The sequence below is a fragment of the Streptomyces coerulescens genome, from assembly GCF_042657965.1.
Classification (GTDB): Bacteria; Actinomycetota; Actinomycetes; order Streptomycetales; family Streptomycetaceae; genus Streptomyces; species Streptomyces coerulescens.
Window position 1 is genome coordinate 1 of sequence record NZ_JBHSKM010000035.1, and the last position, 53858, is coordinate 53858.

General features: G+C 69.7%; 50 protein-coding genes and 1 riboswitch. Of the genes, 23 read left to right on the forward strand and 27 right to left on the reverse strand.

Going from position 1 to position 53858, the window contains the following annotated elements; genetic code table 11:
* Positions 1-58: 58 nt before the first annotated feature.
* Both ACFPQ9_RS34835 and ACFPQ9_RS34840 read right to left on the reverse strand, forming a co-directional pair.
* Positions 59-730 (reverse strand): O-methyltransferase, encoded by a 672-nt coding sequence (locus ACFPQ9_RS34835; protein WP_380862400.1) that lies wholly within the window; start codon positions 728-730, stop codon positions 59-61.
* A gap of 80 nt (positions 731-810) precedes the next feature.
* Positions 811-1893 (reverse strand): DUF2330 domain-containing protein, encoded by a 1083-nt coding sequence (locus ACFPQ9_RS34840; protein ID WP_380862402.1) that lies wholly within the window; start codon positions 1891-1893, stop codon positions 811-813.
* 320 nt (positions 1894-2213) lie between these two features.
* On the opposite strand from ACFPQ9_RS34840, the gene ACFPQ9_RS34845 reads away from it, so the two are divergent.
* Positions 2214-4265 (forward strand): bifunctional glycosyltransferase 87/phosphatase PAP2 family protein, encoded by a 2052-nt coding sequence (locus ACFPQ9_RS34845; protein ID WP_380862404.1) that lies wholly within the window; start codon positions 2214-2216, stop codon positions 4263-4265.
* On the opposite strand, the gene ACFPQ9_RS34850 is transcribed toward ACFPQ9_RS34845, so the two are convergent.
* Positions 4219-5856: a hypothetical protein gene (locus tag ACFPQ9_RS34850; RefSeq protein ID WP_380862406.1), complete on the reverse strand. Its 1638-nt coding sequence runs from the start codon at positions 5854-5856 to the stop codon at positions 4219-4221. The genes ACFPQ9_RS34845 and ACFPQ9_RS34850 overlap by 47 nt on opposite strands.
* Positions 5857-6180: 324 nt before the next feature.
* Between ACFPQ9_RS34850 and ACFPQ9_RS34855 the strand changes: the two genes are divergently transcribed.
* From ACFPQ9_RS34855 to ACFPQ9_RS34890, 8 genes are all read left to right on the forward strand, one after another.
* The gene (locus tag ACFPQ9_RS34855; protein WP_380862408.1) at positions 6181-7338 is read left to right on the forward strand and encodes an ATP-binding protein; all 1158 of its coding nucleotides are present in this window, start codon (positions 6181-6183) and stop codon (positions 7336-7338) included.
* Entirely contained in the window at positions 7335-7736 is a 402-nt protein-coding gene (locus ACFPQ9_RS34860) for a roadblock/LC7 domain-containing protein (RefSeq protein ID WP_380862410.1), read from the forward strand. The genes ACFPQ9_RS34855 and ACFPQ9_RS34860 overlap by 4 nt, the downstream gene beginning before the upstream one ends.
* Entirely contained in the window at positions 7733-8110 is a 378-nt protein-coding gene (locus ACFPQ9_RS34865) for a DUF742 domain-containing protein (protein WP_030949424.1), read from the forward strand. The genes ACFPQ9_RS34860 and ACFPQ9_RS34865 overlap by 4 nt, the downstream gene beginning before the upstream one ends.
* Positions 8085-8690 (forward strand): GTP-binding protein, encoded by a 606-nt coding sequence (locus tag ACFPQ9_RS34870; RefSeq protein WP_380862412.1) that lies wholly within the window; start codon positions 8085-8087, stop codon positions 8688-8690. The genes ACFPQ9_RS34865 and ACFPQ9_RS34870 overlap by 26 nt, the downstream gene beginning before the upstream one ends.
* Entirely contained in the window at positions 8687-10021 is a 1335-nt protein-coding gene (locus ACFPQ9_RS34875) for a cytochrome P450 (protein ID WP_380862414.1), read from the forward strand. Before ACFPQ9_RS34870 ends, ACFPQ9_RS34875 begins: the two co-directional genes overlap by 4 nt.
* A 122-nt stretch (positions 10022-10143) precedes the next feature.
* Positions 10144-10332, forward strand: a complete 189-nt coding sequence (locus ACFPQ9_RS34880; RefSeq protein ID WP_380862416.1) for a hypothetical protein — start codon at positions 10144-10146, stop codon at positions 10330-10332.
* Positions 10329-11465 carry a tryptophan dimethylallyltransferase family protein gene (locus ACFPQ9_RS34885; RefSeq protein ID WP_380862418.1) on the forward strand — a complete coding sequence of 379 codons (1137 nt, stop codon included), beginning with the start codon at positions 10329-10331 and terminating at the stop codon, positions 11463-11465. Before ACFPQ9_RS34880 ends, ACFPQ9_RS34885 begins: the two co-directional genes overlap by 4 nt.
* 46 nt (positions 11466-11511) lie before the next feature.
* On the forward strand, positions 11512-12879 hold the full coding sequence (locus ACFPQ9_RS34890; RefSeq protein WP_380862420.1) for a tryptophanase: 1368 nt from the start codon (positions 11512-11514) through the stop codon (positions 12877-12879).
* Here the strand turns inward: ACFPQ9_RS34890 and ACFPQ9_RS34895 are convergent.
* A complete protein-coding gene (locus tag ACFPQ9_RS34895; RefSeq protein WP_380862422.1) occupies positions 12829-13293 on the reverse strand; it encodes an ATP-binding protein in 465 nt (154 codons plus the stop codon). The genes ACFPQ9_RS34890 and ACFPQ9_RS34895 overlap by 51 nt on opposite strands.
* Positions 13294-13384: 91 nt before the next feature.
* Between ACFPQ9_RS34895 and ACFPQ9_RS34900 the strand changes: the two genes are divergently transcribed.
* Both ACFPQ9_RS34900 and ACFPQ9_RS34905 read left to right on the forward strand, forming a co-directional pair.
* Positions 13385-14233, forward strand: a complete 849-nt coding sequence (locus tag ACFPQ9_RS34900; protein WP_380862424.1) for a helix-turn-helix domain-containing protein — start codon at positions 13385-13387, stop codon at positions 14231-14233.
* On the forward strand, positions 14193-14474 hold the full coding sequence (locus tag ACFPQ9_RS34905; protein ID WP_380862426.1) for a DUF397 domain-containing protein: 282 nt from the start codon (positions 14193-14195) through the stop codon (positions 14472-14474). Before ACFPQ9_RS34900 ends, ACFPQ9_RS34905 begins: the two co-directional genes overlap by 41 nt.
* Here ACFPQ9_RS34905 and ACFPQ9_RS34910 read toward each other — a convergent pair.
* The gene (locus ACFPQ9_RS34910; RefSeq protein ID WP_380862428.1) at positions 14458-15627 is read right to left on the reverse strand and encodes a steroid 3-ketoacyl-CoA thiolase; all 1170 of its coding nucleotides are present in this window, start codon (positions 15625-15627) and stop codon (positions 14458-14460) included. The two genes, ACFPQ9_RS34905 and ACFPQ9_RS34910, sit on opposite strands and share 17 nt — an antisense overlap.
* 190 nt (positions 15628-15817) lie before the next feature.
* On the opposite strand from ACFPQ9_RS34910, the gene ACFPQ9_RS34915 reads away from it, so the two are divergent.
* Positions 15818-17056: a cytochrome P450 gene (locus tag ACFPQ9_RS34915; RefSeq protein WP_380862430.1), complete on the forward strand. Its 1239-nt coding sequence runs from the start codon at positions 15818-15820 to the stop codon at positions 17054-17056.
* Between the two features lie 133 nt (positions 17057-17189).
* Complete coding sequence (locus ACFPQ9_RS34920; RefSeq protein WP_380862432.1) at positions 17190-17840, forward strand: 2OG-Fe(II) oxygenase family protein; 651 nt, start codon at positions 17190-17192, stop codon at positions 17838-17840.
* Here the strand turns inward: ACFPQ9_RS34920 and ACFPQ9_RS34925 are convergent.
* The 10 genes from ACFPQ9_RS34925 to ACFPQ9_RS34970 all read right to left on the reverse strand — a co-directional run bounded on the left by ACFPQ9_RS34925 (position 17816) and on the right by ACFPQ9_RS34970 (position 27800).
* Entirely contained in the window at positions 17816-18628 is an 813-nt protein-coding gene (locus ACFPQ9_RS34925; RefSeq protein WP_380862433.1) for a hypothetical protein, read from the reverse strand. The two genes, ACFPQ9_RS34920 and ACFPQ9_RS34925, sit on opposite strands and share 25 nt — an antisense overlap.
* Positions 18615-19109 carry a hypothetical protein gene (locus tag ACFPQ9_RS34930; RefSeq protein WP_380862435.1) on the reverse strand — a complete coding sequence of 165 codons (495 nt, stop codon included), beginning with the start codon at positions 19107-19109 and terminating at the stop codon, positions 18615-18617. Before ACFPQ9_RS34930 ends, ACFPQ9_RS34925 begins: the two co-directional genes overlap by 14 nt.
* On the reverse strand, positions 19110-20351 hold the full coding sequence (locus ACFPQ9_RS34935) for a PAS domain-containing sensor histidine kinase (RefSeq protein WP_380862437.1): 1242 nt from the start codon (positions 20349-20351) through the stop codon (positions 19110-19112).
* A gap of 27 nt (positions 20352-20378) precedes the next feature.
* Positions 20379-21161, reverse strand: a complete 783-nt coding sequence (locus ACFPQ9_RS34940) for an SDR family NAD(P)-dependent oxidoreductase (protein WP_380862439.1) — start codon at positions 21159-21161, stop codon at positions 20379-20381.
* 267 nt (positions 21162-21428) lie between these two features.
* The gene (locus ACFPQ9_RS34945) at positions 21429-21845 is read right to left on the reverse strand and encodes an aggregation-promoting factor C-terminal-like domain-containing protein (RefSeq protein WP_380862441.1); all 417 of its coding nucleotides are present in this window, start codon (positions 21843-21845) and stop codon (positions 21429-21431) included.
* 335 nt (positions 21846-22180) lie between these two features.
* Complete coding sequence (locus ACFPQ9_RS34950) at positions 22181-23017, reverse strand: ECF transporter S component (RefSeq protein WP_380862443.1); 837 nt, start codon at positions 23015-23017, stop codon at positions 22181-22183.
* Complete coding sequence (locus tag ACFPQ9_RS34955) at positions 23014-24735, reverse strand: ABC transporter ATP-binding protein (protein WP_380862445.1); 1722 nt, start codon at positions 24733-24735, stop codon at positions 23014-23016. Before ACFPQ9_RS34955 ends, ACFPQ9_RS34950 begins: the two co-directional genes overlap by 4 nt.
* Positions 24732-25931, reverse strand: coding sequence for an energy-coupling factor transporter transmembrane component T (locus ACFPQ9_RS34960; protein ID WP_380862447.1), 1200 nt, complete (start codon positions 25929-25931; stop codon positions 24732-24734). Before ACFPQ9_RS34960 ends, ACFPQ9_RS34955 begins: the two co-directional genes overlap by 4 nt.
* Entirely contained in the window at positions 25924-26589 is a 666-nt protein-coding gene (locus tag ACFPQ9_RS34965) for an SCO2322 family protein (RefSeq protein WP_380862449.1), read from the reverse strand. The genes ACFPQ9_RS34960 and ACFPQ9_RS34965 overlap by 8 nt, the downstream gene beginning before the upstream one ends.
* On the reverse strand, positions 26586-27800 hold the full coding sequence (locus tag ACFPQ9_RS34970; protein ID WP_380862451.1) for a prenyltransferase/squalene oxidase repeat-containing protein: 1215 nt from the start codon (positions 27798-27800) through the stop codon (positions 26586-26588). The genes ACFPQ9_RS34965 and ACFPQ9_RS34970 overlap by 4 nt, the downstream gene beginning before the upstream one ends.
* 124 nt (positions 27801-27924) lie before the next feature.
* Positions 27925-28019: riboswitch (adenosylcobalamin-variant (AdoCbl-variant) riboswitch) on the reverse strand.
* Between the two features lie 100 nt (positions 28020-28119).
* On the opposite strand from ACFPQ9_RS34970, the gene ACFPQ9_RS34975 reads away from it, so the two are divergent.
* A complete protein-coding gene (locus ACFPQ9_RS34975) occupies positions 28120-28785 on the forward strand; it encodes a phosphotransferase (RefSeq protein ID WP_380862491.1) in 666 nt (221 codons plus the stop codon).
* A 122-nt stretch (positions 28786-28907) separates the two neighbouring features.
* On the opposite strand, the gene fxsT is transcribed toward ACFPQ9_RS34975, so the two are convergent.
* From fxsT to ACFPQ9_RS34995, 4 genes are all read right to left on the reverse strand, one after another.
* Entirely contained in the window at positions 28908-32915 is a 4008-nt protein-coding gene (fxsT, locus tag ACFPQ9_RS34980; protein WP_380862453.1) for an FxSxx-COOH system tetratricopeptide repeat protein, read from the reverse strand.
* A complete protein-coding gene (locus ACFPQ9_RS34985; protein ID WP_380862455.1) occupies positions 32908-34116 on the reverse strand; it encodes a TIR-like protein FxsC in 1209 nt (402 codons plus the stop codon). Before ACFPQ9_RS34985 ends, fxsT begins: the two co-directional genes overlap by 8 nt.
* Positions 34113-34772, reverse strand: coding sequence for a TIR-like protein FxsC (locus ACFPQ9_RS34990; protein ID WP_380862457.1), 660 nt, complete (start codon positions 34770-34772; stop codon positions 34113-34115). Before ACFPQ9_RS34990 ends, ACFPQ9_RS34985 begins: the two co-directional genes overlap by 4 nt.
* Positions 34773-34860: 88 nt before the next feature.
* The gene (locus tag ACFPQ9_RS34995) at positions 34861-35889 is read right to left on the reverse strand and encodes an MBL fold metallo-hydrolase (RefSeq protein WP_380862459.1); all 1029 of its coding nucleotides are present in this window, start codon (positions 35887-35889) and stop codon (positions 34861-34863) included.
* Positions 35890-36136: 247 nt separating this feature from the next.
* On the opposite strand from ACFPQ9_RS34995, the gene ACFPQ9_RS35000 reads away from it, so the two are divergent.
* Positions 36137-37594, forward strand: a complete 1458-nt coding sequence (locus ACFPQ9_RS35000; protein WP_380862461.1) for an aldehyde dehydrogenase — start codon at positions 36137-36139, stop codon at positions 37592-37594.
* Between the two features lie 3 nt (positions 37595-37597).
* A complete protein-coding gene (locus ACFPQ9_RS35005; RefSeq protein ID WP_380862463.1) occupies positions 37598-37831 on the forward strand; it encodes a ferredoxin in 234 nt (77 codons plus the stop codon).
* Positions 37832-38116: 285 nt separating this feature from the next.
* On the opposite strand, the gene ACFPQ9_RS35010 is transcribed toward ACFPQ9_RS35005, so the two are convergent.
* The gene (locus tag ACFPQ9_RS35010) at positions 38117-38737 is read right to left on the reverse strand and encodes a TetR family transcriptional regulator (protein WP_380862465.1); all 621 of its coding nucleotides are present in this window, start codon (positions 38735-38737) and stop codon (positions 38117-38119) included.
* Positions 38738-38947: 210 nt separating this feature from the next.
* Between ACFPQ9_RS35010 and ACFPQ9_RS35015 the strand changes: the two genes are divergently transcribed.
* The 3 genes from ACFPQ9_RS35015 to ACFPQ9_RS35025 all read left to right on the forward strand — a co-directional run bounded on the left by ACFPQ9_RS35015 (position 38948) and on the right by ACFPQ9_RS35025 (position 42490).
* Positions 38948-40549: a glycosyltransferase family 4 protein gene (locus ACFPQ9_RS35015; RefSeq protein ID WP_380862467.1), complete on the forward strand. Its 1602-nt coding sequence runs from the start codon at positions 38948-38950 to the stop codon at positions 40547-40549.
* Positions 40550-40688: 139 nt separating this feature from the next.
* A complete protein-coding gene (locus tag ACFPQ9_RS35020) occupies positions 40689-41423 on the forward strand; it encodes a class I SAM-dependent methyltransferase (RefSeq protein ID WP_380862469.1) in 735 nt (244 codons plus the stop codon).
* A complete protein-coding gene (locus ACFPQ9_RS35025; RefSeq protein WP_380862471.1) occupies positions 41420-42490 on the forward strand; it encodes a prenyltransferase/squalene oxidase repeat-containing protein in 1071 nt (356 codons plus the stop codon). Before ACFPQ9_RS35020 ends, ACFPQ9_RS35025 begins: the two co-directional genes overlap by 4 nt.
* 46 nt (positions 42491-42536) lie before the next feature.
* Here the strand turns inward: ACFPQ9_RS35025 and ACFPQ9_RS35030 are convergent, their stop codons facing one another.
* The 6 genes from ACFPQ9_RS35030 to ACFPQ9_RS35055 all read right to left on the reverse strand — a co-directional run bounded on the left by ACFPQ9_RS35030 (position 42537) and on the right by ACFPQ9_RS35055 (position 48833).
* Positions 42537-42830 carry a hypothetical protein gene (locus ACFPQ9_RS35030; RefSeq protein ID WP_380862473.1) on the reverse strand — a complete coding sequence of 98 codons (294 nt, stop codon included), beginning with the start codon at positions 42828-42830 and terminating at the stop codon, positions 42537-42539.
* A gap of 270 nt (positions 42831-43100) precedes the next feature.
* Positions 43101-44111, reverse strand: a complete 1011-nt coding sequence (locus ACFPQ9_RS35035; RefSeq protein WP_380862475.1) for an LLM class F420-dependent oxidoreductase — start codon at positions 44109-44111, stop codon at positions 43101-43103.
* Positions 44112-44223: 112 nt separating this feature from the next.
* Complete coding sequence (locus ACFPQ9_RS35040; RefSeq protein WP_380862477.1) at positions 44224-45003, reverse strand: single stranded DNA-binding domain-containing protein; 780 nt, start codon at positions 45001-45003, stop codon at positions 44224-44226.
* Positions 45004-45167: 164 nt separating this feature from the next.
* The gene (locus tag ACFPQ9_RS35045) at positions 45168-46115 is read right to left on the reverse strand and encodes an N-acetylmuramoyl-L-alanine amidase (protein WP_380862479.1); all 948 of its coding nucleotides are present in this window, start codon (positions 46113-46115) and stop codon (positions 45168-45170) included.
* Between the two features lie 136 nt (positions 46116-46251).
* Positions 46252-46902 (reverse strand): class I SAM-dependent methyltransferase, encoded by a 651-nt coding sequence (locus ACFPQ9_RS35050; RefSeq protein ID WP_380862481.1) that lies wholly within the window; start codon positions 46900-46902, stop codon positions 46252-46254.
* A gap of 164 nt (positions 46903-47066) precedes the next feature.
* Positions 47067-48833: an MFS transporter gene (locus tag ACFPQ9_RS35055; protein WP_380862483.1), complete on the reverse strand. Its 1767-nt coding sequence runs from the start codon at positions 48831-48833 to the stop codon at positions 47067-47069.
* Between the two features lie 210 nt (positions 48834-49043).
* On the opposite strand from ACFPQ9_RS35055, the gene ACFPQ9_RS35060 reads away from it, so the two are divergent.
* From ACFPQ9_RS35060 to ACFPQ9_RS35070, 3 genes are read left to right on the forward strand one after another with little or no spacing between them, the layout of a single operon-like run.
* On the forward strand, positions 49044-50630 hold the full coding sequence (locus ACFPQ9_RS35060; protein WP_380862485.1) for an MFS transporter: 1587 nt from the start codon (positions 49044-49046) through the stop codon (positions 50628-50630).
* 52 nt (positions 50631-50682) lie between these two features.
* Positions 50683-51225 carry a SigE family RNA polymerase sigma factor gene (locus ACFPQ9_RS35065; protein WP_030960044.1) on the forward strand — a complete coding sequence of 181 codons (543 nt, stop codon included), beginning with the start codon at positions 50683-50685 and terminating at the stop codon, positions 51223-51225.
* Positions 51222-52061 carry a hypothetical protein gene (locus ACFPQ9_RS35070; RefSeq protein ID WP_380862487.1) on the forward strand — a complete coding sequence of 280 codons (840 nt, stop codon included), beginning with the start codon at positions 51222-51224 and terminating at the stop codon, positions 52059-52061. Before ACFPQ9_RS35065 ends, ACFPQ9_RS35070 begins: the two co-directional genes overlap by 4 nt.
* 109 nt (positions 52062-52170) lie before the next feature.
* On the opposite strand, the gene ACFPQ9_RS35075 is transcribed toward ACFPQ9_RS35070, so the two are convergent.
* The gene (locus ACFPQ9_RS35075) at positions 52171-52803 is read right to left on the reverse strand and encodes a response regulator (protein WP_380862493.1); all 633 of its coding nucleotides are present in this window, start codon (positions 52801-52803) and stop codon (positions 52171-52173) included.
* A 395-nt stretch (positions 52804-53198) separates the two neighbouring features.
* On the opposite strand from ACFPQ9_RS35075, the gene ACFPQ9_RS35080 reads away from it, so the two are divergent.
* Complete coding sequence (locus ACFPQ9_RS35080) at positions 53199-53705, forward strand: SRPBCC family protein (RefSeq protein ID WP_380862489.1); 507 nt, start codon at positions 53199-53201, stop codon at positions 53703-53705.
* Positions 53706-53858 lie beyond the last annotated feature (153 nt).

Consider the following 53858-nt stretch of genomic DNA (forward strand, 5'->3'; position numbering starts at 1 on the left):
TCCCCCCATGATCAACAACCGGCAGCAGGCGTGTCACCAACCTCCCGGCCGAGTACAGCTAGGCCAGCACCCGCGCCAGCGCGAAACCGTCGTGGCCCTTGCTGCTCACCGTCTGGATCGCTGTGCCGCTCAACCTCGGGTGGCTGCCGATCAGTTCGATGGCGGCCCGGTTGCCCCGCACGTCGGGTGCGTCGCTGTCCGTCTCGACGACCCGGCCGCCGCGCACCACGTTGTCGACGACGATCAGGCTGCCCGTGCTCGTCAGCCGCAGCGCCCACTCGATGTAGTGGGCGTTGTTGGCCTTGTCGGCGTCGATGAAGACCAGGTCGAAGGGGGCCGGGTTCTCGTCGGCCAGCTTCGGCAGTGACTCCAGGGCCGTGCCGACCCGGACCTCGACGATCTTGTCCAGGCCGGCGCGCGCGATGTTGCGGGAGGCGACCTCCGCGTTCCTGGCGCTGTACTCCAGTGAGATCAGGCGGCCGTCGGCGGGCAGCGCGCGGGCCAGCCAGATGGTGCTGTAGCCGCCGAGGGTGCCGATCTCCAGGATGTTCCGGGCGCCCTGGATCTCGGCGAGGAGCTGAAGCAGCTTGCCCTGCGTCGCGGTGACACTGATGCTCGGCAGACCGGCCGCGTCACTGTCGCGCAGGGCCGCCCGGAGGGTCTCGTCCTCGGGTGCGAGGTGGGCGGAGAAGTACTCGTCGACGTCGTGCCAGAGCTGCGACTCGCTCATCGCCTTGCCTTTCGTATGGCTGGTAGCACTGCCAACTATCCGTCCCCCGCCCTCGACCCCGGAGTTCCAGAATGCTGGATTCAGCCGGTCGGCGCAGGTGGCGGGGGCGTCTGAGCGAGACGGGACCGGGTGCGTCGTACGGCGAACATCGTCGTCGCCGCGATCGCCGCGGCCAGTGCTGTGGTCACCGTCAGCAGCCACAGGGGGATGCCGGCCACCGTGCGCAGCCGGTCCTCGTGGATCACCTGCCGGAAGGTGTCGTCGGCCGGTGCCCGGCGCAGCACATGGTCGCCGGAGATGCGGTCGGGGTACGGGAACTCCTGGCCGATCGCCGTCAGGAACGGCGCTCCCGCCGCCAGCTCGGCCAGTGGGCCGGTGCGTGCCGTCACCCGGCCGGCGTAGCCGACCCGGGGGCGTTCGCCGCCGATCCGGGACGCCGGTTCCATCCGGTGCGCGGCGAGCACGTACAGGCCCAGGGACTGCGGGGTGGCGGCCAGCCGTGACAGCCGCATCGGGTAGATCGGGCTGCCGGTGCGGAAGGTCAGGTGCAGCGGGTCCAGGGTTCCGGTGAGGGCCGTTCCGCCGGTCCGCGGGGTCAGTTTCACGGCCACGTACTCCCAGCGGCTCTCGACGTACGGCCGCAGGGCGTCCGCCAGGCGCGGCGGCAGCGCGAAGCCGTTGTCGTCCAGCCAGCCGTCCAGCGCGGCCGGGTCGGTGGCCGTCAGCCGGGCCACCTCGAATGGGCCGAGCCGCTGCCGGCCGACCACGCCCACGGGCGGTCCGGAGCCGGGTGGTGGCGGGGCGCCCGCGACGCCGTCGCCGGCCACCAGGGGCCAGTCGCCGTCCCGCGGCCAGAAGTGGTACCGCGTGCGGTGCACGGGGGCGGTGACGTCGTGCAGTGCGTCGAACAGTTCCGGGTCGCCGAGACGGACCGTCGCCCGCGCGGGCACCGGCATGATCCACGCGACGCGCTCGGCGTCCCCGCCGACGGTCAGGCGCATCACGATCTGCTCCCGCGCCCCGTCCCAGCGGACCACGGACTCCTCCCGGCCGACGGCCACCCGCCGCGCTTCACCGGGCACCATGGCCCCGCAGCCGCACGCCCACGCCGGTGCCACGAGCTGGCCGGGCTGGAGGACGAGCAGGGTCAGCAGGACGGCCACAGCCCGTCTCCGCGCGCCTCGCCGCAGTAGGTCCGCCATCGCGTCCAGCCCCTCCGCCCTCGCCGACGCCAGGGCTTCAGACGCTACGGCGGATGATCCGGTTCCGTGACCGGTGCCGACCGATGTGAGCCACGCCGCGCCCACCGGAGGCGTTCGAATCCCCCTCCGACTATCGTCATTCGGGCAAAAGGAGAGCGGACGTCAGGTGAAGCGGGGGTTGCCTGCGTCTCTTCCCCGGGGTGGTGCGCGCCCCACCGGGGTCGTAGGGATCAGGACGCATGGGACGCGTGGGACGAATCGGGGCGGGAGGCCGACGAGGCGTGGCGAATGCGGATCATGGTGGGCGACCGGAGGCCATCGGGGCGACGGCCGTCGGCGCGGTCCAGGCGCGCGTACGCGTGGCGCGGCTCGGCCTGTGGCTGATCGTCGCGATCCTCGCCGTACGGGAGGTGGCCGTCGTCCTCGGCACGCCGCGCGGGGAGCGGCTGACGGATCTGGAGACCTGGGTCGGGCCGGACGGCGTCCTGCATGTGAAGGGTTCGCTGTACGACTCGACGCAGTTCACCGGTACCCCGTTCGGCGGACTCGTCCTGAAACCGCTCACCCGCGCCGCCGAGCAGGCCCTCGGCTGGGGCTGGACGTTCGGCACCCTGCTGCTGGTCGTCGTCCTCGGTCTGGTCGCCGCCCGCGCCCTGCCGCAGCCGGTCAGCCGGCGCACCTCGCTGCTCGCCGCGCCCGTCGCGATCAGCCTGCTGATGCTGTCGCTGCCGGTGCGCAACACCCTCTACCTCGGCCAGACCAGCATCATGCCGGTCCTGCTCGTCCTGCTCGGCTGCTTCGCCGTGCGCGGCGAACGGGCCAGCGGCGTGCTCATCGGCGTCGCCGCCGCCCTCCAGCCCACTCTGCTGCTGTTCACCCCGCTGCTGTGGTTCACCGGCCGCCGCCGGGCCGCGCTCTCCACGGGCACCACGTTCGCCGCGTGCACGGCGCTCGCCTGGCTGGCGATGCCGCGCGACTCGTACACCTACTGGGTGCACCACATGGCCGGCGTCGGCCTCGGCGGACGCGCCGATGACCTCGGCAATCAGTCCCTGCACGGCGCCCTGCTGCGGCTCGGGCTGACCGGGCCCCTGGAGATCGCCCTCTTCCTGCTGCTCGGCGCGGGCGTCGCCGTCCTCGCGCTGCGCCGGGCCGTGCGCTACGCCCACGACGGGCAGCTTCTGCTCGCCGTCGCCATCACCGGCTGCGCGGCGATCGTCGTGTCACCCACCGCCTGGCAGCACCAGCTGCTGTGGGTGCTCCTTGCGGTCGTCGGCCAGGTCGGCCGGCGGGCCTCCGACCGGTATGTCTGGCCGGTCGCGATCGTGCTGGTGATGACCCTGCCGGCGAAGATGATGGTGCCGGACAAGGTGCTCCTGCACCCGCTGCGCGCCGACCTCGTGCTGCTCGCCGCCGTCGCCACGGCGGCCGTCGTGCCCTTCCTGTCGCGCACCTCGCCGTACTGGCAGACCCCGATCCCCACCCGGTACGCGGACAAGGTCCCCTCCCGCTTCCGGCACATCCCGCTGGTGCCGTTCCTGCGCCGGGTGATCAGCCGCCCCAACCTGCTCTTCGAGCTGCTGCTGATCCGGGTCACCTACTACGTCTACGCCCAGATCCGGCTGGCCGCGGCCGGCGGTTCCAACGCGGCCGGCCGGGTCACCGCCGAGGAGCACGGCGAGGAGATCCACTCCGTCGAACGGGCCCTGGGCATCGACATCGAGCACTGGGCCAACCACGCGGTCGTGCGGGTCGACTGGCTGCGCGGCTTCTTCGACTTCTACTACGAGTCGTTCCACTTCGGTGTGCCGCTGGCGATCCTCGCCGTCCTCTACTGGCGCCGTCCCGTCGACTACCGCTGGGCCCGTACCGCGATCGGCTTCGCCACCGTCTTCGCCCTGATCGGCTTCTGGCTCTACCCGCTCGCGCCGCCGCGCCTGATGCCCGGCCTCGGCTTCATCGACACGGTGCACGGCCCGCAGGACTTCACCCAGCCCGACTACGGCACCCTGACCGAGCTCACCAACCAGTACGCGGCGATGCCGTCGCTGCACTTCGGCTGGTCCCTGTGGTGCGGCCTGGTCGTCCTGATCCTCGCGCCGCGATGGTGGATGAAGGCGCTCGGCCTGCTGCATCCGCTGTTCACGGTCACCGCGATCGTCGTCACCGGCAACCACTGGGTGCTGGACGCGGTCGGCGGCGCGGTCGTGGTGGGTGCCGGCTTCGGGATGACGTACCTGTTCCAGGGCCCGCGCGCCAGGGCGGTGACGGCACGGGCGGAGATGGTCAGCAGCGACTCCCGGGCTCCGGCGAGGGACCGTACTCCGAGCTGATCCGGTACTCGCCGGGCGCGGACACCGTGAGCCGGGTGAACTCGCCCTGCGGCGCCAGGCATCCGCCGCCGTCGGCGCGCAGCCATTTCGAGTGGGCGATGCGCACGGTGGCGCTGCCCGGCCGTGCCATGCGGACGACGACGTCGACGCTGGACGTCGACACCACGGTCGCCGGCTCGCTCACCAGCGGCCGTGCGTCGCGCACCCGGAACACCCGCCAGTGCGCGTCCTGCCACACCGGCTCCAGCCAGTCGGGCCGCTGCTCGCGCACCAGCCGCGCCTCGGCCTCGGCGTACCCGTCGGGCTTGCCGAGCGGCAGCACCACGAACCCGACGGCCCAGCGGTCCAGCCAGGCCCGGTAGGTGGCGGGCGAGAAGGACCCGTCGTAGAACAGCCGGGCCCGTTCCATGTCGAGCTGCCGGTTCCAGCCGCGGGCCATGTTCACGTGCGGGGCGAGTCCGCTGGCCTCGCGGTGGTTGCGGGCCGGGACGACTTCGACGCGGGTGCGGTCGGCGCCGAGGTGGTCCAGGGCGCGGACCACGCCGTGGGTCTCGGCGGCCCAGGCCGGCACGGTGGTGGAGACGTACAGGTCGTCGGCGGTCTTCTTGCCCACCCAGGCGACGGAGAGGACGAGTGCGGTGATCAGCAGCCTTCGGCGCACCTTCGTGAGCTGCGGCTGGGCGAGCAGGACGGCGAGGAGCGCGGCGGGCGCGAACAGTTCGGCGAAGCGCTCGACGTTCGTGCCTATGGGGGAGGCGATGAGATACGTCAGGACGGTCCCGGCGGCGTAGACGGCACCGCTGAAGCGGGCGACGCGCCAGGAGCGCGGGGCGAGGAAGGTGACGGCCAGTCCGAAGAGGAACGGCGGCCATATTCGCCCGGCGAACATCAACTGCTCGCCCTTGAAGGGGAACAGCAGGGTGGTCACGCCGACGGTGAGGGCGGGCGGCAGGAGCAGGGCGAGGGCGCGGGGCCAGTCTCGGGTGAGGAGAAAGGCGGCGCCCACGACGACCAGGAACAGTCCGGCCACGGGGCTGGCCATGGTCGCCAGGGCGGCGTAGGCGGCGGCGAGGACGGTTCGCCGGTCACGGGTGAGCATCAGGCACGCGGCGAGTCCGAAGGCGACGCCGAGGGCGAAGGTGGTGCGGCCGGAGGCCACGTTGCACCACAGGGCGAACGACGCGAGCAGCGCCGGGCCGAGGGGTCTTCGCAGGCCCGCGCGCTCCATGAGCACGGCCGCCAGCCAGGTGGCGGCGAGTCCGGAGACGACGGTGAGCGCCCGCACACCGACGGCGGCCATCAGATACGGGGATATCAGGCTGTAGTTGGCGGTATGGGTGCCGCCGTACCAGAAAAGGTTGTAAGCGGAATCACCGTGCCGGGCCGCGAAGCCGGCCCAGGCGTACTGGGCCGCGAGGTCGCCGCCGCCGGTGGCCAGGAACGCCCACCAGATCGCGTACAGGGGCAGCGCGGGAAGCGTGGCCGACAGCGGCACCCTGTGGCGTTGCCACAGGGTGCGCGGGAGCGACTGCTCGGCGTCGTCGGACGCCGGGGGCGCGGGTCTGGCACGCGTGAGTTCGGCAGGGACCATGTGAGCGAAGACGCGGTTTCGGCTCGGTTCGTTCATTGGCGGGTTCGGCCGTGGGTTACCAGACGCGACAGGCGTGTACACGGATTCTTCATCTGGTGAGACCCGTATCTTCGCCAACTGACGGCATTGACCAGGTATTTGACGATCCGTCAGTCTACTCCGGTGATATGCTCCGAGCACTTGCCAGGCGGGCCACAAGCTCCGGGGCGAAACGTCTCGGCGGTAAGGACGGGCCCCTGCCGGCGAGTCCGTGTGTACTGCCGCCCCCCGGGCCGACCGGGCGGGTTTTCAGCAACGGGGCTTCTGTCGCTCGAAGAGAGTCTTATGACGCAATACGTGATGGATCCGGCGATCTGGGGGCTCGTAGTCGGTGCCCCTGCTGCGGCCACGATCATTGTTCGCCAGCAGAAGGCGATACGAAAGTTACGCAAGCGGAACGATGAGCTCAAGTCTTCGTACGTCGATCTGGAGGGCGGATACGACGAGATCGTCCGGCAGACCGAGGAACGGGCGGGCGAAGAAACCAAAACCGTGCTGAAGTCCGCGATGCGGACACTTCAGGGCCTTGCGGCCGAACAGCAGCTCGTCATCTCCAAGTTGCAGACCAAATACGGAGATTCACCGATTCTCCGGGATCTGCTGGAGATCGACCACATGAACTCGCAGTTCGGCCGGCGGGCGCAGTCCATCGCCGTGCTGTGCCAGGGCTGGCTCGGCCGGCAGCGTGACCCCGCCTCGGTCTACGACGTGATCCGCAGCGCGCAGGGGAGGATCCGCCACTACCAGCGGGTCGAGATCCTCTCGCAGGTGGACTTCGCCGTCACCAGCCGTGCGGTCGAACCGATCGCCCTCGCGGTCGCGGAGCTGCTCGACAACGCCACCAGCTACTCGGCGCCCGAGACCGTGGTCGAGATCAACGTCCGGTCCGTGCCCAAGGGCATCTGCGTCGTGGTCGACGACGCGGGTGTCGGCATGAACGAGGAGGAGAAGGCCAGGGCGGCGGAGCTGCTGTCCGGGGAACGCGCGGCGAGCGTCTCCGACCTGGGCAACCCTCCTCAGTTCGGTTTCGCGGTGATCGGCGCGCTCTGCGAGCGCTACGGCTTCACCGTGTCCGTCGACTCCACCTCCCCCTACGGAGGTGTCCGTGCGGTCGTACTCGTTCCGGAGGAGCTGTTGACCAGCATGCCGGAGCCCAAGATTCCGAACGCGGCTCTCCAAGCCGACGCCCAGGCCGACGAAGCAGGCGCCGAGGCCCCGGGGACGACCGCCGACGGGCTGCCCAAGCGCCGGCGCAAGCAGCGGCCCATGGCCGTCGTCCCGAGCAGTCCGGGCACCTCACGCTCACCAGGTCGCTCCACCGAGGAGACGGCCTCGATCATGAGCGCTTTCCAACGGGGGACCCAGACCGGCCGCGCCGCGCCCCTGGACGCGATGCGCGGGAGCCACGCCGACGGACGCAAGGGACCGGAGACCACCTCGTGAAGAACGACCTGTCTTGGATGCTGGACAGTGCCCTGGAGATCCCCGGGGCGCTGCACGCGGTCCTGGTCTCGGCCGACGGTCTGCTGATGGCCCGCACCAAGGACCTCGGGCGGGACTCGGCGGACACGGTGGCGGCCGCGATGAGCGGTGTGCAGTCGCTCAGCCGGTCCCTGGGCTTCTTCTGCGACGGCGAGCACATGCAGTGGCGCCAGACGCTGGTGGAGTTCGACGGCGGCTGGGTCTTCCTGATCTCCGCAGGCGAGGGTGCCTACCTCGCGGTCTCGGCGGCCCCCGACATCGACATGGCGGACATCACCTTCCGAATGCAGCAACTGGTCGGCCAGTTGGGCAAGGAACTGGCCACATCACCCCGTGAGGACATCGGCCACCGCTCATGACTGACAACACCCCCGAAGAGTCAGAAGCCGCAGAGTTAGTACGGCCCTACGTCATCACTCGCGGCCGCGAGCTGCCCGCCGAGGACAAGTTCTCACTGATCACCCTGGTGACGACGGTCAGCGACGAGCGGCAGCGCCCCACCCGGCTCTCCCCCGAGGAGCAGCACGTCCTGGACATGTGCTCCGGCGGCTACCTCTCGGTCGCCGAGCTCGCCGGGCACACCCAGCTCCCCCTGGGTGTGCTCAAGATCCTCCTCAGCTCGCTGGCAGAGGGGGGATACCTGATCACCCGAGCGCCCGTGCCCCGGGCACGTCTCGTCGACCAACAGCTTCTCCAGGAGGTGCTGGATGGACTCCAAGCGCGTTTTGGATGAGGACGCCTACGTCCGGGGCGGCGCCGCGCAGACGGCGGTGAAGATCCTGGTCGTCGGGCACTTCGCCGTCGGCAAGACCACGTTCATCGGCACCATCTCCGAGATCCCGCCGCTCTCCACCGAGGAGAGCATGACGCGGGTCGCGGAGGCGGTCGACGACCTCAAGGGCGTACGGAGCAAGTCCACCACCACGGTCGCCATGGACTTCGGGCGACTGACGATCAGCGACCACGTGGTCCTCTATCTGTTCGGCACGCCCGGCCAGCAGCGGTTCATCCAGATCTGGGAGGACATGGCGCGCGGCGCCCTGGGCGCCCTGGTCCTGGTGGACCCCGAACGGCTGGCGGACTCCTTCGCCGTGATCGACCTGATCGAGCAGTACGGCCTGTCCTACGCCATCGCCGTCAACCGTTTCGACCACACCCCCGAACGCACCGAAGCGGCCCTGCGGGAAGCGCTCGACCTGCTGCCGGACACCCCCGTCGTCGTCATGGACGCACGTGACGAGAACTCATCGGCGCAGGCGCTGATCACTCTCGTCCGCTACCTACAGGAACGCGCCGCTCTGGAGCACGCATGACCAGCGAAGACATCCCCGTCCCGCCGCCCGGCTGCCCGGCGCACGGCAGCGGCCAACGGATACCCATGTACACGGCGGAGTTCGCCGCCGACCCCCAGGCCTACTTCGACTACATGCGCCACCACGGCCCGACGGCCCCCGTCGAGCTGGCCCCGGGCGTGGAGGCCACCCTCGTCACGGACTACGCGGCGGCACTGGACCTGCTCCAGAACCCGGGCGACTTCCGCAAGGACCCCCGCCGCTGGCGTGACCTCAACGAGGGCCGGATCAGCCCGGACAGCCCCGTCCTGCCCCTGATGGGCCCCCGGCCCACCTGCATGTTCACCGACGGCGCCGAGCACCTGCGGCTGCGCCAGGCCGTCACCGAGAGCTTCGCCCGGGTCGACAGCCACCGGCTGAGCGTGAACGTCGACCGGATCGCGCACTACCTCCTCGCCCAGTTCAGCACCCGCGGCTCCGCCGACCTGATGAACGACTACGCCAAGCAGCTCCCGCTGTTCGTCTTCAACGAACTGTTCGGCTGCCCGGCGGAGATCGGCGACCGGGTCATGTTCGGCGTCTCCGGCATCTTCGACGGCATCAACGCCGAGCGGGCCAACGAGGTGCTCATCGGGGCCGTGGCCGAACTGGTCGCGCTGAAGCGGTCCCGGCCCGGCGACGACGTCACCTCATGGCTGATGCAGCACCCGGCCAAGCTGGACGACACGGAGATGATCCACCAGCTGGTGCTGCTCATCGGCGCCGGCGCGGAGCCGCTGCGCAACCTCATCGCCAACACCGTCCACCTGCTGCTGACCAACGACCGGTACGCACAGAACGGGCTGTTGGAAGAGGCGCTCGACGAAACGCTGTGGCACAACCCGCCCATCTCCAACTACGCGCCCCACTACCCGGCCAGGGACCTGGAGTTCGCCGGACAGAAGTTCAGCGCCGGCGATCTGCTGCTGGTCGGCTTCCAGGCCGCCAACGCCTCCTCGGCGCGCTCCGCGACGGGGCAGTCCAGCAACCGGGCCCACCTCGCCTGGAGCGCCGGACCGCACGCCTGCCCGTCCAAGGAGCCGGCCCGCCTCATCACCCTGGCGGCCATCGAGCACCTCTTCAACGAGCTGCCCGACGTCGAACTCGCGGTCCCGGAGGAGAGCCTGACCTGGCGGCCGGGCCCGTTCAACCGTGCTCTGGCGCAGCTGCCGGCCCGCTTCACGCCGACCACCCCGCGGCGTTCGGTGCAGGCCCAGCCGTCCCAGAGTGCTCAGGAGGCCGCCGCCGAAGCCGACTCCACCAAGGAACGCGGAGGGTTGTGGAGTTCCTTCCTGAAGTGGGTCAGGGCGTAAGCCCTGCTTCCGCTTTAGTGACACAGGTAACAGGCAACTGCCCCTGTCAACTGCATGAACGTTAAAGCGCCAGGGTATGACTGCGCAGGGTATCTGAGTCGTCACATGATGAAGGAGGGGCTGTGGAGTTCATCCCCGCTGCCACTCGTGCCCAGCGCCCCGTCACCCTGTCGTCGCCCACGTTCGTTCAGGAGAAGGACTTCCTCATAGGCCGCATCGGCCTCATAGGCGTCCAAGCGCAATGGCCCAACGGCCGGATACCCGCCTTCACCGGCGGGTATCTTTTTGCCGCCGTCCGGGAGGTCCGGTGAGTACGGCGAGCACGGCGTCGGTCACCGAAGCTCCGGTCACCTACACATACAGCCCCACACTCGCCGATCACGTCGTCGGCCAACTGCTGCGCCTGGGCTCGGTGGTGGGTTCCCCGGCCGCCGAGTCGGCGCTGTACGCGCACATCGTCCTGGAGTCCCTCGGGGACGCGTGCGGCCGCTCGCTGGCGCAGCCGCCCGCCACGCCGAGTTTCATCTCCGACGACCACACACCGGTCGAGTTCTCCCTGGCCTTCCGCCCGGACGCGGCCCCCGGCCTGCGTGTCCTGGTGGAACCCGGCTGCGACGCGGGCGACTTGGCGGCCAACGGCCGCCAAGGGCTCGCCGCCATCCGGGACATGGCCCGCCGCTGGGACTTCTCCACCGCCCAACTCGACCGTCTCGAAGACCTGTTCCTGCCCACGTCCCCCCAAGGCCACCTGGCCCTGTGGTACGCCCTGGAGTTACGCCCCGGTGGCGTCCCCGGCGTGAAGGTCTACCTCAACCCCGCCGCCTCCGGCCCCGAACGGGCCACGGCCACCGTGCGGGAAGCACTGCACCGACTCGGTCACCGGCAGGCCTTCGACACCCTGCCCGACACGACCGGGTATCCCTTCGTCGCCCTGGACCTCGGCACCTGGGACACCCCGCGGGTCAAGGTCTACACCGCGCATCCACGCCTCGCGGCTTCCGAGGCGTACGCGTTGAACCGCTCGCAGCCCGGCCCGGCACGCGAGGACGTGGAGGCCTTCTTCCACCTCGCCGCGGAGGGGCGCACGCCCACCGGGGCGGCGGGCAGGCCGGAGCCACGACTGGACCGGCGGCCCGCGCTGACCTGCCACTCCTTCACCGACACCGCGTCCGGCCGGCCGAGCGGGTTCACCCTGCACATCCCCGTCCGTGACTACGTCAGGGACGACGAGGAGGCGCTCGCCCGCGCCACCGCCGTGCTGACCCACTTCGGCATGGACCCCTCGATGCTGCGCCGTGCCCTCGCCGCCCTCAGCACCCGGCGACTCTCCGACGGCACCGGCCTGATCGCCTACCTGGCCCTGGCGCACGAGCGCGACCGCCGCCCCCGCATCACCGCCTACGTCTCCTCGGAGGCCTACGCGGTGCGTCCCCCCGCGCAGTGATCCGCGCGTCGTAAGAAAGCCCGCGCAACATCAGAAAGAAGGAGCCGTGGAGCCCTACCGGATCAAGGTCGTCGAGCCCATCCCCCTCACCACCCCCCAGCAGCGTGAGGAAGCCCTGCGACGGGTCTCCTACAACCTGTTCGACCTGCGCGCCGACGAAGTGACCATCGACCTGCTGAGCGACTCGGGCACCGGCGCGATCTCCGCCGCCCAGCTCTCCGCCGGTATGAACGGCGACGAGTCCTACGCCGGCTCCCGGTCGTTCTACCGCTGGCGCGAGACGGTCAGTGAACTCACCGGCTATCCGCACCTTCTGCCCGCCCACCAGGGACGCGCGGCCGAGCGCATCCTGTTCACCTCGCTCCTGACCCCCGGCAGCACCGTGGTGTCCAACACCCACTTCGACACCACCCGCGCCAATGTGGAACTCGTCGGCTGCCAGGCCCGGGACATACCCTGCCCCGAGGCCAAGGACCTGGACAGCCCGCACCGCTTCAAGGGCAACATCGACCTGAAGGCGCTGGAGCAGATCCTCCAGAACCAGCAGGAGTCCCCGGTGGCCGCAGTGGTGATGACCATCACCAACAACGGCGGCGGCGGACAGCCCGTCTCCATGGAGAACCTGCACCGCACCGCCGACCTCTGTCGCCGCCACAGCGTCCCCATGATCCTGGACGCCGCCCGGTTCGCCGAGAACGCCTGGCTCGTGACCCGCCACGAACCCGGCTACCAGGACCGCACCCCGCGCCAGGTCGCCGAGGAGGCGTTCCGCCTCGCGGACGGCTGCATCATGAGCGCCAAGAAGGACGGCATCGTCCACATCGGCGGCTTCATCGGTCTGAAGGACCCCGAACTGGCCCAGAAGTGCGAACGCCTCCTGATCGCCACGGAGGGCTTCGCCACCTACGGCGGCCTCGCCGGGCGTGACCTGGACATGATGGCCCAGGGCCTGCTGGAGGTCACCGAGCCCTCCTACCTGGCGGAGCGCGCCGACATCGCCGGCCACCTCGCCCAGCGCATCCGGGATGCGGGCGTCGACATCGTCGAACCGGCCGGTCTGCACGCCCTGTACCTCAACGCCGGACGGCTGCTGCCCCACATCCCGCCCCACCAGTACCCCGGCCACTCACTGGCCTGCCAGCTCTACCTCCGCGGCGGCATCCGCTCCGCGGAGCTGGGCTCCCTCTACCTCGGCGAGGAGGACGAGCACGGCAACCCGATCAAGTCGGCGCCCTACGAACTCGTACGGCTCGCCCTGCCCCGCCGGGTCTACACCCGCAGCCACTACGACCACGTGGCCGCGACGCTGGCCTCCATAGCCAAGGACCCCAGCTCGGTGCACGGCTACCGCATCACCGACCAGTCACCGATCCTCCGCCACTTCAGCATCAAGCTGGCGCCCGCCGGAGTGTGACGGTACGCCGGTGAGTCCCGACCGTGTGGTTCCGCACTCGAACCACACGGTCTTGCCGTTCCGCCGCCCGGCGGTGTCCACACCCCACTTGTCGGCCACGGCGTCCAGCAGCACGAGCCCGCGCCCGTTCTCGGCGTGCAGTCCCAACCCTTTGGCGGGGGCGGGAAGTTGAGGACATCCGTCCGTCACTTCGATCCGCACCCCGTCTCTCTGCCGCAGCACCAGCACCTCGCAGCGCCGGTCCGGAACATGCCGTACGACGTTGGCGACCAGCTCGGTCACGCCCAGCTCCACGGCGTCGGTCAGCTCGCGCATCTCCCACTCGCCGAGCAGCGAGCGCACGATGGCGCGGATGTGCCGCGCGGAGTGGTCACCGGCGGTGAGGCGCAGTCGGTACTGAATGTATCCGTTCACGGTACGAGCGTGACCTCGGGCGACTACTTTGGGCTACCGAACGGATACAACGGGTCCTGAAGTGGGCCGAGTTGCGTGAGAGGGGTTCTGCGTGACCCACATCAACACCCTTGACCCGGGCGCCTCGCCGCTCGACTACTACGGCTTCGAGCTGCGGCGTTACCGGGAGGAGGCGGGGCTGACGCAGAAGCAGCTCGGGGACATCGTCTACTGCACCGGGTCACTGGTCGGCCAGATCGAAACGGCCCGGAAGCTGCCGACGCTGCCCTTCAGCGAGCGGGTGGATGTCGCACTGGGGACGGGCGGGTTGCTGTCCCGCCTGCACGAGCTGGTGATGCGTAGTCAACTTCCGGCCTGGTTTCAGCAGGTGGCGGAGCTTGAGGCGCGGGCGATCGAGATCTGCACCTTTCACACGCACCTGGTGCATGGCCTGTTGCAGACCAAGGCATACGCATCTGCGGTGCTCGGCGCGGTGGATCAAACCGACCTGGAAGACCGTACCTCGGTGCGGCTGGCGCGGCAGCGCATCTTCGAGAAGGCCGAGCCGCCCGTGTTCTGGGCAGTCATCAGCGAGGCCGTGCTGCATCAGGAGATCGGTGGCCGAGGGGTCATGCGGGAGCAGCTCGCCAAGCTGTTGTCGGTCGAGAACGATCCCCGGATCAACATCCAGGTACTCCCTTTCTCTGTAGGGACCCATGCGGGCCTGCAAGGCTCGTTCGACCTCTTCCGCTTCCCGGCCGACCCGGCCATCGTCTACACCGAGGGCTACGGAAGCGGGCATCCAACCGCCAACCCAGACACCGTCAGAGACTGCTCGCTCCGTTACGATCATCTGCAGGCCGCCGCGCTCTCCCTCAAGGACTCGGCGGAGTTGATCCGGCGGGTAATGGAGGAGCGCTATGGCGAGCAAGGCGATTCCGGCGGGGATCCGGTGGCGTAAGTCCAGCTACAGCGGAGACCAAGGCGGATCCTGTGTTGAATGCGCGCCGCTCGGCCCCCTGACCTGGCGCAAGTCCACGCACAGCGGCGACCAGGGCGGTGATTGCGTCGAGATCGCCGAAACCCCCCACACCACCCTCGCCATCCGCGACTCCAAGAACCCGGCGGGACCGATCCTCACCCTCGGCCCCGCCGCGTTCACCACCTTCGTGAAGTGGACCTCGGCTATAGCCGCTGAATGATCGTGCCGGTGGCCAGGCCGCCGCCCGCGCACATCGTCACCAGGGCGAACTCCTTGTCCGCCCGCTCCAGTTCATGCAGTGCGGTGGTGATCAGCCGGGCCCCGGTGGCCCCCACCGGGTGCCCGAGGGCGATCGCACCGCCGTTGACGTTGACCTTCTCCAGGTCCTGCTCGAAGACCTGCGCCCAGCTCAACACCACGGACGCGAAAGCCTCGTTGATCTCGACCAGGTCGATGTCCTTCAGGGACATCCCGGCCTTGCCCAGCACGGCCTTGGTCGCGTCGATCGGTCCGTCGAGGTGGAAGTGCGGGTCGGCGCCCACGAGTGCCTGCGCCACGATGCGTGCGCGGGGCCGCAGTTTCAGGGCGCGAGCCATCCGTTTCGACGCCCACATGATCGCCGACGCGCCGTCGCTGATCTGGGACGAGTTGCCCGCCGTATGGATGGCCGTCGGCATGACGGACTTGAGGCCAGCCAGCGCCTCCATGGACGTGTCGCGCAGACCCTCGTCCTTGTCGACCAGGCGCCACATGCCCTGCCCGGCGCGCTGCTCGTCCTCGGTCGTCGGGACCTGGACGGCGAACGTCTCCCGCTTGAACCGCTCCTCGGCCCAGGCGGTGGCCGCCCGCTCCTGTGAGACGAGGCCGAGGGAGTCGACGTTCTCCCGGGTCAGCCCCCGGTGGCGGGCGATGCGCTCGGCCGCCTCGAACTGGTTGGGCAGGTCGACGTTCCACTCGTCCGGGAACGGCTTGCCGGGCCCGTGCTTGGAGCCGGAGCCCAGCGGCACCCGGGACATCGCCTCGACGCCGCAGCTGATGCCGACGTCGATGACGCCCGCGGCGATCATGTTGGCGGTCATGTGCGAGGCCTGCTGGGAGGAGCCGCACTGGCAGTCGACGGTCGTCGCGGCCGTCTCGTAGGGCAGGCCCATGGTCAGCCAGGCCGTGCGCGCGGGGTTCATGGACTGTTCGCCGGCGTGGGTCACGGTGCCGCCGACGATCTGCTCGACGCAGTCGGCGGGGATACCCGTGCGGCCCAGGAGTTCGCGGTAGGTCTCGCCCAGGAGGTAGGCGGGGTGGAGGTTGGCGAGCGCGCCGCCGCGCTTGCCGATGGGGGTGCGTACGGCTTCGACGATCACGGGTTCGGCAGCCATGGGTGCGGATCCTCTCCGGGGCGCTGCGGAACTGGTACGTGTTCTAGTTCTGTGTGCAGTGTGCTGATGGATGACGGCCTACCGCAAGGGTCGTGCGGCCAATTGGGGGCTCCATGGCTATTGCGAGTTGTAGAACCCGTTACTACCGTCACCGCGATCCCTCCTAGCTGATGAGCCGTCAGGAGCCGCCATGCCGCCCTGTCCCGCGCTTCCCGACGGGTTCGACTTCACCGACCCCGATGTGCTGCAACACCGCGTACCCCTCCCGGAGTTCGCCGAGCTGCGCCTGGCCGAACCGGTCCGCTGGATCCCGCAGCCGGCCAACGTGGCAGGATTCCAGGACGAGGGCTACTGGGCGGTGACCCGGCACGCGGACGTCAAGTACGTATCGACGCACCCGGAGTTGTTCTCGTCGACCCTCAACACCGCGATCATCCGCTTCAACGAACACATCGAGCGCGACGCCATCGACGCGCAACGGCTGATCCTGCTGAACATGGACCCGCCCGAGCACACCCGGGTCCGCCAGATCGTCCAGCGGGTCTTCACCCCGCGTGCCATCCGGGCCCTGGAGGAACGCCTGCGGACGCGGGCGCTCAACATCGCCGCGAACGCCCGTGAGCACGCCGGCCCCTTCGACTTCGTGACCGAGGTCGCCTGCGAACTGCCCCTGCAGGCCATCGCCGAGCTGATCGGCGTCCCGCAGGAGGACCGGTCCAAGATCTTCGACTGGTCCAACAGGATGATCGCGTACGACGACCCCGAGTACGCCATCACCGAAGAGGTCGGCGCCGAGTCGGCCACCGAGCTGATCGCCTACGCGATGAACATGGCCGCCGACCGCAAGGCGTGCCCGGCGAAGGACATCGTCACCACGCTGGTGGCCGCCGAGGACGAAGGCAACCTGGGCTCCGACGAGTTCGGCTTCTTCGTACTGATGCTGGCCGTGGCGGGCAACGAGACCACCCGCAACGCCATCACCCACGGCATGCACGCCTTCCTCACCCACCCCGAACAGTGGGAGCTGTACAAGAGGGAGCGCCCGGAGACGGCGGCGGAGGAGATCGTCCGCTGGGCGACGCCGGTGGTCTCCTTCCAGCGCACGGCGACCCAGGACACGGAGTTGGGCGGGAAGCGCATAAAGAAGGGTGAGCGGGTAGGAATCTTCTATGCCTCGGCGAACCACGACCCCGAGGTCTTCGAGAATCCGGACGCCTTCGACATCACCCGCGACCCCAATCCCCATCTCGGTTTCGGCGGCGGTGGCCCCCATTACTGCCTGGGCAAGTCCCTGGCGGTGCTGGAGATCGACCTGATCTTCAACGCGGTGGCCGACGCGATGCCGGACCTGCGCCTGGTCGGCGCACCCCGCCGCCTTCGCTCAGCCTGGATCAACGGAGTGAAGGAACTCCGGGTCAGCAGCGGCTGACCCATCCCGAGGGAGGCAGGAGCACCCCCTATCCCTACGCCCCGTTCCTGCCTCCCCCGCGATGGCCCTCGGCGCTACCCTGGAATGTGCGGCCGTAGGGGACGATACGGCGGTCAGGAAAGGGTGGGGGGAGATGTTCGGGTGGACCACTTTCGATGTGACTTCGCAGCTTCCCGACCGCTGGGACACCGACATCGCCGAGGTCGTTCGTAAGAATCAGTCCGACAGACTCCTCACGCCTCCGCATTCCACCTCCCGGGAAGGGAACGGAACTCCCGCGCTGTGCACGAGTACGGTCCGGGGCTCGGTGGTGTGGGAGGAGCTTCCCTGGATCGTCGACCTCTACCGTGGCCGGTTCAGGGAACTGGGGGAGCGCTTTGCCCGGCGTAAAGTGATCGCGGCGACGGACCGCCGCTATGCGGTCGTCCTCAACGTTCAGGATCCGGGGGGTGACCGGAGCGAATGCCATGTCGACACCAATCCGATCGCGTGCCTGCTCTATGCGACCGGCCATATGCCCGAAGCCGGCGGTGAGCTGGCCATCGCGAATGATGTCCGGTCGCGGAGCGTTGCCGAGGTGGACCACGACTGCTCGGTGATCTATCCGCAGAAAGGGCATCTCGTCTTCTTCGACGGCAGGTCGCATCCGCACTATGTGCGTGCTGTGACGGGCGGCGTCACACGAATCGTCGTAGCCATGAACTACTACACCGAGGAATGCCCGGAATCCATGCGTCCGGCGGATCTCGACGCATACCTCTACGGCAGTCCCGTCGTCGGCTGACCGGTTTCGTCGGGGCGGTTCAGCCGATCGGACAGTTCTCGGATGGTGGGAACATGCTCGGCGTCCGGCACCGCCGAGCACTGGATCAGAAGGTCGAGGTAGGAACAGATCCGGACCTTCACTTCGGGCGAGACCATGGTGGGACGGCGACGCAGTACGGAGGTCAGTTCGCGCAGGTCGAAGACGATCTCGGAGAAGGCGTGCCGGGCCAGGAGCCGTTGCACCAGCCGCAGGGTCATGGCCCGGTTGCGTGACGGGGTCGCGCCGTCCTCGTCGAGCGTCTCGATCTCGTCGCTCACGGCGAGAAAAAGCGCCATGCGCAGGTCCTGCAGGGCGAGTTGTCGGCGTGTGTTCTCCAGGTCCTGCTGCTGTTCGTTGTTCTGCGCGCTCAGCTCACCGATCATCCGGTTCACATCCCGGATGCTCTGCTCGACCTCGTCCCGCTTACGGTCCACCACGGTGACGACGTAGAGGGAGTATCCGGAGACAAGAGTGGCCACGATGCTGAACACGGCCATGGAAAGGTCGGATCCGCCGGCCTTCGCCTCGGTGAACCTGACGATCAAGCCGTACAGTGCCGGCGCGGCGAGCGTGACGCCGAAGACCCCGCAGATCGTCAGGGCGATCCGGCGCGCGAGGCGTTCCCGCGTGGATCTCCACAGCACGGCCGTGACGACCAGCGACGCCAGCCAGAGGAATGTGTACCAGGCTTCGCTTTCCCCGAGCCAGGTGAAGTCATAGGCCGGTTCGGCCGCTCGGGCAGTGGCCGATGCGTCAAGGATCGGCACGCAGCATCTCCTCGAGTACGACGATGAGTTGCTGAGGACTGGTCTCGTATTTGTCGAACGCGGGTCGGCCTTGCCATGGGTGAGCCTCATCCATCGCGACGAACGAGTCGGCCACCGCCGACAGATAGATGAAAGGTATCCGCCGTGAGCCGTTCTGGGCGCTGAGATACATGCCCAGCACCTGGCCCGCGTTGAGATCCTGTACGCCCAGCCGATAACCGGCGTGATGTCCGCGGAAGATCGCGGCATAGGTGTCCAGCGCCTCGGGCACCGGCTCGGGAAGGCTCATGTGCAGATCGAGTACCGCCGCATCGATCTGATCGCGCGACTCGAACAGGACACACGCCTGACGCAGCGAGTTGCAGTGCCGCAGATGCGCCCCCGCCCGCCTGATGGCAGCGAAGAAGTATCGGTTGATGTCGTATCGGTCGTCGATGAAGGCGATCGTCTTGCCGGCCAGGGGAGTCTGCGGTGTCGACATCTACGCGTCTCCATGGGAGTCGCATGGCCACATGATGCTGACCAGAACCTGGTCGGCCTCGTTGGCGATGGAGATCCTTCCGCCGACCTCCTTGGTCCACTGGTGCGCGATGGACAACCCGAGGTGCATGCCCTCCGACGGGTTCTGCGCGTCCTTGTAGAACGGCTCGAAGCCGTGGTCGAGCTGGGACTGCGGAATCTGGCCGGGGTTGCGCACAGCGATCTCCGTGAAGCTCTTGCCGCGGGTCAGGGAGACGGTGATGCGCTTGTCGTCGGTCGTGCCCGAACCGTCGTAGTGCTTGACGCTGTTGCTCAGGACATTGCGCATGGTGTTGGTGAAGGCTTCACGGGTGCCGAGCAGCCGGATGCGTGCCGGCCGGCTTGTGTCACCGGGCAGCAGTGTTATGTCCGTGTCGAGCTGTGTGGCGGAGTAGGCGAACTCGGAGACGACCTCACGCACGGTGTCGAGGAGATCGAAGCCGCCACGGCGGGCGAAGTCCTGTGTTCTGCCCGTCCGCAGGTCCGGCTGGAAGCTTGCCTGGAACGACAGGAAGTTGTCCGAGAGCAGGCGCAGACTGCCCACGGACCGCTCGATGTCCCGGAATTCGTCCGTCTCCGACAGAGCCGGATTGTCCGACGCCAGTTGCCACAACGCCTGGCGCAGGGGCACCAGTTCGCTGCGGATCTCATGCGCGAAGGTGCGCCCCCACAGAGCCAGCTGGCGGGAGTTCAGTTCGGTGATGTGGTCCAGAAAGGCTTCGAGGGTACGCAACGGAGCGTGGTCGGGGCCCTCACGCTTGGCCCGGTAGTAGGCATCGGTGTGCTGCAGGAACCGGCTCGGAGTGAGGTCCACGGCGAGTTCGGCCTGGAACAGCTCACCCAGGAACTCCACCCGGAAGGCATTGGTCAGCAACGCGACGGGATTGCCTTCCCGGTCCCGGTCGATCGCGATGCAGTTCACGGCCGGAACGACGAGGGGGACGCCGGCGATGATGCGATCCGCGTCCTCCCGGGCCTGATCCTTCTGAGGTTCGTCGACGAACAGGTCGAGAAAGCTGGTGCCGATGGCTTCTTCTTTGCTGTAGCCGTAGATACGGCCGGCTGCGGCATTCCAGAGGACGATCTCGTAATCGCCGTCTCGACCGCGGGACATCCAGAAGCTCACCGGGACCTGGTCCAGCAGGGCATGGATCAGCTCCGCACCCTCGTCCGAAAGACCCTGAGCACTGACGTTTTCCGCCACCCCACCCCCATGTGCCCCGATCGGTGTCTAGGACTGCCGCGTCAGCTCATATTCGAATTTCGAGACGGTGTCGGTGCTTGTGTACCCGCCGTCCACCGTCAGCACGGTGCCGTTCACAAAGCTTGCCTGTTCGGAAAGAAGGAAGGCGACCGCGGCGGCCACCTCATCCGGTTCGCCCGGACGTCCGAGGGGGGTGACTTCGCTCGACTTGTCGTTCACCCGTTTGTCCAGGGCGCCATCGATCCACCCGGCGGCCACCGCGTTGGCTCTGATGTCCCGGGGCATCGTATTGGCCCAGGATTTGGTCAGATTGTGAATGGCGGCCTTCGAGGCGGCGTAGGCCGAAGCGCCGTACGAACCGACGAAAGCCTCAGTACTCGTGACCGTCACGATCGCGCCTTGGTCCGCGAGCCGCAGACCCAGTTCCCGCACGAGATAGTTGGGTGCCGTCAGATTGACGGCCATGCTCCGGTCCCACTCCTCGTGATTGAACTTGTCGGGATCCTCGCGAGTGAAGTAATACTCGGTGTTGACGAGTGCGTGGATATTCCACTTCGCGCTGCAGGTCTCCTCATGGAGGTCGCTCACGAACTTGTCCAAAGCGCTGCGGTTACCCAGATCGACGGGGATCAGTCTGCAGTACCGCTTCAGCTCTCGCAGGTTCTCGTGCAGCCGTTCGGCGCTTTCGCTGTCCTGCTTCCCGTAAGTGCCGATCACTCGGTAGCCGTCCCTGAGCAGGCGACGGGTGACCGCCTCGCCGATTCCCGGGGTCGCCGCGCCGGTGACCACTACCGTGAGTCGACTCTTCATCACATCTCCGCTGGGAGGCCGGACTTCGGGCTGGACCGCCGGACGGAGAAGATCACCGATGCGCCCCCGTCTGGCCACTCATCTCAGGTTAGCGTCAATTACCGGACTCTCGAAGCTGCATGTACTCAAGAGCGAGAGTGAATTGATCAGTTGACCGATTGCGAATCGCCATGTGGATGTTGGAATTGCGGTGAACATGGACGAAGGCGGCGACCCCGGGGATCGGGGGTCGCCGCCTTCGGTTCTGAGGGCTGGGGCCGGGTCGGCTCAGTACCAGCCGTTGGACTGCCAGAAGCCCCAGGCGCCGCACGGGCTGCCGTAGCGGTCCTTCATGTAGTCCAGGCCCCACTCGATCTGGGTGGCCGCGTTGGTCTTCCAGTCGGAGCCGGCGGAGGCCATCTTGTTGCCCGGCAGAGCCTGGACCAGGCCGTAGGCGCCGGAGGAGGAGTTGGTGGCGTTGACGTTCCAGTCGCTCTCGTGGTCGACGATCTTGGAGAAGCACTGGTACTGGCTGGAGTCCGAGATCATCTTCTTCGCTATCGCCTGCGCCGAGGAGGACCCGGTCGTCGCGGCCTGCGAGGGCGCGGCGGCGAACAGCGTGCCGGCGGCGGCAGCGGCCAGGGTGACACCGGCGAGGGCCTTCTTCGGGGCGGAGGCGCGGCGGAGGAGAGAAACAGCGGACACGGGGAGCCTTTCTTCGGGGACAGGGTGTCGGGTGCGTGCCGGAGCCATGCGATGCGAGGCGGTGGCATGCGTCGGCGCCGCGGCCCAGTGGGCACGTCGGCGCCGTGCGACGTCATCCAGAGAAACAGGCCGGATGGGTGTCCGCAATGAGCCCTTTTGCTAGTTGTGGTCGTATGCGGGCGTCGAGCGGTCCGTGTGACGTGGCTCTCTATGTGCAGGTCAGAAGTGGTGCGGACGCGTGCATGACATCCGTTTTGTCCGACTATGGTGAATCGTAGGTGACGTGGGTCATGTGGGGTGCTTCACCGGGTCGGTGACGGTCCGCGCGTGGATCCTCACGGTGTGGGTGCGTCGAACGTGACCGGGGTCTCGAAGGCGGCCCGGCGAGTGGCCCGGCGCAGGGCCCTGAGGATCACCGAGCCGAGGACCAGGGTCAGTACGACGGTGGTGATCGCCCGGCCCAGGTCCCAGCCCAGCGAGGTGGCCAGGCAGTACGCGACGAAGTGGGCCAGATTGACGGACACGGAGGCGTGCTCGGAGAAGGCGATGGACGAGGCCTGGCCCTTCATGAAGGTCCAGCCCGCCAGATTCGTGACGATGCCGTAGGCGAAGGCCGCCAGGGAGCCGTACGCGCACAGGAGCAGAAGTTCCGCGCGGCCGCGCAGCCGGTGACGGTCCGGCAGCAGCCCGGCGCCCATGGTGAACCAGCCCATCGGGAGCATCTGGAACGGCATCCAGGGGCCCACCCCGCCGGTGAGCAGCGCCGACGCGAACATCGTGATCGAGCCGAGCACGAAGCCGAAGCCCGGGCCCAGGACCCGGCCGCTCAGCACCATGAGGAAGAACATCGGTTCCAGACCGGCGGTGCCCGCGCCGATCGGGCGCAGGGCGGCTCCCGTCGCGGTCAGCACCCCGAGCATCGCGACCGCCTTCGGACCGAGCCCCGACTCGGAGATCGTCGCCCCGACGACCGCGACCAGCAGCACCAGCAGACAGGCGAACAACCAGGGGGCGTCCTCGCTGTGCGCGACCACCGCCGACTCGGGCGGCGCGAGGAAGGGCCACATCAGGGCGGCGACGCCGACGGCGCTGACCAGGGCGAGGGCCGCTATGGAGCGGGGGCCGAGGTGAACGGGACGCGTCCGGGGCGGAGAGCTCTTCGTGGCGCTCATGATGCCAGGGCCTTTCGCACCTGTGTGACCGTGAGCCACTTCTGCGGGGCGAGGATCTTGGTGACCTGCGGTGCGAAGGAGGGGGAGGAGACGACGACGTCCGCGGTCGGACCGTCGGCGATCACCTCGCCCTCGGCCAGCAGGACGACCCGGTCCGCGAGCTCGGCGGCGAGCTCCACGTCATGGGTGGCCAGCACGATCGCGTGGCCCCGGCCGGCCAGGTCGCGCAGCAGCGTCACGAGGCGGGCCTTCGCCGCGTAGTCCAGACCACGGGTCGGCTCGTCGAGGAGGAGCAGCGGGGGGCGGGCGGTGAGGACGACGGCCAGGGCGAGCGTCAGGCGCTGGCCCTCGGACAGGTCGCGGGGGTGGGTGTCGTCGGCGATGCCCGGGAGCAGCTCGGAGACGAGGGTGCGGCAGGTGCCGGGTTCGGCGCCCGCGTCGGCGTCGGCGGCCGTGCACTCGGCGGCGACCGTGTCGGCGTAGAGGAGGTCGCGGGGTTCCTGCGGGACGAGTCCCACGCGGCGGACGAGGTCGCGGGGCGGGGTGCGGTGCGGTACGGATCCGCCTACGGCGACCGAGCCGGTGGTGGGTGCCACCAGGCCGACCAGGGTGTTGAGCAGGGTGGACTTGCCGGCGCCGTTGCGGCCCATGAGAGCGACGGTCTCTCCGAGGGGCAGGCGGAGGTTGATGTGACGGAGGGCTCGGATGTGGTCGCGGGTTACGGAGAGGGCTTGTACCTCGGCGGCGTGGGGAGATGTCGGGGTGGTGGGGGTCTCTTTGCGGCGGAACCAGCGGTGGGGGGTGGCGCCGGAGGGGGTGGGGGATTCGGGTTGTCGGCGGCTGCGGGTCTGTTGTGGCTGGTCGCGCAGTTCCCCGCGCCCCTCTGGGGCGATGGAGGTGCGGTTCTCAAGCTGTTGGCGTAGGTCGGTCGCTCTTCTGCGGGCGTCTCGGACCGTCAGGGGCAGTGGGGTCCAGCCCGCCAGGCGGCCCAGGGCCACCACCGGGGGGTACACCGGGGAGACGGCCATGATGTCCGCGGGGGTCCCGAGGATCGGGGCCGTGCCGGGGGAGGACAGGAGAGCGATCCGGTCGGCGTACTGGACCACGCGTTCCAGACGGTGTTCGGCCATCAGGACCGTCGTGCCGAGGTCGTGGACCAGGCGCTGGAGTACGGCGAGGACCTCTTCCGCGGCGGCCGGGTCCAGGGCCGACGTCGGCTCGTCCAGGACCAGGACGCTCGGGTGCGGGGTGAGGACCGAGCCGATCGCCACGCGCTGCTGCTGACCGCCGGAGAGGGTGGCGATGGAGCGGTCACGCAGGTCGGCGAGGCCGAGCAGGTCGAGGGTCTCCTCGACGCGGCGTCGCATCACGTCAGGGGGCAGGCCCAACGACTCCATGCCGTAGGCGAGCTCGTCCTCGACCGTGTCCGTGACGAAGTGGGACAGGGGATCCTGGCCCACCGTGCCCACCACATCGGCCAGTTCACGCGGCTTGTGCGTACGGGTGTCCCGGCCGGCCACCGTGACACGGCCGCGCAGGGTGCCACCGGTGAAGTGCGGCACGAGCCCGCTCACCGCGCCGAGCACGGTGGACTTGCCGACCCCGGACGGGCCGGCGATCAGCACCAGTTCGCCCTCCGGAACCTCGAAGTCCACGCCCTGGACGGTGGGTTCGGCGGCACCGTCGTACGTCACGGAGACGCTCTCGAAGCGGATCACGACGGCTCCTTCGGGGCGGTGGGGTGACGGGGCGCGGGGCTGATGAAGGAAGGGAGGAGGCCGAGGAGGACTGCTGCCGCGGGCCACAGGGGGAGGGTGGGGGCGGTCAGGGGGATCACGCCGGGGGACAGGGCTTCCGGGGTGCGGTCGGCGGCCAGGGTCAGCAGCGCGGCGACCGCCGCGCCGGAACCGGCGACCAGCCAGGCGCGGGCGTCCCAGCGGTCCGGGCGGTAACACGTGCGCGGGGAACGCCGGCCGCCCAGGCGTAGGCCCGCCAGAGCGGCGGCGAGTCCGGCGAGGAGGACCGGGAGACCGTAGGTGCCGCCCTCGGCGGTGAGGAGGCCGTACGTTCCGGCGCAGACACCGAGTAGTCCGCCGAGGGTGAGCGCGGTGGTCGTACGGCGGACGCGGCGCGGAACCTCGGCGGTACGGCCGTAGCCGCGCGCGTCCATCGCGGCGGCGAGGGCGACCGACCGCTCCAACGCGCCCTCCAGGACCGGGAGCGCCACCTGGACAAGGCCCCGCACACCGCTGTCGGGCCGGCCGCGCAGCCGGCGTGCGGCCCGCAGGCGCTGGACGTCGGCGATGAGGTTGGGCGCGTAGGTGAGGGCCACGACCACCGCCACGCCGATCTCGTAGAGGGCGCCGGGGAGGGACTTGAGCAGCCGGGTCGGGTTGGCGAGGGAGTTCGCCGCGCCCACGCAGATGAGGAGCGTCGCCAGGCGCAGCCCGTCGTAGAGGGCGACGAGGACCGTCTCGACCGTGACCTTGCCGCCCAGGCGGATCCCCTGCGCCCAGTCGGGGAGGGGGATCTCCGGGAGGGTGACGATCACATGGGTGCCGGGGATCGGGGAGCCGAGGGCCACGGCGAAGACGAGCCGGATGAGGAGGACGGCCAGGGCGAGCTTGAAGAAGACGGAGTAGGAGCGGGCCCAGGGGGCGTTCGGGCGGCAGGTCGCCACGACGTAGGCGGAGGTCGCGATGAGGAGGGCGAGGAGAAGGGGGTTGGTGGTGCGGGTGGCGGCGGTGCCGAGGGCGAGGGCCCAGAGCCACCAGGCGCCCGGGTGCAGGGGGGAGCGGTGGGTCGGGCGGAGGGGGGAGCGGTGGGTCGGGCGGAGGGTGGCGGCGGGCGGTGCCTGCCGGGCAGCCTCCCCCCGCGTCTCCGCGCCCACGGGAAGCTCGGCTCGGCTAGGCATTCCCGCGCCGCCGTGCCTGCCAGACCGCCGCCGCCCCCAGCATCACCACCACGGCGATGCCCGCGACCAGGCCCAGAGAGAGCCCGCCGTCCGGGTCGTCCTCGGCCGCGGTGGCCGTCCGCCCGGCCGCAGTCGGTTTCCCGGTCTCCCCGCCACCGCCCGACACCTGCTCGCCGCAGCCCTTCTGCGGATACCCGGTGATCGCACACAGCAGGGCGTTGGTGTCGTAACGCAGGGGCTTGGCGACGGCCGCCAGGGCCTCCGCCGTCGTCGCGTCCGGAGCGACCCGGGCGCACGCCGTCCGGCGGGCCGGGGGCGTCTCGCCGGACGGGGCGTCGGCCGCCGTACCGAAGTCGATGACCAGGGCCACCCGCTTGGTGCCGTCCTCGGCGGGCGTCCTGGCGCAGATCACCGCGAACTCGGCCGCGCCCCTGGGCTGTGTCGCGTCCTTGGAGTCCTCGCTCACCGCGAACCGGAAGCCCTGGACGTCGCCGTCGGACGGACGGGCGAGGGAGGGGCCCTGGGTGGCGTAGATCCAGTTGCCGTCCTGGCGTTCCCAGAAGGACCAGTAGCGATAGCCGGCCGCATGGGCGCCCTGGGCCGCGCCGGTCAGCAGGACCAGCGCGGCCAGGAGCGGCGCGAGCATGCGACGGATCACGCTTGCGGGCCCTTCTTGCGGCCGCTCAGCAGGAAGCCGATGCCGATGCCGACGACGAGGAAGATGCCGACGTACCACCAGACACCGAAGGGACTGTCGTCCTTGGTCTTCTCCTCGTTCGTGGCCTTGGTCGCGGCCTGAGGTGCGGGACCGGTGGCGTTGAGCTGCTCGACCAGGTCGGCGCCGCCGAAGTCGCGGGGGTCGGTGCCGGTGGCGTGGGCGGCGAGGATCAGCTGGGCGTAGGCCGCCGGGCCGCTCTGCTCGGCCCACTTCGCGGAGTTCCGCTCCAGCCAGCGCAGCGGCTTGGCGGCGGCGTCGGCGCCGGAGAACGCGGCCAGCGCGACGACCGCGTCGGCGGTGTTGCCGTAGTCGGGCTGGTCCTCGGCGCCGGGGAGGGCGGACGTGAGGTGGCCGTCCTTGGCGAGGGCCGCCGTGAGATGGGCGGCGCCGTTGGCGGCGGTCTGCTGCGGGGTGGGGTCGCCGGCGTCGGAGCAGGAGGCGGCCGACTGCTTGCCGGGGCCGACCACGAGGCCCTTGCCGAGGGAGCCGAGGACACCGGCCGCGGTGGCGTCGGCGTTGGCGAGCAGCTTGCCCTTCTTGTCGGGCTGGAAGGCGAAGGCGCCCGCACCGTCGCCCTTGCAGGGCAGGGCGAGCTTGCCGAGCGCGTCGTAGGCCGACCGACCGTCCTTGCGGATCCCCTCCGGCTTCTCACCGACGGCGGCGAGCGCACCGATCACCACGGACGTGGAGTTGGTGTCGCTGGCCCCGCCCGGCATGTATCCCCAGCCGCCGTCCTTGTTCTGGACGGACTTCAGCCAGGTCACGGCCTTGGAGACGGCGGCGTCGTGCCCGCCGAGCGCGACCAGCGCCTGCACGGCGGCGGCCGTGTTGTTGGTGTCGACGAGGGTCTTGGCATCGCAGTCGGCGGCGGCGTCGGCACGGTAGGGCGCGAAGGCGCCGCTCGCGCACTGCTGCCCCACCAGCCAGTCCACGGCCTTCGGGGCGGGCTTCACCCCGACGGTGTCCTGCGCGAGCAACGCGAGGGACTGCCGCCAGACGCCGTCGTAGGTGGGGTCGGTGGTGCCGTACAGCCCGGCGGGGTGGGTCGGCTTCGGCGAGGCGGAGGGGGAGGAGTCGGCGGCTATGGCCGGCGCGGCCGCGCCGATCACGACGGCGGCGGCCAGTACCGCGGCGCTGCGACGGACGTACATGATCGGCGGGTGCCCTTCCCTAAAGGGAACCGGGCAGCACAGGGGGGACCCCGGGCGGCTCGGCTCCGTATACCTCGACGGTGCCGCACTCCGGCCGACTGCCGGGGCACGTGAGCCGGTCACGCCCGTACACGGCGATCCGGCTCACCGGCCTTCGACGACGACCGGTTCACGGTTGCGGGTCAGCGCCGGATTTGCACCGGCTTTCCCGTGTACGGGGGTGATGACGACGGCGACACTCTACCCGCCCGTAACCCGGACCCTCGGGGCCGCCCGTGCGACCCGATACCTTCGGCCCGTGACGGAGGGGGCAGAGGCGATGCGGAGACCGGTGGGGCGGCTGCTCGGGGCGGGGCGGACCGCCGACGTGTACGAGATCGACGAGGCGTGGGTGCTGCGCCGGGACCGGGAGGGGTGGGGCGACGCGCTCGCCGAGGGAGCGGTGATGGCACACATCCGCGACCACGGCTATCCGGCGCCGGGAGTCCGACTCGCCGACTCCTCGCGGACCGACCTGGTGATGCAGCGGCTGTCGGGGCCGACGATGCTGGGGGCGCTGAGCGCCGGAACCATGGGCGCGGATGAGGCGGGCGGCATCCTGGCCCGCCTGCTGCGGCAGCTGCACGAGGTCCCCGCGCGCCGGCCCGGGAGCAGCGTCCTGCACCTCGACCTGCACCCTGACAACGTCATCCTCACCCCCGACGGCCCCTACGTCATCGACTGGAACAACACCGAGGAGGGCGATCCGGGCCTGGACTGGGGCACTTCGGCGGTGATCCTCGCCCAGGTCGCGGTCGACGACGAACCCATCGCCGAACCCGCCCGAGCCATCCTTGCGGCGCTCCTCGCCGACCCGTCCCACCTCACCCTCGACGGCCTCACGGAGGCGCTGCGACGACGGGCCGCCAACCCGACGATGTCGCTGCGGGAAGTCGAACTCCTCGGTGAAGCGGAAGAGTTGATCCGCGTCTTCATGCGTGGCTAGCGGTCGGCCCGCGAGGTGGGGCATGTCGAAGGCCGGGGTCCTCGACCGTTGCAGTGTGGGGCGACTCCGGTCGCGCTCGATCGAGTGCGACCGGCGGGCGACGGGAGGCGGGCCCCCGCGGATCAGATCGGGTGGGGATCGAACTCCCAGCCCGAGCGACTCCACTCACGCAGGGCGAGGGCCCGAGGGTGGTCGGCACCGAGCCGCGCGGTGAGCGCACCCAGTGCTTCCTCGCGAAGCCGCTCGGCGGCCTCGGTCTCTCCCAGTTCATTCAGGACCACCGCGAGGTTCGCGGCGCAGACCAGTGGAGCGGGGTGCTGATTGTCGTTGAGGACGTCGCGAAGCCGGTCCCATACCTCCTCGTACGTGGCACGGGCTCGTTCCCGCTGTCCCAGTGCGGCCTGGGCATTGGCCAGGTTCATCCGGCACATCAGAGTGAACGGATGGCCGTCGTCGAAGATCTCCGCGAAGGCCCTTGCCGCCTGCTCGGCGTGGGCGAGGGAGGAGGCCACTTCATTGGCCGCATAGAGGAGCACGGCCAGGTTCGCGTGGCAGGCCACCGTGTAGGGGTGCTTGTCATGGAAGAGCCGACGGCAGTCGTCCAGGACCTGACGAGCGAGGTCACATGCTTCGTCGCTACGGCCCTGCGCGCCCAGCATGCCTGCCAGACCCAGTTGGAGCAGCAGCCGGTTGGGGGAGGCGGAGCCTTCTTCGGACGGCAGATTGGCCAGCACCGTACGCGTCAGATCCTCGGCCTCCTGGGCCCGGCCCAACTGGAGCAGGGCGCCGGACAGTGCCCTACCGGCGTTGATGGTGGTGGGTGAGGAAGGACCGAACTCCTTGTTGGCGAGGCACTGGTCGTAGGTGCGCCGCAACCTGAGCTCGGATCCGGCGTAGTCGCCGCAGTCGAGCAGGTCGCGGGCGTAGCTGATGGTCGTTTCCCGGGTGTAGGGGTGTTCCGTGCCCAAGATCTTGTTCCGGGTTTCCATCGTCTTGCGGTCCAGTCGCAGGGCGTCCGTGTACTGCCCCAACACCCGTAGACACACGGCGAGGTTGTGGGCCGCCATGAGGCTTCGCGGATGGTCCTCGCCGAACAACTCCAGGAACTGCTCGTGGTTGAGGCGGTCGCGTTCCAGCGCCTCGCTGTAGCGGCCCAGACCGCGCAGGTCGGCCGCCACGCCGCCGGACGTCATGAGGATGTGGAGGTCGTGCAGGCTGTCCAGGGCCGCTTCCTGGCGGTGTAGTACGTCCATGTCCAGCTCCAGGGCCTCCTGGTATCTGCCCCGGGCACGGAGGATGTTCGCGATCTGGAAGCCCATGTGCAGCACCCAGCGCTCGTCGGGCCCGCTGTGTTCGAGCCAGCCCTGATGCACGCGCGTGCTCAGGTCGTACGCCTGCTTGAGCTCGCCGCGGCGGCGCAGCTGGCGCACTCGGTCCACGATCAGCTTGCGGATGCCGTAGTCGGGCGACGCCAGGGCCCAGGGAGTTCCCAAGTGTGGCCAGATGATGCGGTAGCGGTGCCAGGTGTGGTGGTCCTCGGGGTCGTCCTGTTCGGGACGGGCGGCCACCAGGGTGCGGAACACGACGTCCCGGGTGGCCTCCTGCTCCTCCTCCGTCATGTTCAGGCGCACCGACATCTGCACCAGGCGATGCACGCGGAGACTGCGTGACCTTCGGTCCACCTCGGCGAGCGACAGTCGGCTGAGCTCCTGGAACGCTCGCGCGATCATTTCCGTGCTGTCGAAGGCGCGTGGGCGGAACTCCCGGTCGACCGGGCCGTCATGGCCGGTCAGAGCATGCGCGATCTGCGTGCTCTGCAGCAGGTCCATGGAGATGGGCTCCGGACTGAACCAGGCGGCCAGTTTGAGCAGTTGAACCGCCGGCGGGAAGCTCTTGTTGAGTTGCCCGATGGCCACGCTCCAGGTCTTGGAGACGTCGAGGAGACGGTCGTCGGGGCTCAGGCCGGCCGTGTCGGCGGAGGGCTGGCGTTCGAGGAGCTTGACGTACTCGTGGGTCTGAAGACCGCTCTCCCTGAGTACGGCGGCCGCGTGTTCGACGGCCAGCGGAAGATCGCCGAGGGCGGAGGCCACTTCGTCGGCCTCCTCGGTGCTGCACTCGGTCAGTCGGCGCTTGAGGTGCGCCACGCTCTCCTCGCGCTCGAACACACCGACATCGACGATCTCCGCGTACCGCTCCCAGCCCTCGGAGCGCTGACTGGTGACCAGGATGTGGCCTGACTTGCTGCTCACGAGCAGATCGGACAGATCGCTCACATGCTCGACGTTGTCGAGGATCAGCAACCAGCGACTGTAGGGCCGGCCCAGACACAGCGCGTCCCTGACGGCGGTCGCCGTCGCCGTCGGGTTCTTGCACTCGGGAACGCCCAGATGGCCTGCCAGACCCGCGTATTGCTCGATCGCGAGGTTGCGCTGATCGGCCTGGATGTGCCAGATGACGTCGTAGTCGCCCTTGAATCGGTGGGCGAACTCCAAGGCCAGCATCGTCTTGCCCACCCCGCCCATGCCGCGCATGACGACTGTGCCGTTGCCGGCCCGCAGCCTCTCCCGCACGAACTCCAGCAGCTTCTCGCGGCCGGTGAAGGACGGGTTGCGGATGGGCAACGACAGCACCGCTTGCCCGGCTCCGGGGAAACGAGGACCACCGTCGCTTGCGGCAGCCGGGGTGAACGGCGGCTGTGTCGGGGCCTCCACGGCCTTCAGCAGCGCCTGCCTGGCAGCGTCCTCATCGGCACCGCAGCGAGTCAGATCCACGGCGGCGTGCTCGGAGAACGGCGGGGTCAGCCGTACGTCGTCCACCCGCACGGCCACCAGGCTGTGCCGATTGCCCAGGCCGTCGACCGTGTCGGCAGCCTCGCACACCGCGTGGGTCCCAGCGGACCTCCGGTAGGCATGGGACAGGACCGCGACGGTCCGGGTGGGCGACTCCACCGTCTGCTTCCCGGCAGTGCGCGGCGGCGCGGTGATGGCACCGTTGGAGAGCAGACGTACCTGGAATCCCACGGACTTGAGGGTGAACTCGATCCAGTCGGCCCAGGTGCGGTCCTCGGGGACGAAGCTGACATGGATGGTGGTGTTCTCCAGCGGTCTGGGCCGCTTGTACAGAGCGAGAACCCGCTTGCGCTCGGCATCGTCCAAGCGGGGGAGTGCGGTGACCTCGCCCTCGGAGATGACATCCGTCAGCCGTTCGTACGCGGCGAGCAGCGAGGTGGGGCTGCCCGGGGCGTCGCGGAACGGGGCGAGCAGTTCCTCGTAGGCGTAGAAGGGCCGGTAGGGGATCTCGACCTTGCCCCAGTACTCCTGGGCATCCAGAGCACAGTGCCGGCGCACGATGCCGGCGAACTTCGCCCGCATCTGCTCCCGCGCCGCCTCCAGCCGGTCGGCCTCGCCGTTCGCGTCCTCCACGCGCATGGGGACCGGGACGATGCGGATTCCCCGGTAGCCGTAAAGACTGTCGATCTTCTGCGCCACGGCCTGCGCGCCGTCCATGCCCTGGCTGCTCGGGGTGAAAGCGACGACCAGGACGTCCGGCAGCAGCACGGTGCACACGTCCGAGACGTCGCTCAGGCCGGTGCGGCTGTCGATCAGGACGTAGTCGTAGTTCTGGGTGAGTTCGTGCTTGAGAGCCTCGACGAAGACCGGTCCGTGCCAGGTGTGGTCCAGGAAGTGCATCCAGTCGAACTGCGAGTACGCCGACAGGTACTCCTTGTTCTGCGTGCCGGGCGAGACGTAGTCCAGCCGGCCGCCGCCCGGAAACTCCCAGTCGATCGGGATCACGCAGTGGTTGAAATGGGCCTGGGTGGCCACCCAGGCCGCTTCCGCGCTCTCCCACTCGTCCTGAGACCGGGGCTCCGGCGGCCTGCGCTGCTCCAGCACGGTCTGGTTGAAGTGCAGGAAGAGGTCGATGATGCCTTGCGCGGTCCGTAACCGGTCGCGGTCGAGGAAGGGATGCAGAAAGCGGTCGAGGCCGGGCGCGTCCAGGTCCCAGTCGACGACGAGCACCCGCTTTCCACCTGACGCGAGGATCCACGCGGTGTTGGCGAGGGACATGGTGCGGCCGGTGCCGCCCTTGTACGAGTAGAAGGTGATGATCTTCCCTCGGGCGTCAGTCACTCGTTGGCCTCCGAACCCGTGACTCGAGGTACCGCAGATAGCAACTCTTCGCCAACTCCGCGAAGAGCCAGGCGAAGGCATCGGCCTTCGGAATGCCCCGTGCGGCCGTACCGCGAGCGGTGCGGGGCATGTCGCGCAGATGCCGGTGCCGGGACAGCGTCCACTCCAGCAGCGACCGCAGCCGTGCCTCGTCGCGCCGGGTCTGTGGGTCGTCCTCGGCGAGCACTGCCATCACCGCCAGCCAGGGCCTGTTGGCCTGGACGATGTGCTGCACCTGCTCCGCGATCCTGAGATCGCCCAGTATCCACGCGTCGACCACGAGCACCGAGGGAGCGAGGGGCCTGACGGGTTCTCGCGCGGAACCGTCGTAGGTGATGCTCTCGTATGCCTTCTCGAGCGGAACCAGTTCCGGCTCGAATCCGAGATTGCGAGCGAGAGCGAAAGCCTGCTGGGTCAGCGTTCCGCGTGCCGTGCGGTAGGGCCGCCATGACTCGGTGTCAGATCCGTAGGAGGCTGCGTCACGTCCTGGCGGGAGTCGGGCGGCGGTCGGCGCGACGACCGTGATCCGCAGGGTCGGCTTCGACGGTTGTGCCGCGAACGCGTCCACCAGGCCAGGCCGATCAGTCAGTCGCTCGATGCTGACCGTTCGTGGAGGCGTGTCCTCCCACGCCCGCGTGATGCGCTGAGCCAGCCGTCCCAGGACCGCACGGTAGGCGCGCTGGTCGTCATCCTCCATCTCCATGAGCTGGTAGAGGCCGGACTCGGCGTAGCGGTCATGTGCGTGCTGTTCCTCGTCGTCGCCCTCACGCGGCAGGTGCGCCGGGATGTCCAGAGCCGCCATCGGCAGTGTGGTGCCCTGGGTGGGCGGAATCCACAGGACGGGGACTACGGCCCGACCGTAGTCAGGGCCGACGCGTCGCTTGAAGGCAGTCCATTGGCGCCCGCAGAGTGGATCGGTGAAGTAGCGCGGCGCGTACAGCGGGACGAGGACACTGCTGGCTGTCAGCTTCGAGAGCCATCCATCGGACGCTGTGCCGGGACGGTCCACGTGACCGGCTTGCTCCGCGGGCACGCCGGTCAGGCCGGCCACTTGCTCCCCGAGCTCCTCGAAGAAGGAGAAGACCGGCTGGTCGGCGTCGGCCCCCTGAAGCCCCGGCGTGCGGGCGTAGCTGAGGAAGAAGACCGGATTCGAGTCCGTCATGAGTCCGCCTGAGTACGTGGCGCGAAGACGTTGCTCAGACCGTCGAACAGGCTGATCTCGCAGGATTTGAGTTGAGCTGCTGTTGCGACGTCGACGATCCGCTCGGCGAGCCGCCACACGGTTCGCCGGTAGACGCCCCACTTTCCCGCCTCCATCAGACCCAGCAGCCCCACGCGCCGGTAGTCGTCCCCGAGATCGAGGCTGTGGTACTGGAACGGCTGGACGACCTCGGGCAACACGGTCCGGCCGGGAGAGGTCCACAGCACCGGGACGATCGCGCTGACGGTGTAGCGCTCACTGCGGTGATGCTCGGTCTGCCGTCGCAGGAAGCCGTCGAACTCGACCCCGCACCAGTGGCTGGAGAAATAGCGCGGCGAATACACCGGCATGAAGACCCGGCAGGTCGCCAGCGCCTCCTTCAGGTGCTTCTCCCACTCGCCGCTCAGGGGCATGCGCTTGTCGAGGAAGCCGACCGGAGTTTCCCCGTCGTGCGTGGTCAGTTGCAGGACGAACCGGCACAGCAGTTGATGGAATGCCTCCTGCCGTTCGTCCGGCGCGCGCATGCCGGCGGCCACGCCGGGTAACTGGGCGTAGCTGTGGAAGAAGTAGGGATCCTGGCTGTCAGCCGGGCGGCCGGACGAGTGGGAGTCGGTCACCTGAGCTGCCCCCTCCAGCCGTGTGGTGTTCCTTGCACCATTTCACAGCCAAGTCCCCCAAAGGGGCTATACGGAGGAGCCGGGCAATTCACACCGCCAGATAAGCCACCGGCTCACTCCCCGCCACCGCCTCCGCGCTCCCCAGCTTCACCAGGCGCCTGAGATGGGCCTCCGCCTCCGCGATCGCGATGTTGCGGGAGGGGTACGGGATGTCGGCCCAGGGGCGGTTCCACTCCATGCGTTCGGCGAGTTGCCAGGGGGTGAGGGGAGTGGCGAGGAGGGTCAGGAGGTCGGTGAGGCGGGTTTCGTGGTGGGTCAGCAGCTGGCGTACGCGGGCCGGGGCGTCGGTGAAGGTGTGCTGGTGGGCCGGCAGGACCTCGGCCGGGGCCAGGGCGGCGACGCGTTCCAGGGAGGCCAGGTAGTCGCCCAGGGGATCGGTGACGGTCGTGTCGTCGGGGTCCTCGTAGAGGCCGATGTGAGGGGTGATGCCGGGGAGCAGGTGGTCGCCGGAGAAGAGGCGGCCGCGACCGGGGAGTTGGGCCGGATGGTCCTCCTCCAGGTGCAGACAGACGTGGCCGGGAGTGTGGCCCGGGGTCCAGATCGCGCGCAGCCGGCGGCCGGGGAGGTCGAGGAGTTCGCCGGGGACGATCTCGCGGTCCGGGGCGGCCGGGGTGAAGCCGGGCAGGGTGCTGGGGCGGCGGGCCGTGCGCAGGGGGGCCACGTGCTCCTCGGGGGCGCCGGCCGCCGTGAGTTTGGCCGTCATGTAGGTGAACCAGCGGTCGGGGCGAGTGGTGCGGGTGCGCCGTACGATCGCCGCGTCCGCCGCGTGCATCGCGATCCAGGCGCCCGAGGCCTCGCGCACCTTCCCCGACAGGCCGTGGTGGTCGGGGTGGTGATGGGTGATCACCACCCCGTGGATCTCGTCGGGCGCGGTGCCGCAGGCCGCGAGACCCTCGGTGAGGGTGTCCCAGGACGTCGGGTCGTCCCAGCCGGTGTCGACGAGCACCGGACCCCGGTCGGTGTCCACGACGTACACCAGGGTGTGGCCGAGAGGGTTGTCGGGGATGGGGACCTGGATCGACTTCACGCCGCCGCCGTGGTCGTAGATCTGCGCCATGGGCTCCCCAATCGCCGTGACACGTCCATCGCCTGGACACGTCCCGTCGCCGTGACACGTCCCATCGCCTGGACACGTCCATCGTCGTGACACGTTCCGGCCGACCGGATCACTATAACTAGAACAGGTTCCGATGGGAGCCCGAGTCATCTACGTGCGGTCCGTGGACTACTCCGGACGGAACTGGTATCAGTGCCGTAGATCTGATGGTTCGTCAGAGTCATGCTCTCCGGGGAGGCAGTCGGCCATGACCGAGCTCGTGGAACACGGACAGCTGTTCATCGGCGGGGAGTTGACCGACCCCCTCGGCAAGGACGTCATCGAGGTGATCTCGCCGCACACCGAAGAGGTCATCGGACGCGTCCCGCACGCCTCGCCTGCCGACGTCGACCGGGCCGTCGCGGTGGCGCGCAAGGCGTTCGACGAGGGGCCCTGGCCGCGGATGAGCCTCGACGAGCGGATCGAGGTCGTCTCGCGGATCAAGGACGGGATCGCGATGCGGCACGAGGAGATCGCCCGGGTGATCTCCTGCGAGAACGGGTCCCCGTACTCCTGGAGCGTCCTCGCCCAGGCCCTCGGCGCCATGATGGTCTGGGACGCGGCGATCACGGTCGCGCGGAACTTCACCTATGAGGAGACCCGCGACGGGGTGCTGGGGAAGATCCTCGTGCGGCGCGAGCCGGTCGGGGTCGTGGCGGCCGTCGTCCCCTGGAACGTCCCGCAGTTCGTCGCCGCCGCCAAGCTCGCGCCCGCGCTGCTCACCGGCTGCACCGTCGTGCTCAAGCCGTCTCCCGAGTCACCTCTCGACGCCTACCTCCTCGCCGAGATCGCCAAGGACGCCGGGCTGCCGGAGGGCGTGCTGTCCATCCTTCCCGCGGACCGTGAGGTGAGTGAGTATCTCGTCGGGCACCCGGCGATCGACAAGGTCTCCTTCACCGGCTCGGTGGCGGCCGGGAAGCGGGTGATGGAGGTCGCGGCCCGCAATCTCACCCGGGTGACGCTGGAGCTCGGCGGGAAGTCGGCGGCCGTCGTCCTGCCGGACGCGGACGTCGAGGCGACCGTCGCCGGTGTCGTGCCGGCGGCCTGGATGAACAACGGCCAGGCCTGTGTGGCCCAGACCCGCATCCTGCTCCCGCGCTCCCGCTACGACGAGTTCGCCGAGGCCTTCGCCGCGGCGGCCGGCGCCCTGGTGGTCGGCGACCCGCTCGACCCGGCGACCCAGGTGGGCCCGCTGGTCGCCCAGCGGCAGCAGCGCCGCAACCTCGACTACATCCGCATCGGACAGGAGGAAGGCGCGAAGATCCTGGTCGGCGGCGGACGCCCGGCGGGACAGGAGAAGGGCTGGTACGTCGAGCCGACGCTCTTCGGGGACGTCGACAACTCCATGCGGATCGCCCGTGAGGAGATCTTCGGGCCGGTGATCTGCCTCCTTCCCTACGGCGACGAGTCGGAGGCCCTGAAGATCGCCAACGACTCCGACTACGGCCTCAGCGGCAGCGTCTGGACCGGCGACACCGCGCACGGCATCGAGGTCGCACGCCAGGTCCGTACCGGGACGTACTCGGTGAACACCTTCAGCCTCGACATGCTGGGCCCGTTCGGCGGCTACAAGAACTCCGGTCTGGGCCGGGAGTTCGGGCCCGAGGGGTTCGGCGAGTATCTGGAGCACAAGATGATCCATCTCCCGGCCGGCTGGGAGGCGTAGGGGATGGGTGACCGCTGGCAAGTCGAGGTCGACCGGTCGGTGTGCATCGGGTCGGCCCAGTGCGTCCACCACGCCCCCGACGGCTTCCGCCTCGACACCGGCCGTCAGTCCCATCCGGTCGACCCGGAGGCCGACGCGAACGAGCGGATCCTGGCGGCGGCGGAGAGCTGCCCCGTCGAGGCGATCGTGATCACGCTGCTCGGGAGCGGTGAGCCGGTGTTCCCGCCCGAGGAATGAGAAACGGCGCCAGGAATCTTGCCTTCGGAGGGTCCATTTCCGGGCATTCGTTCTATTCTGAAAGTAGGCCTACGAGACGAGTGAGGGAGTCCGACCGGAGTAGCCGACTCTGGCGAGAGACACAGGGTTTCCGCCGGTGCCGACGTCGACGGTCGGGCTGAGAGGCCGGAAGGCCGTACGCGGCGTACGACCGGAAGGCGACCCCAAGAACCTGATCCGGACCATGCCGGCGAAGGGAACCCGTCTCGTAGGTCTTTCTCGCGCCCTGGCGCGCTCGCGCGGGCCCTACTCGGGCCCCTCCGGGTTCGTCAGGTCGATCAATCGGCACACCGTCTCGATGTCGATCTTCACCTGGGCGATCGAGGCGCGGCCGGACAGCCAGGTGATCAGGGCCGAGTGCCAGGTGTGCTCGATGACGCGGACGGCGGAGAGCTGCTCGGGCGTCGGGTTCTCCAGGCCCATCGCGTCCAGGATGATCACCGTCGTCTGGCGGGAGACCTGGTCGACCTCGGGGGAGACGCTGCGGTCGGCGAAGGTCAGCGCGCGGACCATCGCGTCGGCCAGATGCGGCTCGCGCTGCAGGGCACGGAACGCCCGCATCAGGGTCTCCGCGACCCGCTCGGCCGCCGTCGCGCCCTGCGGCGGCTTCTTCCGCAGCGTGCCGTGCATGTGCTCCAGCTGGTCCTGCATCGTGGCGACCAGCAGATGCACCTTGGACGGGAAGTAGCGGTACAGCGTGCCGAGCGCCACCTGCGAGGACTCCGCGACTTCCCGCATCTGTACGGCGTCGAAGCCGCCCCGGCTGGCGAGCTGCGCGCTGGCGTGCAGGATGCGTCGGCGACGGGCCTCCTGTCGCTCCGTGAGCGGCGGTGAGGCGGGGCTCGCGCTACTGACTTCCGCAGGCATGGATCCCGTTCCGTGACAGTCGGTGAGGGTGAGTGACCGGACAGAGCATGCCAGGGCCTCGGCCGTGGCGTGAATCACCTGATCCATCGCTCACAGCGGCGCTACCTGCCGGTAGATTCAGAGCCTCTTGAACGATCAAGTCTGAAACTTGTTCTAGATTAGCGTCCCGGCGTAATCTCGCGGGACAGAGCAGGGAGAAGGGGGCCTGGAGTGACCGCTGAGGCCAGGGAGGCCGGGTCCCCGGAGGACTCCGCCGCCGACGGCTTGCGACCGCTCGACATCGCGCTTCTCACCTATAAAGGGAACCCGTTCTGCGGCGGCCAGGGTGTCTACGTACGGCACCTCTCCCGCGAGCTGGCCCGCCTCGGCCACCGCGTCGAGGTCATCGGCTCCCAGCCCTACCCCGTCCTCGACGAGGGCGCGGAGTACGCCGGCCGGCTGACCCTCACAGAGCTCCCCAGCCTCGACCTCTACCGCCAGCCCGACCCCTTCCGCACGCCCGGACGCGACGAGTACCGCGACTGGATCGACGCGCTGGAAGTGGGGACCATGTGGACCGGCGGCTTCCCGGAGCCGCTCACCTTCTCGCTGCGCGCCCGCCGCCTGCTGCGCGCCCGACGCGGCGACTTCGACGTCGTGCACGACAACCAGACCCTGGGCTACGGCCTGTTGGGCGACGTGGGCGCGCCCCTCGTCACCACCATCCACCACCCCATCACCGTGGACCGCCAGTTGGAGCTGGACGCGGCGGACGGATGGCGGCGGCGGATGTCGGTGCGGCGCTGGTACGCCTTCACGCGGATGCAGAAGCGGGTGGCCCGCAGGCTGCCCTCCGTGCTCACCGTCTCCGGCACGTCGCGCCAGGAGATCGTCGACCATCTCGGCGTCGCGCAGGACCGCATACACGTGGTGCACATCGGCGCGGACACCGACCTTTTCTCGCCGGATCCGTCGGTTCGGCGGATCCCCGGCCGCATCGTCACCACCTCCAGCGCGGACGTCCCGCTGAAGGGCCTGGTCTTCCTCGTCGAGGCGCTCGCCAAGGTCCGCACCGAGCACCCCGACGCCCATCTCGTCGTCGTCGGCAAGCGGCCCACCGAGGGGCCGGTCGCGCAGGCCGTCGAGCGCTACGGCCTCGAAGGCGCCGTCGAGTTCGTCAAGGGCATCTCCGACGCCGAGCTCGTCGACCTGGTCCGCTCGGCCGAGGTCGCGTGCGTGCCGTCGCTGTACGAGGGCTTCTCCCTGCCGGCCGCCGAGGCCATGGCCACCGGGACGCCGCTCGTCGCCACGACCGGCGGGGCGATTCCCGAGGTCGCCGGGCGCGACGGCGAGACATGCCTGGCGGTGCCGCCGGGGGACTCCGGCGCGCTGGCCGCCGGCCTCAACCGGCTGCTGGGGGACGAGGAACTGCGCCGACGACTGGGAGCGGCCGGACGGGAACGGGTCCTGCGCCACTTCACCTGGGCGAAGGCAGCGGAGGGCACGGTGTCCCGCTACCGCGAGGCGATGGCGCGATCGGCCACCGCCCCCTCCACGCCCCGGGCTTCCCGCCGCCCCACCGCCGGGTCCACACCCGGGGCCGGCCGTGCCGTACCGGCCAGGGAGGCGGGCAGTGCCGTCCTGGCCATGGAGGCGAGCAGTGGCGTGCCGTCAGTAGAGGCGGGCAGCGCTGTGTCGGCGATCGAGGCGGGCAGTGCCGTACCGGCAATGGAGGGCGGTCACGCCGTACCGGCAATCGAGGGCGGCCACTCCGTACCGGCCGGGGAGGCCGAGACCGGAAACCCCGCCCGGGTGACCGAGGCCGCCCAGTGACCGCCGGGCAGCCGACCGGCGGCCCCAGCCCTCGTCCTCACCCCCGCTTCCAACCTCAGCCCCACTTCCAACTCCAGCCCCACCTCCACCCCCGCCCTCACCACCCCGCCCACCCCTCCGACCGCGAAAGCAGGCCCCCGTGCTGACCGTCGACTTCTCCCGGTTCCCGCTCGCCCCGGGCGACCGTGTTCTGGATCTCGGCTGTGGTGCCGGTCGGCACGCGTTCGAGTGCTACCGACGCGGCGCCCAGGTCGTGGCGCTGGACCAGAACGGCGAGGAGATCCGCGAGGTCGCGAAGTGGTTCGCGGCGATGAAGGAGGCCGGAGAGGCGCCGGAGGGGGCCACCGCCACCGCGATGGAGGGCGACGCCCTCGCGCTGCCCTTCCCCGACGAGTCCTTCGACGTCGTGATCATCTCCGAGGTCATGGAGCACATCCCGGACGACAAGGGCGTCCTCGCCGAGATGGTCAGGGTGCTGAAGCCCGGCGGGCGCATCGCCATCACCGTCCCGCGCTACGGCCCCGAGAAGGTCTGCTGGGCCCTGTCCGACGCCTACCACGAGGTCGAGGGCGGCCACATCCGGATCTACAAGGCGGACGAGCTGCTCGCGAAGATCAGGGAAGCCGGGCTGAAGCCCTACGGCACCCACCACGCCCACGCCCTGCACTCCCCCTACTGGTGGCTGAAGTGCGCGTTCGGTGTCGACAACGACAAGGCGCTGCCGGTGCGGGCGTACCACAAGCTGCTGGTCTGGGACATCATGAAGAAACCCCTGGCCACGCGGGTCGCCGAACAGGCGCTGAACCCGCTCATCGGCAAGAGCTTCGTGGCGTACGCGACCAAGCCGCACCTGCCGGCGGTGGACGCGCGGTGACCACCCCCCGGACAGAACACCTCGTCCTGCCCGGGGTCCTCACCGCCGAGGAGGCCGCCGCGACCGTGGCCGGCATTCTCGCGGTACAGCGGGAGGACGGGGCGATCCCGTGGTTCCGCGGGCACCACCTCGACCCCTGGGACCACGTCGAGGCCGCGATGGCGCTGGACACCGCCGGTGAACACACGGCGGCCGAGAAGGCGTACACCTGGCTGGCGACGCATCAGAACGAGGACGGCTCCTGGTACGCGGCCTACGCGGACGGCGCCTTCGACGACGTCACCGACACCGGGCGCGAGACCAACTTCGTCGCCTACATCGCGGTCGGTGTGTGGCACCACTACCTCTCCACCGGCGACGACACCTTCCTCGACCGCATGTGGCCGTCCGTCCACGGCGCCATCGAGTTCGTCCTGCAACTCCAGCAGCCCGGCGGGCAGATCGGCTGGCGGCGCGACGATGACGGTACGGCGACGCCGGACGCGCTGCTGACCGGCTCCTCCTCGATCCACCACGCCCTGCGGTGCGCTCTCGCCATCGCCGAGCAGCGCGAAGAGCCGCAACCCGACTGGGAGTTGGCGGCCGGCGCGCTGCGGCACGCGATACGCCGGCACCCCGAGCGGTTCCTCGACAAGGACCGCTACTCCATGGACTGGTACTACCCCGTGCTGGGCGGCGCGCTGACGGGCGCCGAGGCCAAGTCCCGTATGGAGGAGGGCTGGGAGCGTTTCGTCGTACCGGGGCTCGGGGTGCGCTGCGTCGTGCCGAACCCGTGGGTGACGGGCGGCGAGTCGGCCGAACTCGCCCTGGCCCTGTGGGCGATGGGCGAGTCCGACCGGGCGCTGGAGATCCTGCAGTCGATCCAGCATCTGCGGGACGCCGAGAGCGGGCTGTACTGGACCGGGTACGTCTTCGAGGACCGGGCCATATGGCCCCGCGAGCTCACGACCTGGACCGCCGGGTCCCTGCTGCTGGCCGTCGCGGCGCTCGGCGGGCACGACGCGACCTGCGCCGTGTTCGGCGGGGACCGCCTGCCCGCGGGGCTGGATCCGGACTGCTGCGGCTGAGGGCGGCCGTGCCGCCGCTCGCGGCGCGGACCGTCCCGCCCTCGCCTCAGTGGCGGTGCACTCGACCGGCGATGGCGTGACCCACGAACAGGTACACGACCGCCGCGAGCCCGTAACCGGCGACCACCCTCGCCCACTCCTCGTCGAACGTGAACAGGTCGTGCGACCAGCCGGCCAGCCAGCGGGCCGCGTCATGGACGAACTGGACGAAGTCGTTCGCCTGGTTGGCGTCCAGCAGGTACATCAGAATCCACAGGCCCAGAATCAGAGCCATGACGTCGGCGACGATCGCGATGACCCGCCCGGCCTGATGGGAACCATTGCCATATCGAGGGGACATGCCCTCCGGGTTGCCCTTGACGCGTGAACGAAACCCGTTCCGCGGGGCACGGGCCCGAGACGTGAACGGTCGCTACGTTCAACGTGCGAGGAGGAGTTCCGGGTCGACCGCTACTCCGCGGACGAGGAGTTCCCGGCCACCTGTCTGGGCCGGGTGCGCACCTGGAACGGCACGACCCGCGAACTCACCTTGGACCCCATCTCGGTCTTCCAGTGAAGCCTCTGAACTCCTCTGAACGCCTCAGAACGCATCAGAACTCCTCATTTACGGTTAGGAGTTGAGCTCGGCGAGCAGACGCAGCGTGGGCCGGTCGGGCGAGAGGACCAGCAGATCGGTCACCGGCCCCTTGCGCCACAACTCCAGCCGTTCGGCGATGCGTTCACGCGGTCCGACGAGCGAGATCTCGTCGGCGAAGGCGTCCGGGACGGCGAGCACGGCCTCCTCCCGGCGTCCGCTGAGGAACAGCTCCTGAATCCGCCGCGCCTCCTCCTCGTACCCCATGCGTGCCATGAGGTCGGCGTGGAAGTTACGGGCCGCGTGCCCCATGCCGCCGATGTAGAACCCGAGCATGGCCTTGACGGGCAGGAGCCCTTCGGAGACGTCGTCACAGACCTGCACGCGGGCCAGCGGAGCGACGAGAAAGTCGTCGGGCAACGCGCCGACGGCCTCCCCGTACACATCGGGCCTGCTCGGCGACCAGTACAACGGCAGCCAGCCGTCGGCGATCCGGATGGTCTGGGCGACGTTCTTGGGCCCCTCGGCACCCAGCAGAACAGGAAGGTCCGCCCGCAGCGGATGCGTGATCGGCTTCAGCGCCTTCCCGATCCCCGTCCCGTCCGGCCCGCTGTACGGGTGGGAGTGAAAGCGCCCGTCCAGCGCCACCGGCCCCTCGCGCCGCAGCACTTGCCGTACGACATCGACGTACTCCCTGGTCGCGGTGAGCGGCGACTTCGGGAACGGCCGCCCGTACCACCCCTCCACCACCTGCGGCCCGGACAGTCCGAGCCCGAGCATCATGCGCCCGCCGGAGAGATGGTCGAGGGTGAGGGCGTGCATGGCGGTGGTCGTCGGGGAGCGGGCGGCCATCTGCGCGACGGCGGTACCGAGCCTGATCGTCGACGTCCGCGCGGCGATCCAGGTGAGCGCGGTGAACGCGTCCGAGCCCCAGGACTCGGCGGTCCACACGGAGTCGTAGCCGAGCCGCTCGGCCTCCTGGGCGAGCGGTACGTGGTCCGGGGAGGGGCCGCGCCCCCAGTACCCGAGTGCGAGCCCGAGCCGCATAAGCCTGCCCTCCTGCTGACGGTCCGTCAGGTCTATCGACCGGAGGGCGACTGTACGACAACGGCCCCTCACCGGGAAGGGTGAGGGGCCGCGGTACGGCTTGCTGTGCGGCTCAGCCGCGCTGAATACCCGAGGTGTCCTGAAGCACACCACGGCGACCGTCCTGCGTCTGCGCGACCAGGGTGGCGCCACGCTGCTCGACGGCCAGGTACCAGGTGCCCGGCGCCAGTTCGGCGATCGGCGTCGGCGAGCCGTCCTCCGCGAACAGCGGCCGCGGCACGGGCACGGCGAACCAGAACGGGGAGAAGTCCCCACCGGCCGTCGGCGCGGGAGCCTGCGGCTGCCCACCCCCGAACGGCTGCCCGGCCTGCGGCTGCCCACCGTAGGGCTGCTGCGGCTGCCCCTGCGCACCCGGGTAGCCGTAACCACCGGGGGGCTGGGCGCCGTAGGGCTGGGGAGCGGCGGGGCTGGGTGCCGGGAGAAGCGCGGCCTGGAGGGCCGGGACCAAGGGGGTGGCGACCGCGCCCGCGGCGAGGACAAGGGCGGCGATGAAGCCCAGGATCAGCCCGGCTGCGGCGCTGCCGCCCTCCGGAACGTCCACCAGGGTCCAGAACATGCTCCACGCGGCGAGGATCGTGAACGACACACCGACCGTCCCGAGGTCCAGCCCGGCGACCTTGCGCGGCTGGGGCAGGATGCGGTTGACAACGATCAGGGCAGCACCGATGACCCCGCCCAGGTAGGTGCCGAAGCCGACTCCAAGGTTTTCCCACCCGTTGATGTCAACGTTGAAGCCGGAGGCGGAGTAGAGCTGGAGGAACGACGCGATGAACAGCAATACCGCTGCTCCGATCACCACGCCGTCGCCTCGAGTGAGGGAGCGGATATTCACTTCAGGTCCTTCGTCAGTCGTCTCAACATCGGCATCGCTGGAGGCGTCGCTGTCACCATGTCGCCGTCAGGCCCCGGTGTGAAGCGCGGGGGTGGCCCCTCATCGTACGGACGACCTTATCGTCCGACCGACGCGGCTGTCCGCCGGGATCAGCCCGTGGACCACTACCCCCGCAGGAAACTCACGATTCCCTCAGAGATCCCTTGCGCCGCCTTCTGCCGCCAGGCTCCGTTGGTGAGCTGTGCCGCGTCCTTGCTATCGCGCATGTTGCCGCACTCGATGAACACCTTGGGAACCGTTGACAGATTGAGACCGCCGAGATCCTTACGCGTGACGAGGCCGGTGCCGTCGCCGATGTAGTTGGAGGGGGCGTTGCCGGTGACGCGGACGAAGGAGCCGGCGATGCGTTCGCCGAGGGCGCGGGAGGGGGCGACGATGGGGCCGGTGCTCGCGGCGCCTTCGTCCACCTTGCCGGGGAGGATGACGTGGAAGCCCCGTTGACCGGCGCCCGCGCCGTCCGCGTGGATGGAGACGACAGCGTCGGCCTGCGCCTTGTTGCCGATCTCGGCCCGCTCGTCGACGCACGGACCCCAGGAACGGTCGCCGTCCTGGGTGAACTTGACCGTGGCGCCCTGCTTCTCCAGCAGCGTGCGCATGCGGTGGGCGACGTCGAGGGTGAACTCGGCCTCGGAGTAGCCGTCGTTCGTCGACGTACCCGTGGTGTCGCACTCCTTCCAGTTGGTCCCGATGTTCACCTTGCGGTTGATCTCGGACGTGTGCTGGAAGTTGCCCGGGTTGTGGCCCGGGTCGATGACGACGACCTTGCCCTTGAGGGAGCCGGAGGCGGCCGGCGCGGACGTGGAGTCCGTGGTGGGGGTGGGCCCCGGCGGCTTGTCGTCGCTCGTGGTGGAGTCCGTCGGCGCCGTGTCCGAGCGGGCCTGCGAGGGCTGTACGGCCGCGTTGCCGGAGCTGCCTCCGTCGCCGCCCACCGCCTCGTACATCACCCAGCCGAGCAGGGCCCCGGGCACCAGCGCGGCGAGCGCCACGGTGAGGACGCGGCGGCGGCTGCGGCGGGGCTGGGGAGGATCGAAGTCCGGACCTACGTACGACACGCCTGACACCATACGGGCCGACCGCGGCCGACGCGGGAAGGCCACGGCCGAGCCGCGTCCGAGTTCAGACTCCCGTGTTCGGATTCCCGGGTTTCGGATTCCGGTGTCCGGATTCGCGTGCTTCGGATTCCCGTGTTCAGATTCCCGGGCCGGTCCGCTTCAGTACGCGCAGCGAGTCCGCCACCGACACCTCGGTGAACGCGCCGGACTCCAGTGCCCGGAGGTAGACCCGGTACGGGGCCTGGCCCGTGAACTCGTCCTGCGGGTCCGGGAACACGTCGTGGATGACCAGCAGGCCGCCCTCGGCGACATGCGGTGCCCAGCCCTCGTAGTCGGCGATCGCGTGCTCGTCGGTGTGGCCGCCGTCGATGAAGACCAGGCCGAGCGGGGTGCCCCAGACCTTCGCGACCTGCGGGGAACGGCCGACCAGGGCGATCACGTGCTCCTCCAGGCCCGCCGTGTGCAGCGTGCGGCGGAACGTCGGCAGGGTGTCCATGAGGCCGATCGCCGGGTCGACCGTCTCCGGGTCGTGGTACTCCCAGCCCGGCTGCTGCTCCTCGCTGCCGCGGTGGTGGTCGAGCGTGAGGGCCGTCACGCCGGCCGAGCGGGCGGCGTCGGCGAGCAGGATCGTGGAGCGGCCGCAGTAGGTGCCGACCTCCAGCAGGGGGAGGCCGAGGCGGCCGGCCTCGACCGCCGCCGCGTGGAGCGCGAGCCCCTCGCCCGTGGGCATGAAGCCCTTCGCCGCCTCGAACGCGGCCAGGATCTCGGGCTTGGGGGCCGGGGCCATGGGGTCCCTTTCGGTCGTACGAGTGGTTGGGCGCCCATGGTGCACCACACCCCCCGTCAGCTCTCCGACGGGGGGGTGCGCCCCGAAGGGGGCGCGGGGAACTGCGCGACAAGCCACGATGCACCCGCACCCGCCGGAGGCACATCCCGGCACCTCTCCGGGCGCTACGCAGTCACAGCCGCACCCGGAGGCAACGCCAGATCCACATCCACCGCGCTGTCGTCCCCCGAGTGCGTCGCCGAAGAGGCGAGCGGGGCGTGGCCGTCGGCCCGGGCCGCCAGGACGTACGCGCCCTGGGTGGGCACGGCGAGGGCGTAGCTGCCGTCGTCCGCGGAGAGGGTGGCTCCGGCCTGGCGGCCGCGGCGGTCGATCAGGGTGACGTTGGCGCGGGGGACCGGGGTGCCCTCGGCGTCCAGGACCCGGCCGCGGAAGCCGCGCAGGGCTTCCTCGGCGCGCTCCAGGTTGGCGTCCTCCTCGCTGCTGGCCCGCAGTTGCGTGTGGGCGGCGGCCGGGCGCTGCCCGGGGAGGAAGAGGGCGAGGAGCAGGCCTACGGCGACGGCGGCGGTCGCGATCAGGAAGGAGACGCGGAAGCCGTGCATGGTCGGGATCTCGACGCCGCCCACGTTGTTCGCGGTGTTGGCCAGGACCATGCCGATGACGGCGCTGGAGACCGACGTACCGATGGAACGCATCAGCGTGTTGAGGCCGTTGGCCGCACCCGTCTCCGAGGCGGGGACCGCGCCGATGATCAGGGCGGGCAGGGAGGAGTAGGCGAGGCCGATGCCCGCGCCGAGGACGACCGCGATGACCAGGCTCTGCCAGGGGGCGCTCATCAGGCCGAGGCCGGCGCCGTAGCCGATCGCGATGATCAGCATGCCGAGGATCAGGGTGGTCTTGGGGCCGTACTTCGCCGAGAGGCGGGCGTAGACGGGGGCCGTGAACATCATCGTCAGGCCGAGCGGGGCGACGAGCAGGCCCGCGACGACCATCGACTGACCGAGGCCGTAGCCGGTCTCCTTCGGCAGCTGGAGCAGCTGGGGAAGGACCAGGGAGACGACGTAGAAGCTGACGCCGACCATGATCGACGCGAGGTTGGTGAAGAGGACGGCGGGGCGGGCGGTGGTGCGCAGGTCGACCAGCGGGGCCTTCGCGCGCAGCTCGTAGACGCCCCACAGGAGCAGGACGACCACCGAGCCGGCGAACATGCCGAGCGTGCCGGTCGACGTCCAGCCCCAGTCGCTGCCCTTGGTGATGGGCAGCAGGAAGAGGACGAGGCCGGCGGAGAGGCCGAGCGCGCCGAGGGCGTCGAAGGTGCCTTCCGCGCGGACCTTGGACTCCGGTACGACGAGGAGGGTGAGGGCGATGGACAGGATGCCGAGGGCGGCGGCGCCGTAGAAGAGGGCGTGCCAGTTGCTGTGCTGGGCGACCAGGGCCGCGGCGGGCAGTGCGAGGCCGCCGCCGACGCCGATCGAGGAGCTCATCAGCGCCATCGCCGAGCCGAGGCGCTCGCGGGGCAGCATGTCGCGCATCAGGCCGATGCCGAGCGGGATCGCGCCCATCGCGAAGCCCTGGAGGGTACGGCCGACGATCATGGGGAGCAGGGTGCTGGTGAACGCGCTGATCAGTGCGCCGACGACCATCACAGACAGGCTGGCTATGAGCATGCGCCGCTTGCCGTAGAGGTCACCGAGGCGGCCCATGATCGGGGTGGCGACGGCGCCGGAGAGCAGGGTGGAGGTCAGGACCCAGGTGGCGTTGCTGGGCGCGGTGCTCAGCAGCTGCGGCAGGTCCTTGATGACCGGGACGAGCAGGGTCTGCATCACCGCGACAACGATGCCCGCGAAGGCGAGGACCGGGACGAGGGCGCCGGACGGGCCCGGGGTGCCGGTGTCCGCTCTGCCGGTGGGCTGTTCGTTCGTCGTTCGTGTCATGTGTACATCGAACTCCGTCTGCCTGGGCAACTATTCCGATGCTTTGGGTCACTAACGAATTCTTGACCTTCTCTTGGGACGGCGACCGACGGCGGTCCCAGGCCCGCCCCGGGTGGACCTGGGGCCGTCCGGGGTCCTAGGCCGCCCCCGGGACGGGCCTAGGTCGAATTCCTGATGCCAGGAGCGTCGGTCGTTGAGAGCATGACACCCATGCTCGAAGCCGCCGACGTCACCCGCGCCCCTCGCCGCAGCGCACCGCCCACCTGGCTGGTGGTGGCGCTCGCGTGCGCCGGACAGTTCCTGGTCGTGCTCGACGTGGCCGTCGTGAACGTGGCGCTGCCGTCGATGCGGGCCGATCTGGGACTCGACGCACAGGGCCTGCAATGGGTGGTGAACGCCTACGCCATCGCCTTCGCCGGGTTCATGCTGCTGGGCGGGCGGGCCGGGGACCTGTACGGCCGCAAGCGGATGTTCCTCGTCGGGCTCGGCCTGTTCACCCTGGCCTCGCTGGCCGGCGGGCTGGCTCAGCAGGACTGGCAGCTGCTGGCCGCGCGGGGCGTGCAGGGGCTGGGCGCGGCGGTGCTGGCGCCCTCGACGCTGACGATCCTCACGGCCGCGGTGCCGGAGGGGGCGGCCCGGGCGCGGGCGATAGGGACGTGGACCGCCGTCGGCGCGGGCGGCGGCGCCGCGGGCGGACTGGTCGGCGGAGTGCTGGTGGACCTGCTGTCCTGGCGCTGGGTCCTGCTGATCAATGTGCCGGTGGGCGCGGTGGTGCTGGCCGGCGCGATGCTCTGGCTGGCCGAGAGCCGGGCGGGGGACGGGCGGCGGCTGGACCTTCCGGGCGCCGTTTTGGTGACGGGCGGGCTCGCGACCCTGGCGTACGGCATCTCACAGACGGAGGCCGCGGGCTGGACGGCGCCGGACACGGTCGTGCCGCTGCTCGCCGGTCTCGCGCTGATCGGCGCCTTCCTCGCCGTCGAGGCGCGTACGGCGGCCCCGCTGATGCCGCTCGGGCTGCTCAGGGTGCGGGCGGTGGCGTCGGCGAACGTGGCGATGTTCCTGTGCGGGTCGGCGATGTTCTGCATGTGGTTCTTCATGACCCTGTACGCCCAGAACGTGCTCCACTACACCCCGCTGGAGGCCGGTCTGGCACTGGTGCCGAGCTCGCTGGCCGTGATCCTCGGCTCCAAGCTGGCGCCGCGGCTCATGCGGGGGTTCGGGCCGCGTGGCGTGGCGGCGGCGGGGACTTTGGTTGCGGCCGTCGGCTTCGGCTGGCAGTCGATGCTGAGCGTGCACGGCGCGTATGTGACGTCGATCATGGTGCCCGGCGTCCTGATGATGCTGGGCGCGGGCCTGGCGGCGACCCCGCTGGCGGCCCTGGCCACGTCCGGGGCCCGGCCGGAGGAGGCGGGGCTGGTGTCGGGGCTGGTCAACACCTCGCGCACGATGGGCGGGTCCCTGGGGCTCGCGGTCATGTCGACGATCGCGGCGGCCCGTTCGAGGGGCAGCGGGGCGTCGGAGGCGCTGACCGAGGGGTACGCGCTGGTGTTCCGTACGTCGACCGTGGTGCTGGTGGTGGGGGCGGTGCTGATGCTGGTGTGGCTACCGAGGAAGACCGCCGCGGACTCGCCCAAGACCGCTTCCGTGACCTCCACCACGGACTCCTCCACGGACTCCACCGTGACCTCCTCCACGGGCTCCACCGCGGACTCCTCCACGGACTCCACCGTGACCTCCTCCACGGACTCCACCGCGGACTCCACCGCGAATTCCTCCACGAACTCCTCCGCGGACTGAGGCAACGATCCGGGGGCTCCATGGACTCCTTTGAATATCTAGGGAGGTGCCCATGGGGGATCGCAAGGCGGCTCGGGACTCGGAGTTCCAGAGCTTTGTCATCGGCCGCTGGCCACGCCTGCTGCGGACGGCATTTCTCCTCACGGGGGAACAGCACGCCGCGGAGGATCTGGTCCAGTCGACGCTCGAACAGGTCTATGTGGCCTGGCGCAGGGTCGGCTCGGCCGACGACCCGGAGGCGTATGTACGGCGCGTGATGATCAACGCGCACGCACGCAAGCACCGCAGAAGGCTCAGGGAGTTCCTGGCGCCCAAGGACGACTCGGGACTGGCGCGCGAGGTGGCGGACACCGGTGACCGCATCGCCCAGGCCGAGGACCGCGACGCGCTGCTCACGGCGTTGGCCCAACTGCCGCCACGGCAGCGGGAGGCGGTGGTCCTGCGCTACTGGGAGGACCTGACCGAGACACAGACGGCGGAGGCGATGGGCTGTTCCGTCGGCGCGGTGAAGAGCAACGCGGCCAAGGGGATCGCGAAGCTCCGCGCCATACCGGGACTGGCCGAGACGGTGACGCAGGGAGGACGCAGCCGATGAGCGCGGACCGGGAGACGAACCACGGCATGACCAGCCACGACATGACCCACACGGACATCGCCCTGCTGCTCGCCGACGCCGCGGACGAGGTCGAGATCGGTATAGCCCCCTACGACGCGGTCCTTCGGGGCGGCCGCCGCCGCAGGGCCCGCCGCTGGGCCGTGGCCACGGCGACGGCCCTGGTGCTGGTGGGCTCGGCGGGCACCCTGGCGGTGGCGGGCATTCCGGGCGGGGGCGGCGACCGGGGGGCCTCGCCGGCGACCGGCTCGCCCACCGAACCGGCGCCGGACGTGCGCACGCCCGCGCGGACCGTGCTCGCGGTGGGGACGGATGCCGGCAAGGACTGGCGGGTGTACCTCGACGTCTGGGAGCCGCCGCGCAACGAGCGCGAGGCGCGGGAGGAGCGGGGCGCGATGGCCGAGTTCGGGCACATCCCGTCGGACCTGCGCGAGGCCTCGGCCCTGATCGGCAGGAGCTCGTACTTCGTGCGGCGCGAATACGGGGACGCGACGAGTGACCAGGTCCTGATCGAGGACACGTTCACCGCCGAGGACACCATGTCCGGCAAGGACATCGAAGCCGTCGCGGTCCCCCTGGAGCCGGGTTCCGAGAACGGCCCGGAGCGTCTGGTCGTCGGTCAGGTCGCCGTGACCGCCCGCAACGTCACCTGCACCTGGCAGGACGGCACGAAGACCGAAGTCCCGGTGGTGTCCGAGGCGGGTGACTACAACAGCGACGACTTCGTCATCCGCCCGGCGGACGGCTCCCCGGTGAACTGGTTCGTGTGCCTCGCCCCCAAGGGGACGGCGTACAAGTCGGTGGCGGTGACGAGGTAGGCGGCGATGGCGAGTCGGTGGCGGTGGCGAGTCGGTGGCGATGGCGAGTCGGTGGCGGTGAGGAGCTGGGGAGCGCGGCTCGACTCGGCCCGCTCGCGGTGGTTCCCGGTCAGAGCCACCCCTGCTGCCGCGCCTCCCGCAGCGCCTCCATCCGGTTGCGGGTGCCCGTCTTGCCGATGGCGGAGGAGAGGTAGTTGCGGACGGTGGACTCGGACAGATGGAGCTTGCCGGCGATGTCGGCGACCGTCGCGCCCTCCGTGGCGGCGTTGAGGACGTCGCGTTCGCGGGCGGTGAGCGGATTGGGGCCGGCGCTCAGGGCGGCCGCGGCGAGGGCGGGGTCGATCACCGTCTCACCGGTGAGCACCCGTCGTACGGCGACGGCGAGTTCCTCGACCGGGCCGTCCTTGACCAGGAAACCGGCGGCGCCCGCCTCCATGGCCCGGCGCAGATAGCCGGGGCGGCCGAACGTCGTCAGGATCAGCACCCGGCAGTCGGGGACCTGGTCCCGCAGCTCGGCCGCCGCGTCGAGGCCGCTGAGACCGGGGAGTTCGATGTCGAGGAGGGCGACGTCGGGGCGGTGGGTGAGAGCGGCGTCCACGATGGTGTCACCGGCCGAGACCTGCGCGACGACCTCGATGTCCGGCTCCATCCCGAGCAGTAAAGCGAGTGCTCCGCGCATCATCCCCTGGTCCTCGGCGAGCAGAACCCGAATGGACTTGGCGGGGCGGTGATCCCGCGGCATCTCGTTCACGGGGCAAGCGTAGGGCGCACAGGGCTGATGCGGACCTCACGGTCACCACGCAAAAGGCGGCTGCTCTCCTGACGATTCCGCGCGGCGCGGCAATTGAGGTATTCGCTTTCGGCAGGGTCTGGAAAGGAGTGGAGATGGCCCTTGGAAACGTTGACGCTCTTCCGATCTTCATGAGGTCTGGGCTGTCTGCCGCAGGTAGCGGCCGTTGCGGGCGCGGGCTGGTGGCGTCGTCGCCAGTCGGACGGCGAGCGGAGTCCACGCCATGGCCTGCGGCCTCCGTTTGATCTTTGTTCGGCCACACGTCACGCGATGATCAACGGTTGCCGTACCTGTCTTCACATTGCCCCTGACCAGCAAGATCGCGGCCTATGGCTGGGGTACTTAGGATGGGTGCGGTAGTCAATCTCGACGCCTTCGGCTGGAGGAGGTTCGTGATGACGCACGATGGCGGGCTGAGACTGCATCTGCAGCGTGTCTTGCGCGCACGGCGCCCGGTCGTATTCCGAGCCTTGACCGAACCGCAGGAACTCACCAAGTGGTGGGGACCTGACGGATTCGTCATCACCAGTGTGGAAAGCGACCTTCGGCCAGGAGGTGGCTATCGGATCGCGATGCAGCCTCCGGAAGGCGATCTGTTCTACCTGGTGGGAGAATTCCTTGAGGTCGACCCTCCGGCACGTCTGTCCTACACCTTCCGGTGGGAGGATCCCGATCCCGAGGATCGGGAGACGGTGGTGACGCTGTCGCTTCGCGACGTCGGTGGTACACGGGCTGAGTTGGCCATCAGCCAGGGCGACTTCGCCACCGAGCGGCGCCAAGCTCTCCACGAGGAGGGCTGGACGCAGAGCCTCAACAAGCTGGAGGAGCTGATGTCGTCGGCTGCGCCGGCCTGAGATCTCTGCCGCAGGGGAGCGGCCCCGCCGGTGTCCGCGCCTGTCTTCATATCGCCCTGACCAGCAAGATTGCGATCTACTGCTGGAGTACTAGTACTCCAGTGGTACTTCACCATTCCCGCTGGTCAGAGACGGTCTTTCGAGCTTAGCGGG

What these genes read in the sequence shown, in the direction of transcription:
- ACFPQ9_RS34835 (WP_380862400.1), bottom strand. Translation starts at nt 730, where the DNA reads ATGAGCGAGTCGCAGCTCTGGCACGACGTCGACGAGTACTTCTCCGCC.
- ACFPQ9_RS34850 (WP_380862406.1), bottom strand. Translation starts at nt 5,856, where the DNA reads ATGGTCCCTGCCGAACTCACGCGTGCCAGACCCGCGCCCCCGGCGTCC.
- ACFPQ9_RS34855 (WP_380862408.1), top strand. Translation starts at nt 6,181, where the DNA reads ATGACGCAATACGTGATGGATCCGGCGATCTGGGGGCTCGTAGTCGGT.
- ACFPQ9_RS34865 (WP_030949424.1), top strand. Translation starts at nt 7,733, where the DNA reads ATGACTGACAACACCCCCGAAGAGTCAGAAGCCGCAGAGTTAGTACGG.
- ACFPQ9_RS34870 (WP_380862412.1), top strand. Translation starts at nt 8,085, where the DNA reads ATGGACTCCAAGCGCGTTTTGGATGAGGACGCCTACGTCCGGGGCGGC.
- ACFPQ9_RS34875 (WP_380862414.1), top strand. Translation starts at nt 8,687, where the DNA reads ATGACCAGCGAAGACATCCCCGTCCCGCCGCCCGGCTGCCCGGCGCAC.
- ACFPQ9_RS34905 (WP_380862426.1), top strand. Translation starts at nt 14,193, where the DNA reads ATGGCGAGCAAGGCGATTCCGGCGGGGATCCGGTGGCGTAAGTCCAGC.
- ACFPQ9_RS34910 (WP_380862428.1), bottom strand. Translation starts at nt 15,627, where the DNA reads ATGGCTGCCGAACCCGTGATCGTCGAAGCCGTACGCACCCCCATCGGC.
- ACFPQ9_RS34915 (WP_380862430.1), top strand. Translation starts at nt 15,818, where the DNA reads ATGCCGCCCTGTCCCGCGCTTCCCGACGGGTTCGACTTCACCGACCCC.
- ACFPQ9_RS34920 (WP_380862432.1), top strand. Translation starts at nt 17,190, where the DNA reads ATGTTCGGGTGGACCACTTTCGATGTGACTTCGCAGCTTCCCGACCGC.
- ACFPQ9_RS34930 (WP_380862435.1), bottom strand. Translation starts at nt 19,109, where the DNA reads ATGTCGACACCGCAGACTCCCCTGGCCGGCAAGACGATCGCCTTCATC.
- ACFPQ9_RS34940 (WP_380862439.1), bottom strand. Translation starts at nt 21,161, where the DNA reads ATGAAGAGTCGACTCACGGTAGTGGTCACCGGCGCGGCGACCCCGGGA.
- ACFPQ9_RS34950 (WP_380862443.1), bottom strand. Translation starts at nt 23,017, where the DNA reads ATGAGCGCCACGAAGAGCTCTCCGCCCCGGACGCGTCCCGTTCACCTC.
- ACFPQ9_RS34960 (WP_380862447.1), bottom strand. Translation starts at nt 25,931, where the DNA reads ATGCCTAGCCGAGCCGAGCTTCCCGTGGGCGCGGAGACGCGGGGGGAG.
- ACFPQ9_RS34970 (WP_380862451.1), bottom strand. Translation starts at nt 27,800, where the DNA reads ATGTACGTCCGTCGCAGCGCCGCGGTACTGGCCGCCGCCGTCGTGATC.
- ACFPQ9_RS34975 (WP_380862491.1), top strand. Translation starts at nt 28,120, where the DNA reads ATGCGGAGACCGGTGGGGCGGCTGCTCGGGGCGGGGCGGACCGCCGAC.
- ACFPQ9_RS34985 (WP_380862455.1), bottom strand. Translation starts at nt 34,116, where the DNA reads ATGACGGACTCGAATCCGGTCTTCTTCCTCAGCTACGCCCGCACGCCG.
- ACFPQ9_RS34995 (WP_380862459.1), bottom strand. Translation starts at nt 35,889, where the DNA reads ATGGCGCAGATCTACGACCACGGCGGCGGCGTGAAGTCGATCCAGGTC.
- ACFPQ9_RS35000 (WP_380862461.1), top strand. Translation starts at nt 36,137, where the DNA reads ATGACCGAGCTCGTGGAACACGGACAGCTGTTCATCGGCGGGGAGTTG.
- ACFPQ9_RS35005 (WP_380862463.1), top strand. Translation starts at nt 37,598, where the DNA reads ATGGGTGACCGCTGGCAAGTCGAGGTCGACCGGTCGGTGTGCATCGGG.
- ACFPQ9_RS35010 (WP_380862465.1), bottom strand. Translation starts at nt 38,737, where the DNA reads ATGCCTGCGGAAGTCAGTAGCGCGAGCCCCGCCTCACCGCCGCTCACG.
- ACFPQ9_RS35030 (WP_380862473.1), bottom strand. Translation starts at nt 42,830, where the DNA reads ATGTCCCCTCGATATGGCAATGGTTCCCATCAGGCCGGGCGGGTCATC.
- ACFPQ9_RS35035 (WP_380862475.1), bottom strand. Translation starts at nt 44,111, where the DNA reads ATGCGGCTCGGGCTCGCACTCGGGTACTGGGGGCGCGGCCCCTCCCCG.
- ACFPQ9_RS35050 (WP_380862481.1), bottom strand. Translation starts at nt 46,902, where the DNA reads ATGGCCCCGGCCCCCAAGCCCGAGATCCTGGCCGCGTTCGAGGCGGCG.
- ACFPQ9_RS35055 (WP_380862483.1), bottom strand. Translation starts at nt 48,833, where the DNA reads ATGACACGAACGACGAACGAACAGCCCACCGGCAGAGCGGACACCGGC.
- ACFPQ9_RS35060 (WP_380862485.1), top strand. Translation starts at nt 49,044, where the DNA reads ATGCTCGAAGCCGCCGACGTCACCCGCGCCCCTCGCCGCAGCGCACCG.
- ACFPQ9_RS35065 (WP_030960044.1), top strand. Translation starts at nt 50,683, where the DNA reads ATGGGGGATCGCAAGGCGGCTCGGGACTCGGAGTTCCAGAGCTTTGTC.
- ACFPQ9_RS35070 (WP_380862487.1), top strand. Translation starts at nt 51,222, where the DNA reads ATGAGCGCGGACCGGGAGACGAACCACGGCATGACCAGCCACGACATG.
- ACFPQ9_RS35075 (WP_380862493.1), bottom strand. Translation starts at nt 52,803, where the DNA reads ATGCCGCGGGATCACCGCCCCGCCAAGTCCATTCGGGTTCTGCTCGCC.
- ACFPQ9_RS35080 (WP_380862489.1), top strand. Translation starts at nt 53,199, where the DNA reads ATGGGTGCGGTAGTCAATCTCGACGCCTTCGGCTGGAGGAGGTTCGTG.